The 57,671-nt window shown below is 67.4% G+C and carries 41 protein-coding genes and 9 pseudogenes (1 of these 50 running past the window's edge); 24 read left to right on the top strand and 26 right to left on the bottom strand.

The window, feature by feature from the left end:
* From ACFYNL_RS38245 to ACFYNL_RS38205, 9 genes are all read left to right on the top strand, one after another.
* A protein-coding gene (locus ACFYNL_RS38245) for a hypothetical protein (protein WP_388812470.1) crosses the window boundary here: on the top strand, positions 1–486 show its 3' portion. Its footprint begins 141 nt before the window's first position; the window shows 486 of its 627 coding nt (coding positions 142–627); the start codon falls outside the window, past its left edge; its stop codon occupies positions 484–486.
* Positions 462–3,092: an ATP/GTP-binding protein gene (locus tag ACFYNL_RS38240; RefSeq protein WP_388812468.1), complete on the top strand. Its 2,631-nt coding sequence runs from the start codon at positions 462–464 to the stop codon at positions 3,090–3,092. The genes ACFYNL_RS38245 and ACFYNL_RS38240 overlap by 25 nt, the downstream gene beginning before the upstream one ends.
* A complete protein-coding gene (locus ACFYNL_RS38235; protein ID WP_388812465.1) occupies positions 3,089–3,997 on the top strand; it encodes a replication-relaxation family protein in 909 nt (302 codons plus the stop codon). The genes ACFYNL_RS38240 and ACFYNL_RS38235 overlap by 4 nt, the downstream gene beginning before the upstream one ends.
* 228 nt (positions 3,998–4,225) lie before the next feature.
* Positions 4,226–4,378: a hypothetical protein gene (locus ACFYNL_RS38230; protein ID WP_388812462.1), complete on the top strand. Its 153-nt coding sequence runs from the start codon at positions 4,226–4,228 to the stop codon at positions 4,376–4,378.
* Between the two features lie 218 nt (positions 4,379–4,596).
* Positions 4,597–5,097, top strand: coding sequence for a hypothetical protein (locus tag ACFYNL_RS38225; RefSeq protein WP_388812460.1), 501 nt, complete (start codon positions 4,597–4,599; stop codon positions 5,095–5,097).
* Positions 5,094–7,721 (top strand): hypothetical protein, encoded by a 2,628-nt coding sequence (locus ACFYNL_RS38220; RefSeq protein ID WP_388812457.1) that lies wholly within the window; start codon positions 5,094–5,096, stop codon positions 7,719–7,721. Before ACFYNL_RS38225 ends, ACFYNL_RS38220 begins: the two co-directional genes overlap by 4 nt.
* Positions 7,722–8,035: 314 nt before the next feature.
* Complete coding sequence (locus tag ACFYNL_RS38215) at positions 8,036–9,583, top strand: DUF2637 domain-containing protein (protein WP_388812455.1); 1,548 nt, start codon at positions 8,036–8,038, stop codon at positions 9,581–9,583.
* Positions 9,580–9,762 (top strand): hypothetical protein, encoded by a 183-nt coding sequence (locus tag ACFYNL_RS38210; RefSeq protein ID WP_388812452.1) that lies wholly within the window; start codon positions 9,580–9,582, stop codon positions 9,760–9,762. Before ACFYNL_RS38215 ends, ACFYNL_RS38210 begins: the two co-directional genes overlap by 4 nt.
* Before the next feature lie 505 nt (positions 9,763–10,267).
* Entirely contained in the window at positions 10,268–10,915 is a 648-nt protein-coding gene (locus ACFYNL_RS38205) for a dihydrofolate reductase family protein (RefSeq protein ID WP_388812449.1), read from the top strand.
* Between the two features lie 170 nt (positions 10,916–11,085).
* Here ACFYNL_RS38205 and ACFYNL_RS38200 read toward each other — a convergent pair whose 3' ends face one another.
* From ACFYNL_RS38200 to ACFYNL_RS38185, 4 genes are all read right to left on the bottom strand, one after another.
* Positions 11,086–12,075 carry a hypothetical protein gene (locus ACFYNL_RS38200; protein ID WP_388812447.1) on the bottom strand — a complete coding sequence of 330 codons (990 nt, stop codon included), beginning with the start codon at positions 12,073–12,075 and terminating at the stop codon, positions 11,086–11,088.
* A gap of 10 nt (positions 12,076–12,085) precedes the next feature.
* The gene (locus ACFYNL_RS38195; protein WP_388812444.1) at positions 12,086–12,910 is read right to left on the bottom strand and encodes a sigma factor-like helix-turn-helix DNA-binding protein; all 825 of its coding nucleotides are present in this window, start codon (positions 12,908–12,910) and stop codon (positions 12,086–12,088) included.
* Between the two features lie 116 nt (positions 12,911–13,026).
* Positions 13,027–13,245, bottom strand: coding sequence for a hypothetical protein (locus ACFYNL_RS38190; RefSeq protein WP_388812442.1), 219 nt, complete (start codon positions 13,243–13,245; stop codon positions 13,027–13,029).
* 537 nt (positions 13,246–13,782) lie between these two features.
* Positions 13,783–13,965 (bottom strand): hypothetical protein, encoded by a 183-nt coding sequence (locus tag ACFYNL_RS38185; protein ID WP_388812440.1) that lies wholly within the window; start codon positions 13,963–13,965, stop codon positions 13,783–13,785.
* 104 nt (positions 13,966–14,069) lie between these two features.
* On the opposite strand from ACFYNL_RS38185, the gene ACFYNL_RS38180 reads away from it, so the two are divergent.
* Positions 14,070–14,899, top strand: a protein-coding gene (locus ACFYNL_RS38180) for an IS5 family transposase (protein WP_388812437.1) whose coding sequence is annotated in 2 segments (ribosomal slippage) — positions 14,070–14,399 and positions 14,402–14,899 — 828 coding nt in all. Because the reading frame shifts where the segments join, the coding sequence is not laid out codon by codon here.
* Positions 14,900–14,943: 44 nt separating this feature from the next.
* Here ACFYNL_RS38180 and ACFYNL_RS38175 read toward each other — a convergent pair.
* The gene (locus tag ACFYNL_RS38175; RefSeq protein ID WP_388812435.1) at positions 14,944–16,254 is read right to left on the bottom strand and encodes an MFS transporter; all 1,311 of its coding nucleotides are present in this window, start codon (positions 16,252–16,254) and stop codon (positions 14,944–14,946) included.
* Between the two features lie 45 nt (positions 16,255–16,299).
* On the opposite strand from ACFYNL_RS38175, the gene ACFYNL_RS38170 reads away from it, so the two are divergent.
* Positions 16,300–16,911 (top strand): TetR/AcrR family transcriptional regulator, encoded by a 612-nt coding sequence (locus tag ACFYNL_RS38170; protein WP_388812432.1) that lies wholly within the window; start codon positions 16,300–16,302, stop codon positions 16,909–16,911.
* 60 nt (positions 16,912–16,971) lie between these two features.
* Here ACFYNL_RS38170 and ACFYNL_RS38165 read toward each other — a convergent pair.
* Positions 16,972–17,737, bottom strand: a pseudogene (locus ACFYNL_RS38165) (class I SAM-dependent methyltransferase).
* A 112-nt stretch (positions 17,738–17,849) separates the two neighbouring features.
* On the opposite strand from ACFYNL_RS38165, the gene ACFYNL_RS38160 reads away from it, so the two are divergent.
* Positions 17,850–18,632 carry a hypothetical protein gene (locus ACFYNL_RS38160; RefSeq protein WP_388812430.1) on the top strand — a complete coding sequence of 261 codons (783 nt, stop codon included), beginning with the start codon at positions 17,850–17,852 and terminating at the stop codon, positions 18,630–18,632.
* A 68-nt stretch (positions 18,633–18,700) separates the two neighbouring features.
* Positions 18,701–19,030: a hypothetical protein gene (locus tag ACFYNL_RS38155; RefSeq protein WP_388812427.1), complete on the top strand. Its 330-nt coding sequence runs from the start codon at positions 18,701–18,703 to the stop codon at positions 19,028–19,030.
* Between the two features lie 1,632 nt (positions 19,031–20,662).
* On the opposite strand, the gene ACFYNL_RS38150 is transcribed toward ACFYNL_RS38155, so the two are convergent.
* Positions 20,663–21,400 carry a TIGR02391 family protein gene (locus ACFYNL_RS38150; protein WP_359278498.1) on the bottom strand — a complete coding sequence of 246 codons (738 nt, stop codon included), beginning with the start codon at positions 21,398–21,400 and terminating at the stop codon, positions 20,663–20,665.
* Positions 21,401–21,406: 6 nt separating this feature from the next.
* Here ACFYNL_RS38150 and ACFYNL_RS38145 point away from each other — a divergent pair, with 6 nt between their 5' ends.
* From ACFYNL_RS38145 to ACFYNL_RS38130, 4 genes and pseudogenes are all read left to right on the top strand, one after another.
* Entirely contained in the window at positions 21,407–21,550 is a 144-nt protein-coding gene (locus ACFYNL_RS38145; RefSeq protein ID WP_388812425.1) for a hypothetical protein, read from the top strand.
* 420 nt (positions 21,551–21,970) lie between these two features.
* Positions 21,971–22,795: pseudogene (locus ACFYNL_RS38140) on the top strand (PHP domain-containing protein); the annotation flags it as partial.
* A gap of 202 nt (positions 22,796–22,997) precedes the next feature.
* Positions 22,998–24,023: a hypothetical protein gene (locus ACFYNL_RS38135; RefSeq protein ID WP_388812422.1), complete on the top strand. Its 1,026-nt coding sequence runs from the start codon at positions 22,998–23,000 to the stop codon at positions 24,021–24,023.
* 295 nt (positions 24,024–24,318) lie between these two features.
* Positions 24,319–24,591: pseudogene (locus ACFYNL_RS38130) on the top strand (hypothetical protein); the annotation flags it as partial.
* 301 nt (positions 24,592–24,892) lie between these two features.
* Here the strand turns inward: ACFYNL_RS38130 and ACFYNL_RS38125 are convergent.
* The 9 genes and pseudogenes from ACFYNL_RS38125 to ACFYNL_RS38085 form a co-directional block, all read right to left on the bottom strand.
* Positions 24,893–25,668, bottom strand: a protein-coding gene (locus ACFYNL_RS38125) for an IS5 family transposase (protein ID WP_388812420.1) whose coding sequence is annotated in 2 segments (ribosomal slippage) — positions 24,893–25,372 and positions 25,375–25,668 — 774 coding nt in all. Because the reading frame shifts where the segments join, the coding sequence is not laid out codon by codon here.
* Positions 25,669–25,728: 60 nt separating this feature from the next.
* Positions 25,729–26,166 carry a hypothetical protein gene (locus ACFYNL_RS38120; RefSeq protein WP_388812418.1) on the bottom strand — a complete coding sequence of 146 codons (438 nt, stop codon included), beginning with the start codon at positions 26,164–26,166 and terminating at the stop codon, positions 25,729–25,731.
* Positions 26,167–27,529: 1,363 nt separating this feature from the next.
* A pseudogene (locus tag ACFYNL_RS38115) lies at positions 27,530–28,217 on the bottom strand (DUF2637 domain-containing protein); the annotation flags it as partial.
* Between the two features lie 263 nt (positions 28,218–28,480).
* Positions 28,481–28,912, bottom strand: a complete 432-nt coding sequence (locus tag ACFYNL_RS38110; RefSeq protein WP_388812416.1) for a hypothetical protein — start codon at positions 28,910–28,912, stop codon at positions 28,481–28,483.
* 674 nt (positions 28,913–29,586) lie between these two features.
* On the bottom strand, positions 29,587–30,735 hold the full coding sequence (locus tag ACFYNL_RS38105) for an alpha/beta hydrolase domain-containing protein (RefSeq protein WP_388812414.1): 1,149 nt from the start codon (positions 30,733–30,735) through the stop codon (positions 29,587–29,589).
* Positions 30,736–31,390: 655 nt separating this feature from the next.
* The gene (locus ACFYNL_RS38100) at positions 31,391–31,594 is read right to left on the bottom strand and encodes a hypothetical protein (protein WP_388812412.1); all 204 of its coding nucleotides are present in this window, start codon (positions 31,592–31,594) and stop codon (positions 31,391–31,393) included.
* Positions 31,595–31,688: 94 nt separating this feature from the next.
* Positions 31,689–31,880 carry a hypothetical protein gene (locus ACFYNL_RS38095; protein ID WP_388812409.1) on the bottom strand — a complete coding sequence of 64 codons (192 nt, stop codon included), beginning with the start codon at positions 31,878–31,880 and terminating at the stop codon, positions 31,689–31,691.
* A 934-nt stretch (positions 31,881–32,814) separates the two neighbouring features.
* The gene (locus ACFYNL_RS38090; protein ID WP_388812408.1) at positions 32,815–33,324 is read right to left on the bottom strand and encodes a hypothetical protein; all 510 of its coding nucleotides are present in this window, start codon (positions 33,322–33,324) and stop codon (positions 32,815–32,817) included.
* A gap of 45 nt (positions 33,325–33,369) precedes the next feature.
* A pseudogene (locus tag ACFYNL_RS38085) lies at positions 33,370–34,716 on the bottom strand (NF041680 family putative transposase); the annotation flags it as partial.
* Between the two features lie 73 nt (positions 34,717–34,789).
* Between ACFYNL_RS38085 and ACFYNL_RS38080 the strand changes: the two are divergent.
* The 3 genes from ACFYNL_RS38080 to ACFYNL_RS38070 all read left to right on the top strand — a co-directional run bounded on the left by ACFYNL_RS38080 (position 34,790) and on the right by ACFYNL_RS38070 (position 37,006).
* The gene (locus ACFYNL_RS38080) at positions 34,790–35,791 is read left to right on the top strand and encodes a helix-turn-helix domain-containing protein (protein WP_388812406.1); all 1,002 of its coding nucleotides are present in this window, start codon (positions 34,790–34,792) and stop codon (positions 35,789–35,791) included.
* A gap of 347 nt (positions 35,792–36,138) precedes the next feature.
* Positions 36,139–36,273: a hypothetical protein gene (locus ACFYNL_RS38075; protein WP_388812404.1), complete on the top strand. Its 135-nt coding sequence runs from the start codon at positions 36,139–36,141 to the stop codon at positions 36,271–36,273.
* Between the two features lie 388 nt (positions 36,274–36,661).
* Positions 36,662–37,006 carry a hypothetical protein gene (locus ACFYNL_RS38070; protein WP_388812401.1) on the top strand — a complete coding sequence of 115 codons (345 nt, stop codon included), beginning with the start codon at positions 36,662–36,664 and terminating at the stop codon, positions 37,004–37,006.
* A 360-nt stretch (positions 37,007–37,366) separates the two neighbouring features.
* Here the strand turns inward: ACFYNL_RS38070 and ACFYNL_RS38065 are convergent, their stop codons facing one another.
* Entirely contained in the window at positions 37,367–38,146 is a 780-nt protein-coding gene (locus tag ACFYNL_RS38065) for an NAD(P)H-dependent oxidoreductase (protein WP_388812399.1), read from the bottom strand.
* 138 nt (positions 38,147–38,284) lie between these two features.
* Here ACFYNL_RS38065 and ACFYNL_RS38060 point away from each other — a divergent pair, with 138 nt between their 5' ends.
* Positions 38,285–39,136, top strand: a complete 852-nt coding sequence (locus ACFYNL_RS38060) for a helix-turn-helix transcriptional regulator (RefSeq protein WP_388812396.1) — start codon at positions 38,285–38,287, stop codon at positions 39,134–39,136.
* An 844-nt stretch (positions 39,137–39,980) separates the two neighbouring features.
* Here the strand turns inward: ACFYNL_RS38060 and ACFYNL_RS38055 are convergent.
* The 7 genes and pseudogenes from ACFYNL_RS38055 to ACFYNL_RS38025 form a co-directional block, all read right to left on the bottom strand.
* Positions 39,981–40,776, bottom strand: a pseudogene (locus tag ACFYNL_RS38055) (IS5 family transposase); the annotation flags it as partial.
* Between the two features lie 570 nt (positions 40,777–41,346).
* Positions 41,347–41,714, bottom strand: a pseudogene (locus ACFYNL_RS38050) (transposase); the annotation flags it as partial.
* A gap of 245 nt (positions 41,715–41,959) precedes the next feature.
* The gene (locus ACFYNL_RS38045; RefSeq protein ID WP_388812394.1) at positions 41,960–42,709 is read right to left on the bottom strand and encodes a transposase family protein; all 750 of its coding nucleotides are present in this window, start codon (positions 42,707–42,709) and stop codon (positions 41,960–41,962) included.
* A gap of 128 nt (positions 42,710–42,837) precedes the next feature.
* Positions 42,838–45,135 carry a hypothetical protein gene (locus ACFYNL_RS38040; protein ID WP_388812391.1) on the bottom strand — a complete coding sequence of 766 codons (2,298 nt, stop codon included), beginning with the start codon at positions 45,133–45,135 and terminating at the stop codon, positions 42,838–42,840.
* Positions 45,136–45,596: 461 nt separating this feature from the next.
* Entirely contained in the window at positions 45,597–45,821 is a 225-nt protein-coding gene (locus tag ACFYNL_RS38035; RefSeq protein ID WP_388812389.1) for a hypothetical protein, read from the bottom strand.
* Positions 45,822–46,064: 243 nt separating this feature from the next.
* Positions 46,065–46,529, bottom strand: a pseudogene (locus ACFYNL_RS38030) (IS5 family transposase); the annotation flags it as partial.
* Between the two features lie 64 nt (positions 46,530–46,593).
* Positions 46,594–47,508, bottom strand: coding sequence for a transposase family protein (locus ACFYNL_RS38025; protein WP_388812552.1), 915 nt, complete (start codon positions 47,506–47,508; stop codon positions 46,594–46,596).
* A gap of 460 nt (positions 47,509–47,968) precedes the next feature.
* Between ACFYNL_RS38025 and ACFYNL_RS38020 the strand changes: the two genes are divergently transcribed.
* Both ACFYNL_RS38020 and ACFYNL_RS38015 read left to right on the top strand, forming a co-directional pair.
* Positions 47,969–48,274, top strand: a complete 306-nt coding sequence (locus ACFYNL_RS38020) for a trypco2 family protein (RefSeq protein WP_388812386.1) — start codon at positions 47,969–47,971, stop codon at positions 48,272–48,274.
* Positions 48,267–53,330: a hypothetical protein gene (locus tag ACFYNL_RS38015; RefSeq protein WP_388812384.1), complete on the top strand. Its 5,064-nt coding sequence runs from the start codon at positions 48,267–48,269 to the stop codon at positions 53,328–53,330. The genes ACFYNL_RS38020 and ACFYNL_RS38015 overlap by 8 nt, the downstream gene beginning before the upstream one ends.
* A 167-nt stretch (positions 53,331–53,497) precedes the next feature.
* Here the strand turns inward: ACFYNL_RS38015 and ACFYNL_RS38010 are convergent, their stop codons facing one another.
* Positions 53,498–54,070, bottom strand: a complete 573-nt coding sequence (locus ACFYNL_RS38010; RefSeq protein WP_388812381.1) for an SNF2 helicase-associated domain-containing protein — start codon at positions 54,068–54,070, stop codon at positions 53,498–53,500.
* Between ACFYNL_RS38010 and ACFYNL_RS38005 the strand changes: the two are divergent.
* Positions 54,024–56,667, top strand: a pseudogene (locus ACFYNL_RS38005) (Helicase associated domain protein). The gene ACFYNL_RS38010 and the pseudogene ACFYNL_RS38005 sit on opposite strands and share 47 nt — an antisense overlap.
* Before the next feature lie 96 nt (positions 56,668–56,763).
* On the opposite strand, the gene ACFYNL_RS38000 reads toward ACFYNL_RS38005, so the two are convergent.
* A complete protein-coding gene (locus ACFYNL_RS38000; protein WP_388812378.1) occupies positions 56,764–57,534 on the bottom strand; it encodes a transposase family protein in 771 nt (256 codons plus the stop codon).
* Between the last annotated feature and the right edge of the window lie 137 nt (positions 57,535–57,671).

Here is a 57,671-nt window from a genome sequence, read left to right as displayed (position 1 = left end):
TCATCGGCGGACGCTGTGCCTCGCGCCGGCAAGCCGACCGCCGGCGCGGCTGCCTGCGCAGCGTGCCCGTCGGCCTCGGTGTCCGCCCTGCCGCCGCACGGCGAGGGCGTGGCCGGCGACCCGGCCATCCAGCGGAACCTGGAGGCGGCCTGGCCCGCCGACCTTCCCGCACGCGACGAGCGGGAGCTGCTTGCCGCTGGACGCTTGCTGCTGCGCGCGGACGCCACTGGAGTCGGCCGCGCGAAGTGGCCAGAGGTATTCCCCGACTCGCGTCAGGCGGTCGCCCCGGCGCTCGCCACCGCTCGCTTCCGTATCCAGGCCGCGATCGCCCGCCGCGACGGCAGCCCGGACAAAGCGGTGGTCCATCTGGTGTGGGCCGGTATGGACCGCGGCGGCACCTTCACCGACCTGCGCATCACCGACAGGCACTTCACCCGCACTATCAAGAAGGGAGCAGCGACGTGGACTGCGCAGCCCCGCATGTGACGGACCGGGCCGATGACACGGCCGCAGGTCAGGTACCCGGCCTGGTCACCGCACTGGGTGACGCCGCCGACTGGCTCTATGACCACTGGTACCTGCTCGCCCTGACCATCGCCGCATGCTGGGGCGCGGGTGAGCTGGTGGTACGCCGGCTCGCGGCCAAGGCTTCGGCCGAGCGGATGGCCCTGGAGCTCGTCTCCAACCGGCATTTCGACCCGAGCCTGGAGGAAATCTTCCGCCGCGGTGTTCAGCTCGCCCGCGCATCGACGGCCATGCCCTGGTGGGCGCCCCGCCGCGCCAAGGCCGTCCAGATCCGGCTGCGCGCGGACGGCAGTGCGCCAGTGCGCTACCGCATCGAAGGCCCGGCAGGCGGTGAACGTTTGTTGTCCATCACCCCGTTCGGGCCGGACGTCACCATCAACCGGGCCCGGCCGATCGTCGACAAGCCGCGGACACACACGGTGCGAGCCGAGTTCATCCTGCGCGGCAAGCCCACGGCACCGCTGCGCGAGGTGCCACTCACCCCCGACCCGCTGCAGCCGCTCGTCGACGCCGTGGCCGACCTACGCGCCGAGCTCGGCGACCTCGCCGAGATCCGGCTCGACATCCAACGCGCCCCCAAGTGGGCGCTGCGGGCGCGACGCCTGCAGCTGATGAGCGCCGCACGCCGGTTAGAACGCCGCGAGGCCCAGCGGGCCACGCGCTGGCTGCGCCAAGACGCCAGCGGCATCGAGGACTCCCTGGGCCGGCAACTTCAGCAGCTCCTCAGCGACAAAACCGGCCCGGGGCCGGGACGGCGGCTGGTCATGCCGCCCGTTCCCCGCCGGGTGGAACCAGCCGAGGCACTGGGCAAGCTCGCCGAGGACGACCACCTGGTCAGGGTCCAGCTGCTCGTGATGTGCGCCTCACACACCGAAGGCCGCGCCCAGGCCCGGCTCGCCCAGCTCCAGGCCGCCTTCGACGTGTTCGGCGGCCGCTCCCGGTGGGCCATGCGAGGGTGGCGGTTGGGCCCGTGGCGGGTGGGCGCCGACCACTGGCCCACCCGGCATAGCTTCGAGCGCCGATGGAATCTGGGGCACTGCCAGCCGCCCCGCGCGAACTGGGTCCGGCTGGAGGAACTGACCGGGCTGCTCAAGCCGCCGACCGTGCACTGCCGTCTCCCGGTTCTCGCCGGTGATCTGCCGACCTTCGCCTTCGGCGATCCCGCATTGCTGCTGCAGGGCATCTACCGGGGCCCGGACGGCCGCGAGCGGATGGTCGCCACCTACGCCGAGGAGACCCTGTTCGAGGTCGGGGTCGGCAAAGCGGGCGGCGGCAAGACGGAGCGCGCCCTGGCGCAGGCGATCGGCTGGGCGCATGCGGGCGGAGGACTGCTCTTCGTCGACCCGCACCGCGACTCCTGGCCCCGGGCCACCCCGTTCCTGGCGCACGAGCATCTGATGCCTCGGATCGCGCTGATCGACCTCAACGGCCTGGGCCCCAAGGCGCGGGTGAGTTCGTGGAATCCGCTCGGCATGCACCAGGGCCAGGCAGCGCACGAGGTCGTCGAAGCGATCGCCGACGCCTACGCCTGCGCACTGGCCTGGGACGACACGACCGCCCCGCGTGCGCTCACCATCCTGACCACCGCGCTGACCGTCTTGGTCGCGGTCAACGAAGCGGCCTGCCAGGCCGGCCGGCCCGAGGACCAGGCCACGATCTTCCACGTACGGGCCCTGCTCACCGACACCCAGTTCCGCACGGCAGCGCTCGCCGCGGTGGCGGGCCGGCTGGACGAGGAGACCCGCTCCTGGTGGCAGGTAGTGTTCCCGACGCTGCCGCCCGACGCGTTCGCCGTGGTCCTCAACCCGATCGCCCGGCTGGCCGCCAACCCCATCACGCGGGCCTTCCTCGGTCAGCCGGTCGGCGTCTACAACATCCGTGCCGCGATGGACTCGCGGATGGTCGTGTGGGTGTGCCCGGGCGGCAGCGGGCCCACCGACCGCCTCTTGACCGCGCTGCTCGCCCGCGACCTGCTGCGGGCCGCACGCTCCCGGCGTGACACGCCTGAAGCCAAGCGGGTGCCGTTCCGCCCGTACTTCGACGAGCTGATCACGCTGACCGGCGCGGCCCCGGAGACGATCGCGAGCATGTTCGAGGATCTCCGTAAGTACCGGTGCCACATCCACGGCATGACCCAGCTGCTGGCCCGCCTTCCATCCGCGGTGCGGCTGTCGCTGGTGCAGAACGCCTCCACGCTGGCCACGACGGCCGGTTCGAAGTCTGCGATCGCGCCCGTCACCGCAGAGTGGGGCGACATCCCCAGCCCTGACCGGGTCGCCACCATGGAGCGGTTCGAGCACTTCGTCTCCATGAACGTGCAGGGCCGCCGTATCGGGCCCATCCAGCTGCGCGGGCCGCATCTCGATGACGTCTTCGCCGCCCAGGCCCGCCCAAGGGACGTACCCGCGCTGGAGTGGGCCGCCCAGGCCAACGCCCAGGCCCTCCCGCTGGGCCAGCTCACGAGCCGCGCCGCCGAACAGCTCGGCCGTGTCGCTGCCTTTCTGGCCGCGCACTCCCCTGCCGGCGCCGCCGCTGCCGACTTGTCGAAGGAGAAGGAGTTCGGGTGACCACCACCCAGCCGCAGGACCCTACGACGGCGGGCTTCACGCCCGGTCCCGTGGAGCGGCTCGCGCATCAGCTCCTGGCCGCCCTCGCCCAGCACCGCATGGCCTGCACCCATCAACTGCATGTCCTGTTGCGGCCCGACCGCTCCCGCCAGTCGGTCTCGGAGCGCCTGAACGAGCTGCTCGGCAAGCACCTGGTCGACTTCGTGGTGCTGCCTCAGTCGAACCGCACCCGGGTCTGGTACCTCACGCCGAAGGGCGCCCGCCTCACACGGGACTGGCCCGCACTGCGCGGCCGCCCGCCCTATCCGATCCATTCAGCGACGGCCGCCTCGCTGAAGACCCCCCACACCCTGACCGTCCTGCGCACGCATCTTCAGTTCGTCGCCGATGCCCGCCGCCGCGGCGACGAGCACGGTCACCTCGACTGGACGCCTGAGGTGTTCCACTCGATCGGCGACGGCGAAAAGGTCGTGGCCGACGCGGTCATGCACTACACCCTCACCGGCGGCCAACAGCGGCGGAAACTGCGGGCGTTCGTCGAGGTCGACCGGGCCACCATGAGCAGCGAGCGACTGGCGGCCAAGCTGATCGAGTACGCGAGATTGTGGACCTACGATCCACAGCCGGCCGGTCGGCGCCGGCATCCGACCGTGCAGGGATGGCTGCGCTGGTACCCGGTGTTTCCGCGGGTCCTCTTCGTACTGACCGGAGCCGGGCGCCAGGCGATGGACAACCGGATCAGCGACCTCAAGGCCATGGTCGCCCACCATCCGCTCGTGGCCGACCTCGCCCGCGAAGTACCGCTGGGAGCAGTGGTCCTGGACGACCTGGAAGAGCACAGCCCCACCGCGGACGTGTGGGTCCCTCTGGCCGGCGGCGAACCCCGCCCCTGGACCGAGCTCTAGCCACTCCGCAAGAGGCGCAGACCGAATGTCGCAGCCTTGCAACTGCCCCCGCCACCCCCCTTGAGATTTGCTTACGCGAAGTACTAGGTTTCTGTCGCACCGGCGGACTCACACCACAAAAGACAATGTCAATAACACCATTGAGGATGCAAGGTGACACACTCGACTCACGTCATTCGCAATGAAGAAACAGTCTTAGCCGTCGTGTGGCCGGCCGTCACACAGTCCGTGGCGCACCTCGACGACGCCCTCGTCCTGCAGGCCGCCGGCGACTTCGACCTCGACGACCTCAACCTCGTACGGCACCAGTTCCCGCACCGCCGCGTCACCATCGACGGCGACACCATCACCATCTGGCCCCGCCATCGGGAGAACCGGTGAGCCGCCGCCGCAACCATCCCCCCACCCCGCCGCGCAGCGCCGCACCCGCCCTGGCAGTGCCGGCTCTCCTGCGTGCGTGCCGCCCGCTGTCAGGGCCGGCCCCTGCACCCACACAGCTCGCGGCCGTCTGCCGCCGGCGCTCGGCCGGCACCCCCGGCATCACGCAGGGCCAGCGCTCCACACGAAAATCAGGCCGGTCACCGGCGGCGGTGGCGGCGGTGACCGCCCTCCTCCTGGCCACAGCCGGCTGCGCGGACGCACCCCACAAGCCCAAGCGCACGCCGGCAACCGCCGGCGCCGCCTCTCAGACACGGTCCGAACAGCCGCTGGCACGGCTTACCGGCCCTGCCCACCTGGCCCTGACCATCACCGAGGCGGACCGCGACCCCAGCGGCTTCCTCACACTGCGCGGCACGATGACCAACAAAGGCGCGGACACCACCATGATCCCTGCCGAATTACGCGGCAACGAACGCCACGTCCTTCGCAACGGCCAGTCACTGGCCGGGGCCACACTGATCGACTTCCACCACCGCAAGCGCTACTACGTCCTGCGTGACACCGAAGGCCGGCCCCTGACCACCACCGGCCTCAATTCCCTCAAAGCCCGCCAAAGCGTCGCGGTGTTCTGGCAGTTCCCCGCCCCACCCGCCACCACCACAGCCGTCGACATCCAGCTCCCCCTGTTCGACACCGCCACCCTCAGGATCACGTCGTGAGGACCAACTTGCCGCCTACTCAGGCCCGGCCCCCCGCAAGCCGACTCCTGCCCGGCCTCACAGCCGCCCTCATCGCCACAGCCCTGCTGAGCACCCCCCAGGCGGACGCCATCACTGCGCACCCCACCGCAGCAAGGGCAACCGCCCTGGCCGGCACGCACCTCGCCATCAACACACGCGACCCCGACCTGGCCCTGCCCGCCGGCACCACCCTCGCGAAGCCGAAAATCCTCGACCTCACCGCACCCCGACTCGCCCTGCGCAAGCGCATCGAACCCGATGCCCGCACCACCCCCCGCCCCAGCACCAGCCAGCAGCCCGGCCCCGCGCACCCCACCGTCAGCGCATCCGCCGCAGAAAGCACCCCCGAACCCACCGGCACCTTCACACTCGCACCCGAACCCACCGGCGCCTTCACACCCGCCCCCGAGCAGACAGACGACTCCGCATCCACCCACCCCATCCCCGCGTTGACCCTCGCGGTCACCAGCGCACTCCTCGCGGCCGCACTCGCCGGCCTGCTCATCCATCGGCGCAGGCGCCGGCGCCCCCTCGACGCCACAACCACCCCGGCACCCCCCGCACGAGCCCAGCCGGCAGCGCCCGCCGAGCCCAGCGGCGCAGTCCGCCTGGACAAGGCGCTGCGCACTCTGGCCCAGCAGGCGACGCAGCACGGCCATCCGCATCTGCCCGAAGTGCGCGCCGCACGCATCGGGCCCCGCACACTTGAGGTCCTGCCGCAGGAGGGCGCCTCAGCGCCGCCCACGCCGTTCACCGCAGGCACAAACGGATGGTGGCAGCTGCCGGCTGACGCCCACCTCGTGGACGACGAGCAGGCCCACACCGTCCCGGCCCCCTACCCGGCCCTGGCCACCGTCGGAACCACCGCCCAAGGCGCTCTGCTCCTGGCCAACCTCACCCAGCTGCCCGTCCTCCTCCTCGACGGAGAGGCCGCCCACATCAACGAGGTCTGCACCGCACTCACCCTCGAACTCGCCACCAGCCCCTGGAGTGCCGGCACCGACATCACCCTGATCGGATTCGGTGAGGATCTCCCCCGGCTGCTGCCGGCCCGCCGCATCACCCACGCCCCCCACCCGGCCGACGCCGCCCGCGCGGTGACCGAGCGGCTGCTCGAGGCGCACCAAAGACCCTCTTCCGAGCACCGGCCTCACCTGCTGCTGTGCACCAAAGCCCTGGGTGCCGATGCTGCACGGCAGTTCGCCGACCTCATCACCACCGCACAAGACACCCGCATCGCCCTGATCGCCCCGGCAACCGGCGCGGCGGCACACTTCCCCGCCGCCGACATCCTCAACGCCTCCCTCACCACGCCCCAGCCGTTCGCCTCCCTCGACACCGACATCACCCTGCAACGCCTCACACACACCGCCTACCAGCGCATCACCACTGCCCTGACCGCAACCGGCCCAAGCGCGCACACCGCCACCGAAGTCCAACCCGAAGCCAGACACGACCCCACAGACCAACAGCCGGCATCCGCCCTTGCAAAGACGCCCACCAGCCAAGCAGCCGGCACCCACCCCGGCGTATGTCCACCCACACCCGATACCCCCGCACCCTCCGCACGCCAAACGACCGCCCCCCACCAGAGCACCTCGCGACCGGCCTCCGCGCACGATGGCACCGCCGAAAGCCAGGTATTCCCTTGCCTGCTCGCCGCCCTCGCCGACTCCAGCGTCACGCCGCCAGCCTCCCCCGCGCCAGACCCCACCACCCCGGCCGACACCGCCACCGGCAACCCGCCCCAAGACCACACCCCGCCCTCCCCCGATCCGCACACCAGCCACACCCACCGCACCAGCCACACCAGCACCAGCACCAGCACCAGCACCAGCCATGCGCCGGACCACGATCCGAACGCGCCGGAAATTCGGGTGCTTGGTCCCCTCGAAGTCGACCGCGTCCACACAACCGGCCATGGCCCGCGCATCGCCCAACTCGCCGCCCTGCTCTACTTCCGCCCCCACCACAGCGCAGACACTCTCTGCACCGACATGGACCCCCACACCCCCTGGTCCACCGCCACCCTCAACGCCCGACTACAAGGTCTGCGCCGCGCCCTGGGCAACGATCCCACCGGCAACCCCTATGTCCCCCGCCGCCACAGCGCCGACGACCCGTACCAGCTCTCCCCCGCCATCCGCTGCGACTGGACCACCTTCCTCCGCTACACCGAACACGCCCTACCCAAAGGCCCAGCCGGACTGGAAGACCTCGAAAAAGCCCTCCAACTCGTCCGCGGACGCCCCTTCGGCCCCCGGCCCCTGCCCTGGACCCAACCCCTCCAACAAGAAATGACCACCAAAATCGTCCAGGTCGCCCACACCGTCGCCCGCCACCGCACCCCCAACGGCCCCCACCACAACCTCACCAAAGCCCGCCAAGCCATCACCACCGGCCTCGACGTCGACGACAGCGCAGAACTCCTCTACCGCGACTGGATCCGCATCGAAGCAACCGCCGGCAACCGCCCCGGACTCCACACAGCCATCACCCGCCTCCAACACACCAACCACACACTCGGCTGCCCCCTGGAAAAAGAGACCCAAGACCTCATCCACACCCTCACCACACCCACCACCAGCCCCCACCCCACATGAACACCCCTTACGACAGGCCCCCAGTCCCCGACCCGCCCGCCTTCAACAGCCCGTACACCGCCGCTGGACTACCAGCCACGCCCGAGACTGCACCAACCCCGCGTAGCACTACCCGACCCGGCATCCAGGCCCCGACCTGTCCACCGGGCGAACCCACCACACCTCCCCCACACAGCCCCAACGCCACACCCACACCCGACCCCGCCGACAAGCAGCCGCATCCACCCCACACAACCAAGGCAACAGCACCCGCCACCCACCACGCCGGACCGAACAAGCACACACCCAGCCGCGCCCACCGCGCCGTGACCGGCATGATCACCACCGGCGCCGTCCTGATCGCCGCCATCGGCTTCACCGGCTCCTACACCGCCGTCCGCGACCTCGCCCTCGCAGAAGGCTTCGGAACCTTCAGCTACCTCTTCCCCATCGGCATCGACGCCGGCATCGTCGTCCTCCTCGCCCTGGACCTACAGCTCACCTGGATCCGCATCCCCTACCCACTCCTGCGCCACACGGCCTGGCTGCTGACCTTCGCCACCATCGCCTTCAACGCCGCCACCGCCTGGCCCGACCCACTCGGCGTGAGCATGCACGCCGTCATCCCCCTGCTCTTCGTCATAGCAGTCGAGGCGGCCCGCCACGCCATCGGCCGCATCGCCCACCTCACCGCCGACACCCACATGGACCCCATCCGCCCCGCACGCTGGCTGCTCAGCCCGCTACCCACCTTCCTACTGTGGCGACGCATGAAACTGTGGGAACTGCGCTCCTACCACCAAGCCATCAGCCTTGAACAACAACGCCTGCTCTACCAGGCCCGCCTGCGCACCCGTTACGGCCGCGGCTGGCGCAGAAAAGCACCCACCCAAGCACTCACGCCCCTACGCCTAGCCCGCTACGGAATCCCCCTACCAGCCCACCCACCCGGCATCCCACCGACCCAGCCACACCTCACACCCACCCCGAAACCACACACCACTGACCCACCCACACTGACCACCCCGCCACCACAGCGAGCAGCTCACAGCAACACCGCCACACCGACACCCAGCAGCTCACAACAACCCGCAACCACCCGGCAAAACCGCCAGGCCCCCCACCCCACCCACCCCACATCCACGGACACCACCACCCCGCGGCTTGGCAGCACGCCATCCCCGACAGCCCGCCCACAACACGACCCCAACCAAGACAACGCGCCAGCACCCGAGCGGCACAACCACGAACACAAGCAGGCACACCCCACCCCACCAGACGAACCCCCACCACCCGCCCGGCTCCCACCCGACCCGACCCGAGCCCCCACCCCCACACCACCACACCCCCACCCCAAGGCGAAAACCCGGCAGCACACGCATCCCAACACCCACACCACTACAACAGCCCCCACCCCGGGCATGGGAACGGTTCCTGCCAGGCACGCCCTCACCGCAGCCGACCACTACTACCTCGCCTGGCACCACTACCAGCAACACCACGGCAAAGAACCCGACCCCGCCGAACTCTCCACCCACCTCGCCCACAAAGGCATCTACGGCCGCGACAACCAACCCGTCAAACCCAAAACCCTAGCCCGCTACACCCTCCAATTCCGCATCTACACCATCTGGGCAAAACACCGCGCCCTCACCAACCACCCATCCCTCCAAACCGTCGCTGAAGACTGCGCCTCCCACGGCATCACCGGCCAATACAACAAACCCCTCACCCCCACCGACCTCAAAAAACACCTCAACCGCTTCCAACACCGCTGGCACACCCTCAACCCCCACACCACCAACCAGCACCACCCACCAACACCACCCACGGCCCTAAATCACCGTTTCCTTTGGTGTGATCGGTCGTCGAGCCGTACATGACCGATCCGGTCGAGCGATTGGCACCAGACGAGTTATGGATACTCTTCCGGCGGGCGGCGCCGCCGACGAAAGTGAAGCGCCGGCAGAACGGCCGCGGCTGGCAGGCCAGTGACCGCCAGACACCGGCAGCGATCACCGCTGGACGCAACGATGCTGCGATCCCGCATGCGCACCAATGACGCAAACGACGCACCCCCCAGAACCGACAAGCCGGTAAACCCAACACCAGCACCACCAAGCCGCCCACAACACAACCAACCCAAGACCACAAACCACACCCACAGCCGCCAGAGTCCCACCCGGAAAAACACCAACCCCAGCATCCACAAGACCCAGCAGGGCCCAGTTCGTATTACGGCACCCTGAAGCCAATCCATTCGGACACAAGGACGCGCATGGTCAGTTGCAAGGCGGAGAATGTGACACCAGACAGCCCCCGCACCCACAGTCCACACCGGTCAAAGTCGGACCGGTATCCATGGGCCCCTCGTTGGGCTCCACTGCACGGACTGGAACGCTCCGCCGCGTAAGAAGTTGACCTGGCTCCACCAGGCGGTCATGGGGCCGTGAAAGGCTCAGCGGATGGACCATGCGGTCGATGAGACCCGCCGGTTATGACACAGCAATGAGTTGTCACGGCCTGGAGGGTCTCATCACCGTCATCGACAACCCAGGAGGAAACACGTGGCCCAGTTGCTGAGAGTCCAGAACTTCAACGTCTCAAGTGACGGCATCGGTGCCGGTGAGGACCAGAGCTTCGAGAATCCGTTCGGCCACGGCGTCGATCCGGCGAAGCTGTTCGCGTGGGCCGGCGCCACGGCGAGCTGGCCCATGCGCACCGACCCCGGCGGAAGCCGGGGCCTCGACGACTACTTCACGCGAGACTACGCACGCAACATCGGCGCCGAAATCATGGGCCGAAACAAGTTCGGGCCCCAGCGCGGGCCCTGGCAGGACCATGAGTGGCGCGGCTGGTGGGGTGACGAGCCCCCGTTCCACACGCCGGTGTTCGTCATGACCCACCACACCCGTCCTTCGTTCACGCTCTGCGACACCACCTTCCACTTCGTCGACGGCGACCCGGCCACGGTCCTCGAGCAGGCGCGGGAAGCGGCACAGGGCAAGGACGTCCGACTCGGCGGCGGGGTCACCACCATCCGACAGTTCCTTGATGCCGACCTCGTCGACACCATGCACGTCGCGGTCTCACCGGTAAAGCTCGGATCCGGGCTACGGCTCTGGGGCTCCCCCGATGAGCTGCTCGACCGGTTCCACCTTGACGTCGTGCCCAGCCCGAGCGGGGTAACGCACCACCTGTTCTGGCGAAAGTGACGCCAGGGCCCACTCAAGGCGGTTGAAAAGGCTGGCCCGGTGGTCTCTGCGCCAACGGGCTCGTCGTCCTCAGGGGCTCCGGTGCCGAAGCCACCCGATACCCCTCAGCCGACCGAAGCCGCACGCCACCGCTGGCGTCCGGGCTCGCAGTTTCGGGACGGGTCCGGTTGTCATGGCGCGAACCGCAGAAGGCGTTGCCCTGTGGTGTCGCGTGCACGGGCGAGGCCAGGCGTGCACAGGCGGCGGCGGTCCAGGAGGAAGCGCATGAGGACTTCCCTCTGGCCGGGCTTGTGGGGTTGTTCCGGGGGAATGTGCGTCCAGGCGTGGGCGAGGGCTGCCTCGTGGAAGGCGGAGGCGGACTCGGCGTCGGTCGCTGCGGACTGGACCAGGACGTGGTCCGGTTCGGGTGTTCTGTTGAGGCGGGTGGTCATGTCGTCGGCTTCGATCGGGCGGGCGGGCAGAGGGTCTGCGCTGGGGTCGGTGCAGTCGTCGTGCGGGTCGGTGAGGGCGGCGAGGATGATCTGCAGCATTTCGGCGAAGTAGGGGCCAGGGGCAGGGATTTCAACGTCGGGGTGGCGGCGGTATCCGTCGGTGACGGCTGCGGTGGTGTAGGACATGACGGCGAGGGTGGTGTCGCTGTAGGTGCGGTCGCTGTCGGCGGTCATCTGCGCGACCATGCGCAGGACGGTGGCGGTGCTGGCCGCGCATCCATCGTCGGTGTCGGTGTCGTCGCGGGTCTGGTCGAGCCAGAAGTCGGCCGTTGGGGCATCGCCTCGTGCCCGGTGGTGGAGGGACAGGCAGTAGCCGGCGCCTCGGTCGCCGGCTCCGGCGGCGTACTGCCACCAGTAGCGTGCTCCGTCCTGGGCGCCGGCCAGGTGCAGCAGGCAGCCCAGGATCCAGGCGCCTTCGGGACCTGGGAGCTGTTCGGTAATGAAGTCGGTGATCTGGGCTGCGCGGGCGTGGGTCACTGCGACTTCACACAGGGAGCGTAGGTGCTCTGCGGCAGTGTCGTCGGCGCAGGTCTCCTCGATGAGGATGCCGGATTCGTCGGGCGGGGAGGTGGGGGCCGGGTGGGTGTCGAGGCAGGGGACCGTGTCCGCGGGGATGCGGGGGTTCTTCAGCAGGGCGGCGCGGGCGAGGAGGTCGTCGATGGCACTCATGTCGGGGTGATCACTCCCGGGCTGTGGGACGGTGGTGGAGCAGTTCGAGGGCTCCTCGTGCGTGGTGGTCGAGGGTGTGGACGTGGGCCGGGGACAGGCCGGTGGCCTCCTGGACCTCGTCGGGGGTGAACTCGCACAGGTAGTGCAGGACGACGACGTCGAACTGGTCCTGCGGCAGGCGGCTGATCGCGTCGAAGAACTCGGCGACTTCACTGATCTCGACGAACCTGGCCACCGGGTCTTCGATCCGGCTCTGCGCGACCGTCATGAACGCGGCAGGGCGCAGATCAGGGCGGCCGTCCTGGTGGCGTCTGACCCGCAGCAGCACCCGCGAGCGCAGCAGCCTCCACGCGTAACGGGGAAGGTTCGGGCCGGCGGCCGCTTCTGCTTCGTCCCAGCCGGCCCACAGGATGTCGAATGCCTCGTCGACGATCCGCTCCGGCCGCTCGATGTGCAGCAGCGCCCGGGCGTAGGAGACGTAGTAGTGCCCCATCTTCTCGATGAAGCCGCGGTGTTCCACGGGCCGCTCCTCGGGCCCCAGCGGCCGGACGGCCGCGATCCGTTGCGTGATCCACGTGGTGGACTTGGCGGCCTCGTACGCCCCTGCGGTCCACAGGCGGCACAGGGGCCAGGGCGGCAGCCCCAAGGCGTGGACCACGCTGTAGGTGATCTCCCAGCTCGGGTAGTACTCGATGCCTCGCAGGAGAGCGGAGATACGGGTCTTGGAGAAGCCGGTGCGCCGGGCGAGCTCGTCGAGGGTGACCCCATGAGCGGATATCTGGTGGCGCAGACGCTCCAGCAACGCCTGATGACTGGGGCCGATGTTCTCGGACATCGGCTCCGCGCGGCGACCGCGCCGACCTGACCCGAACGTGGCGGGCGCTACGGAGAACGGTGCGTCCGGAACGTCGCCGACAGCGGGCGGATCGTCCTGAGGCGATGGCGAGGAGGTCACCGCTGCGGCTCCTCGGGCCCGGCCGGCTCCGGTGCCGGGGCACGGGCGGGCCCGGTGGCCGAACCATGGGCGGCGGCGGTGAGCTGCTGCACAAGCAGACCGAGCGAGGGCAGCAGCGCCATGACCGCGGCGAGGTGTCCCAGCACGGTCATCACCGTGCTCCACGCGAGAATCACCGCCAGCACGGCGATGATCCACACCTTTCGACTGGGCATTTCACCTTCTCTGCATCGAGGTTGAGAGGTCTGGAAGGGCCTCCCTCCTCGGCGGTGCTCAAGCGCCGGGGAAGGGAGGTGGTGCACAGCATTACGGGCGCCACAGCCGACACTCAACGTGATCAAGGAGTCACGGAACAAATACGTTCGATAGGCACTCCCATGAACACCAGAACGCCAACTCCCGTCCCACCACAGCCAAAAACACATCAGACCGTTCGCTTCCGATCACCATTCATGCACTTGCACAACCGCAGTCTGGGGACGGGCACCATGAACGAGACGCCTGGGCGTCACACCTTCCCGTCTGGAAGGCGCACGGCTTCCCTCGTGCTCAAGAAACCCCAGGAGGGCCCCGTGCCGCTCCCGTCCGGCAACCCGAAACTGCTGGACGGGAGCCAACAACCGTCAGGCCCCCACTTGTCACGGGACGAGGTCGACGGCCGCTTCGGCCACCAGCCTCGCCTCGCGGGCGGTGTCGAGGCTGATCCGCTCGGAGACTTGGTTGGCGTCAATCAGGTCCTCCCCTTTTCAAAGTCACGCTGTCAGGCGGCCGCGCTGGAGACCGGTGGCGTTCATCAGCTGGTCCGTCGCGGTGCGCAGGTCGTCGTCGTGAGCGGAGGGCTCGGCCAGGCCGTGGATCTTGGTCCAGACGCTGCCACCGGCGAACTTCAGCGTCGGCGACTCCTGAACCCGCGGCAGTTGGATACGTGAGGCCACCAGTACCAAGCCGTCAGTGCTGCGCAGGGACGCCTAGCGCGTGTCTCTTTGATGGGTTGGTCAGTTGGTCGGATGTGTCTGTCCGATTAGTGATCATCGATGCGATGTGGGACCGGATCGAGCCGCTGATGCCGGCCGATCCAGTTCGCGGGCGGCGGTGGGCCGACCACCGCCGCACGCTCGAGGCCATCGCGTGGAAGTACCGCACCAACTCGCCCTGGCGGGACCTTCCCGACGAGCTCGGCTCGTTCCAGACCGCTCACAAGCGGCTGATCAGATGGGCCGCGGACGGCACCTGGGAGATGATCCTCACCGCCGTCCTGGCGGCGGCGGACGCCGACGACGACATCGACTGGACCGTGTCAGTGGACTCCACGGTCGTCCGGGCTCACCAGCACGCTGCCGGAGCCCTCAAAAAGGGGCGGCCCGCACCGGTGAGCCCGCCGATCACGCGCTCGGCCGCTCCCGCGGCGGGCTGAGCACCAAGGTCCACCTGGCCGCCGACGGCCGTGCACGGCCTCTTGCCGTCACTGTCACCGCGGGCCAGGCAGGTGACGCACCTGCCTTCGAGACGGTGATGTCCCGCATCCGCGTGCCCCGAACTGGTCCGGGCAGGCCCCGGACCCGGCCGCTGGCCGTTCTGGCCGACCGCGCGTATTCCTCCCGCGCCATCCGCGCCTACCTGCGGCGCCGGGGTATCCGTGCGGTCATCCCGCAGCCGTCCGACCAGGTCGGCCACCGCCTGCGGCGCGGCCGGCTCGGTGGCCGTCCGCCCGGCTTCGACACCGCGGCATACAAGCAGCGCAACAGCGTCGAGCGGTGCATCAACCGCCTCAAGCAGTGGCGCGGCCTGGCCACACGAACCGACAAGCTCGCGATCGCCTACCAGGCCGCACTACACCTCGCGGGCATCCTCATCTGGACCCGACGCTGACCAAAGAAACAGAACCTAGACCATCGGCAGTCCTGAGTGGGGGCTCATGAGTTCTCCGTTTCACTTGTTGGTGTGTGTCCGGTTCTGCGAGCCCTGAACGGGCGGGCTCTGGATGCCATTGCTGTGTGGCTTGCCGATGCGTCTTTCGCTGTGGATCGCATACTGATCAGGCTGATGGCAAACAGGAGTGCGCCTCCGATGTAGAAGGGGGCACGAAGTCCGAAGGAGCCAGCCGTGAAGCCCGCGGCGGCAGCACCGAGCGTTGTGCCACCGCCGATGACCATCTGGTAGGCCATGCCGACGCGCCCCAGCAATTCTGCTGGCACCAGGGCCTGGCGTAGGGATACCGCTATGACATTCCATGCCAGATTCGCTGCTCCGTACGAGGCGATGCACGCCGCAGCCACGAGGCCCGAGGAGGCCGTCCCGGCGGCCGCGGCCGCCACTGCAGTAGCTGCAGCAGTCAGTCTCAAGACTCGTGGGGTGCCGAAGCGGGAGTTCAGGCGGGGGGTTGCCATTGCGCCGGCTACCCCTCCGAGGGCGAAAGCGGCGACGAGGAAAGCGAATCCGAGACTGCTCAGACCCAGGATTCGCTGGGCGTAGAGCACCAGAATGGCGATGAGGCCACCGCCGACGAGGTTGATGACCCCGGACGCCAGGCAGAGGCGGCGCAGCAGCCGATGCTGCCAGAGCCAGCGCACCCCCTGAGTCGCGTCACGGCCCAGTCTTCTCCAAGTGCTCGGCGCCGCTTGCGGCCGTGGCTGGAAATTCCCCCGAAGCATCAGGGCCAGCACGGCAGCGGCAGCGAAGGACACCGCATCGACAGCGAAGGGAAGCGCGGCAGCGATCCCAAAGAGCACTGCCCCCAGCGGGGTGCCGAGGAGGGTGTCGGTGATGAGGGCGCCTGACTGCAGACGGGCGTTGGCTCGGGTCAGCTCCGTGGGTGCAACCAGCGCTGGCACCATGCCCGACCAGGCTCCGTTGTAGAGGGTTTGTCCAAGGCCGAGAAGAAAGCCGACGACGGCCAGCAAGGGGATCGTCATCGCGTGCGCTGCCGCCGCCACGGCAAGTGCCCCGACGACCAGGGCTCGGACTGCATCGACAACCCACAGGATGCGGCGCCGGTCGAAGCGGTCCGCCAAGGCACCCGCGGGGAGGCCGAACAGCAGCAAGGGCAACTGCTCGGCCAGGTACACGAAGGCGACATGGCGGGGATCGGACGTGAGTTGGGCCGCAAGGAGCGGCAGAGCCACGAAGCGCATGCCGTCGCCGAGGCTGGAGACGGTAACCGAGGCCCAGAGCCACTGGAAGTCCAGACCTAGCTTCGTGCGAGAGGTCCCCCTGGATAAAAACATGAACTAGACTCTGGTTCGAGTTCTGAGGAGATGTCAAGGAGTGCGATGGCTGAGCAGACATATGAGCCGCGGCAGCAGCGCAGTCGTGAGAAGGTCGCCCGCATCCTTGAGGCGACGGCATCTCTGCTGGAGACGACTCCCTACGATGACCTGGGCACCAAGCTGATCGCCGCTGAGGCCGGAGTATCGGTCGGTGCGCTCTACCGCTACTTCGCAGACAAGGAGGCGATCGTCGCCTCCTTGGTGCGCCAGTGGCTGCAGCTTGACGTGCAGATCGCCGAGCGCATCACAACGGAGCCTCTGCCTCAGCACTCACGGGAACTGTTTGAGAAGCTGGTGACTGCCTACGCCGACCGCTTCCGCAAGGAGCCCGGCTACCGTCGCCTCTGGTACGGCGGACCGCGCATCGCATCGCTGAGAGCCGATACCCAACAGACAGACCTGGAGATCGCCAAGCGGGTCCACAGGGCACTCGTCCACGGGTATGGGATGCCAGACACCGTGGAATCGCGTCGACGAGGCCGACTCGCCGTAGGGGTCGCAAGCAACCTTCTCGACCTTGCTTTCCGCGAAGATCCCACCGGGGACTTGGACATCCTCGCCGACGCCGCACTCATGATCGATCGGTACCTCTTCGCGCCACCAAGTGAGAAGTGAGACCGGTCGGCAGGTGAGGTCTGACTCCAGTGACGGGGTGGTGGTGGGAGTATCCGGGTGCTACTCGGCCTGCAGGACGAAGAACAGGAAGCACAGGAAGCGCGGCTTGGCCGCGATGGCTTCGGGGAACAGCTCGCGGGCGGCTGGATCAGGCTCCGGCTCGCTGATGACCGTGATCCGGAAACCGGCCCCGGTGAATGCCTCGATCATCGCGTGCAGCGGCCTGTGCCAGATACTCATCAGCGTGGTCTGGCCGCCCATGGTCCACTCTTCGGTCCAGTTGGTGGTGTCGAAGTAGTTGTACTCGGCCTGGCGGTGCATGAGGTTGATGGCGAAGGGATGGTCGACAGATGCGATCAGCCGACCGCCGGACTTGAGGACGCGGCGCAGCTCAGTCAGCGCCGGCCCCCAGTCCTCCAGGTAGTGCAGCACCAGGGAGGCGACTACATCGTCGAAGGTGTCGTCGGAGCAAGGAAGCGGACCGCCCACGTCTACCACCTGCAGGTCCGAGCCGCCGCCGCGCCAGCTCCAGCATCCCGGCACTCGCGTCGAAGCCGCTCACGACGGCGCCACGCTCGCGCAGCGCCCCGAACAGGGGCCCGGAGCCGCAGCCGGCGTCGAGTATGCGCCGACCGGACACATCTCCGGCGAGGGCCAGCATCGCGGGCCGCTCGTAGTAGGCATTGATGAGGTTAGTTTCGTTTTCGGCCGTGTACGCCTCGGCGAAGCTGTTGTAGTCGTTGGCCTTCGGTGGCTCCACAGTCACCGCGGACGGCAAGGTGAGCCCGGTGGAGCTCGCGTGCTCTTGGTGCTCGTTGGAGATCATGGTGCGGGAGACGTGTGCTACATCAGTTCGGTTCCTGACTGCTCCCGATCGTCCTCATAGCCTCGGAGATCCAACGAGCCGTTCGTTTAAGCGTCACGACCACCGCTATGTCATGTCGGCCTCAGGAACAGGCACTCAGGAACTGCTGGACGAGTGGGTCATCTGCGGGTGGCTGGAGCGCCGGCACGAGGCGCTGCGGCACCCGATGATGCCGCAGCTCGCCGTCTGTCCGAACGAGATGTGGGCGGCTTTGGTGGCGGGGCATGTACCGGTGCCGTTGTCCGCCGACGACGACGTCGAGCTGCTGCCGGTGCGGTGGCAGGTGATCAACGACTACGGCATCCGCTTCGGCTGCCGCACCTACGACCACCCCGGCCTGAACCCCTACCGGCGCCGCCGCTCACCGCGGGCGGACAAGAACGGCCGCTGGGAGGTCCACCACAACCCCTACGACCCGAACCGGGTGTGGGTGCGCCTGCCCGAGGGCTGGCTCGAGGTGCCGTGGGTCCACGCGGCGGCGGTCCGACGCCCGTTCACCGCGTTCACCTTCGACCACGTCCGCCGCACCGTGGAACGCCGGCATGGCAAAATCTTCGACGGCCAAGGCCGCGGCAAGGGCTACCTCGTCAAAGGCGTGCACCAGATCATCAAGTACGCCCATGACTACGGGCAACACACCGCCTACCTCGTCATCTACAACATCACCGACAAGCTCCTCGACCTGCCCACCGACGGCACCCCCGACGCATGGCCCCCGTATGCCGAACTCACCGGCGTCCGCGTCTACTTCATCCACGTCCGCGTCCTGCCACCCACCACCACCGCCAGCAAAGCCGGCAAAGCCACCCGCGTCACCCTCACCCACGACGACCTCACCAACCCCGACACCGCCTGACGTCCGATTCAGCAGGTACTTTCGGCAGGATCCATACCTCACTCACCTGCCACCGATAGGGGAGCACTGTGAACAGCCAGGACCGCATCCCGTACTTCCGCTGGCAGCGCCACTTACCGCGCCTGATACAGGACCGGAGCGCGGGCCTGATGATGGCCGCAGCGGCGGTCATCGCCCTCTCGTTCAGCGTCATCGGCGGTCTCGCTGAGCTGTCCGGACCCTCATCCTCATCAGATCCGTGCCAGCGGGCACGCGACATCGCCGACGAAGCCCGCCCCACTGACGGAAAAGTGGACTCCGGCATTGAGCGCGAGCAGGCCCTCGAACCGGCAGGTGATTGGCTCGATGCTGCGACTGAATGCCAACAGGGCGGCGGCGACCCAGGACCCGGGTTCTAGCCACCCACACCACGGAGCACCGGCGCCACCCCCATGACATCTCAAGTAGCGACCCAGGAAAACTGCACCACGCTCGATGAACCTGCACACAGCACATAAACGCAGGTCAGACAGCTACCGCCGCACTCATCCCCACACACCGAGGACCCGACCCACCAGAAGGACCCCACTCACAAAAACTGAGAAACCCCAGCTCATAGCCACAACAGCCACTCAGAACGACTGGGCGACGACAGCCCACGCTCTGACCGCTATCGACCCCTGGTGGAACCCGCCCTGGGGCATGGTCTGGCAACGCGCCTACCAGCGTGCCCGCACCCACCCCCGCCACCCCACCACCCGCCACTGGGTCCAGAAACAGCAACGCGGCTGGCCACTCCTCCATCCCGACCAACAACACCTCCTCACCACAGCCGGCCTCGTCGCAACCTGAATCCTGTGGCTAGCGCCACCGACCCGGTCGGCCGACTCCTTCAGCCAGCCGCGACGGGTAGAACTTCTGGCATCGATCTGCCCGAACAGGCCCCAGACGGCGCCGCGATGACCGATACTGGTGAGCAGGTCTAGCGTGCCCGCAAGAGGATGCACGAGACCGACGAGTAAGAGAAAGGCGGCGCGGAAAAGGTTAAATGAACTGGCTTAAGGGCTTTATCAGCATTCTTTTTGTGGGCTACTGGATGTAGCCCACCCTGCCCAAAAAGCCAAAGAAAACCACCCCCGCAAAAACCGCCGAACAACCCCTCTAAACCACCCCACGGGAACAGCGAACCCACGCCCCAAGGGGCTAGCAGGCCTGCCGTAAAACACCACCGGCCCGCCCTACGGCGGCGCCGGCCCTTGGCATGCCCTCACATCACCGGCACACCTGTGCCGCTCTCCCCGTCCCAGCCGTGCCCGCACGGCTCGTTCAGGCATGAGGCGGCCCAGCCGTCACGTGTTGGAAGGGCTTCCACGCGATGAACTCGTCCTCCCTCGCCCCCATCGCCGGCCTTCTGGCCGGACTCCCCGCCGTCCTCGCCGGCGCCCTGGGCGGCGCACCCTGGTGGGCCGTCGGAGTCATCGTCATCGCGGCATACCTCGCCGTCCCCCTTACCAGCCTGATCCTCGAACACTCACGACAACGAAAAGGAACACTGGTCGATGAGAAATTCGCAGCCACACTCGACCAGATAACAGACCCCGAGAAAAGAATCCAAGCCATCATCAGCTACCGGCAAGCCACAGCCCTCGCCGCCACCCCCCAGCCACCACCCGACCCGCCACCAGGAGCACTACCCCCCGCGAATCCCGACAGCGGCAGCCAGTCACCTGCATCCGCATAGACGAGGTTGCGGGCACCGCGCCTTCCCCTCGGTGCTGCGGCTCCGATCGAGGTGTCGGCGCCCGCTGAGCTGGGCGAGGGGCACGCCGCCTCACGCGGCAGGGCCTGGAGCAGATCCCCGCTCCGGGCCCTGCCGCGTGAGGTGTTGGGCCGCAACGTCAGGCGGGAGGAAGCCCGCGAAGCACCAGCCCGGTATACGCGCCGAGCACGCTTCCCAGCACTGAGAGCAGCCCGGGCCGGGAGATCCGCTGCGGCCTCGGGTTCGACCCTCTCTTGCCGGTGAGCACTCCTTGCCGCCGTCATGGGTCAGCTCAGGTCGCGGTATCCACCGTGGCAGCATCCACCCACCTGGCCAAGATGCTGAACGCGGCGAGCTGTTCCAGCGCCTCGTGTTCTTCCAGCTCATCGCCTTCTTCATGGGCGATGGGATTGCGGATGGCCGAGTAGACGCCGCGTGCGAAGTTGCCAGCACCGTCGTGACGGTTCTTGAAGGTGTCACCCCCGTCGTCAACGCTCAGGCGCAGACGCGGATGCCCGGTGGTGGGAGCATTGGTGGAAAAGGCGTCAGAGAGGAGCTTCGCCTCGGAGGCATCCCTCCGTGCGAGCTTTGCCTGTGCCTGAGCGTTGATGGCCCGGGCGGCCGCCCCGACCGCCTCACGGAAGTGGCCGCTGCTCCACAGACCAGCGACGCTGCCCCAGACCCACGGGTGAAGCGTCGCGGCGTCGAGCTGAGGTGCTCCGCTGCCCAGGTTCTCCTGCAGCTCCTGCTCAGCTTCCAAAAGTGCAACCGCACGATTGGCTGCCTCACGGTGGCGCCACATGGGCTGCTTCTTCGCCTCTTCCCAGTCAGCCGTTCGCCAGTCTGGTATCACCCGGTCCAGGATCCGCTCCACGATCTGAGCCGCCGCCTGCACCTCGGGCTTGGGGTTGTTGAACTTGTAGTAGCCGAAGCCGACCGAGTTCGGCGGGCTTGGGACGTAGGAGATTGCTGCGGTGACGAGGAAGCTTTTCAACTTCCCGATCGCCCACTCCCTGTTCATCTGCGTCATGTCCTGATGCTGCCGCATACCACCGACATCAGCGCCTGCCTGATCGAGGACGGCGAGGCGAGCGGACAGCCGTCGCGACTGCGACGTGAGGCGGAGCGGCCACGGACACAGCCATGGGTGCTGGAAGAGCTGCAACCGGCCACCACGTAACACCGGTGTTGCGCCATCACTGGACAGCGCCCGATCCCCCAGGGCCCCTGCTGTGTCCGAAGACCGGTCAGTGAGGTTCGGCGGCAAAAGTGACCCTCAGGGCGGGGCCAGCCATCGAGGTGAGCTGGTGGCCAAGTGTCGGCGGCGACCCGCGCCAGGATCATGGCGCGGGCCGTCCAGGTGCCACCGCATTTCAACGATCACTGAACATGAGCCATGCGCCAGCGCAGAAGAGACAACCTGATCAGCACCGCCCGCTACGTGACAAAACTGCACATCAGAAGACCACGAACGACCTGACACCCCATGAACGCACTGCCACCGAGGCACCCGCTCGGCCTGACCACGAGCCAACCAAGACCGCGCACCAAACTGATCAGCCCAGGCCAGACCACACACCTATGATCACAAACACCGCTCCTGGACAGCGCCTCCCTCCCCGATGCCCTCGTGCAGCGTGCTGCAGAGCGTGGGATGACGACGCTCGCGCTGACCGACCAGGACACCGTCGCGGGCGTGGTGCGCTTCGCCAAGGCCGCCGCGGCCGCCGGCATCCGCCCCGTCCTCGGCGTCGCCCCCGTCCGTCCGCCCGACCCGGCTGCCGGTCGACCGCGTACACCCGTACGCGGCGGCGCCCACGTGGTGGAGCCGCCGTTGCGGATCACGCTGCTCGCGCAGACCCCGGCCGGGTGGGCGCGGCTGTGCCGTCTCGTGTCCACCGCGCACGCCGCGACGGACGGAGGCCTGCCGGTCGTGTCCTGGCCAGTCCTGCGCGAGTTCGCTGACACCGACCTGCTGGTCCTGCTCGGTCCCGCCTCCGAACCGGTCCGGGCCCTGTCCGCCGGCCGCCCCGACGTCGCCGAGCAACTGCTCGCGCCCTGACGGGAGCTGGCTGGAGAGCGGCTGCGGCTGGAAACCGTGTACCTGGGACGGCAGGGCACCGGTGCGGGATCGCTGCGGCTGGCCGCGCGCACCGTGGGCCTGGCCGACCAGCTCGGCGTGGGCGCGGTGCTGACGAACGCGGTCCACTACGCCGACCCCGACCAGCACCGGCTGGCCGACGTGCTCGATGCGGCCCGGCTACTGCGGCCCGTCGACCTCCGGCACCTGGACGGCGGCGAGCGGTGGCTGAAGGACCCGGCCGCCATGACCGCGATCGCCGAGCGGATCGCCCAGGCCGTCGGCGATGACACCTCCCAAGGCGTGCGTCTGCTGACCGAGACCGAGGCCCCCGGACAGTCCTGCACTCGGTCGTACCTGTCCAGGTGGTACGTGGCGACGAACCGCGCGCGTGGACGGACATCCACGCCGCGATCGTGGACCTGCTCGCGGGCCATCTGCCGGCAACGGACCGGCGGTAGCGCTCTCCCGGGTGGCGCCCGTGCCGGAACTCTTCGTGGGGCGGCCACGAGGGCCGTTGTCAGAGGCAATTGGCAAGATTGCGGCCATGAATGTCACTCCTGTCACTCCGCCACGGCCGATCGACGTTGCCGCGGTCTTTCCCCAACTGGTTCCGCTGGCCCGCACGGCGACCCGCCTGCACCCCCGCCCTGGGGCGCCGACGTGGCACGACAGCTCGATCGGCGGGCCGCTGCTGTGGCCCGCTGAGGAGCCGTGGCCGCACTGCGAGGAACCGCATGTGGTGGATGGCATCAACCCAGCCCAGTCCCCGGCGGATCTGCGGCTGGAACGACGGATCTTCGCCGCCTCGCACGGCCGGGACCTGACTCCGGAGGAACGGGAGACTCTCGAGCGGATCCGGCCCCCTCGGACGTATCCGGTGAGGCTGGCGGTCCAGGCGTACGACGGCCCCATAGCGATGCTGCCCGTCGCGCAGCTGTACGTACGGGATGTGCCCGATCTGAGCCCGCCGGAGGGCAAGGACCTGCTGCAGGTTCTGTGGTGCCCCTTCGATCATCCGATCATGCCCAGGACCCTGCTCTTCTGGCGTTCGGCTGCCGCCGTCACCGACATCCTCGACACGCCCCCCGAGCCGCCCGCAGTGCAGTTCGACGGCTATCTACCGGAACCGTGCGTGCTCGAACCGGAGCAGATCACCGAGTACCCCGACCATCTGGAGCTGAGCGAAGAACTGCGGGAGCAGCTCAAGCAGTGGAGTGTGCCGCAGGCAGCAGAGGAAGACATGGACCCGGACACGTACTACGACTGTGTGCTGTCCAACGCGCCCGGCTGGAAGGTCGGCGGCTGGCCCGCTTGGAACTCCACCGACCCCAGCTCGCAGCCCTGCTCCGAGTGCGGCACCAGCATGGAGGTCCTGATGACCGTCGCCACGTTCGAGGAAGGGGACGACGCCGGGAACAGCTGGTCTCCGCACCCCCACCCAGGTGCTGGACCGTACCCCGGCCACCGCGGCTACAACGCGACCGGTGTCCAGATAGGCAGCGGCTACCGGCAGCACCTGTTCGTCTGCCCGGTGGAGCCCGAGCATCCGCACATCGAGTTGATGACGTAGCCCGTCCGCAGTGTGCAGCCGGGGCGTCACGGTGCGGGCATGCCGTGACGCCGGGTGGCCGCGAGGCTCAGGGTGCCTACCTGCGGCCCGACATCCGAGAAGGAAGCAGGCCATCCCTGACACGACCGCGACGCATCGCCCCAGGTTGAGCGCCTCCCGGTGAGCTCGCCGGTCGGTAAATTCGAATCGATCCCTGGTCCGCGAGGCAGCCGCCGCTGGCACACGGCGGCGCGAGCAGGCGAACCAGGACACTCACGACCGCCTCGAAGCTACCTGACGGGAACGCGCCCTGAAATACGACTCCCTCGGTCTCCAGCGCGCCCGGGTCCGCAGCATCGCCCTGCGCGCCGACGCCCTTCGTCCCGCCGACCGGGCCACCCGGCAGCTCACCCTCGACGCCGGCGACGACAAGCCCCTTGCGATCGAAGCCGTCGCCGATCGCGCCCGCGCCCGTTACGGACGCCAGGTGCTCTACCCTGCCGCCCTCGCCACCAGTACGCGTGGCCCGTCATCCCGGGGGCACGGAGGCGGTAGCCCTGAGGACGGGCGTGGACGTCGTGGGAAGTGAGTTCTCCAGCACGGACCCGCTGCCGGTTCCTCGCGGTTTCTGCGACCATCGGCGAATGGCCGACAGGAAGGATCGTTCAGCGCTTCGCACGCTGGTCGGCGAGGTGGTTGCGGGTCTTGGCAGTCTGACGCACCGGGAGCTGAATCCGGCCTTCGAACAGTCGGTGTCGGCCATGAACTCGGCCGGGCCGGAACCGCGGCGATCACCTCCACGACGCCGCGGCGCCCGTCGGCGGGCAGTCGCTCGATCGCGTCCCCGACCTCGACCAGAGCAGCTGCCTCGCGCGAGCTTCTTACTGGCCCTAACAAAGCCTCTGGACGTGCCGGTGGGTGATCAGGCAGACGGCGAGTCCGAGGAAGGCTTCGTGGATGTCGTCGCGTCGTTCCCAGCGGATGCGTAGGCGGCGGAAGCCGTGCAGCCAGGCGATCGTCCGCTCCACGACCCAGCGGAACGTGCCCAAACCCGTGCCGTGCGGCTGGCCACGCTCGGCAATCGCAGGCTGGATGCCGCGCTGCCGCAGGAGCCGGCGGTACTTGTCGTGGTCGTAGCCGCGGTCGGCGAAGAGCACGTCTGGCCGCCTGCGCGGCCGGCCGACGACTCCGGCCACGGCCGGAATCTTGTCCAACAGTGGCAGCAGTTGGGTGACGTCGTTGCGGTTTCCGCCGGTCAGCGACACCGCGAGCGGGATGCCCTGGCCGTCGGTGATGATGTGGTGCTTGCTGCCCGGGCGCGCGCGGTCGACTGGGCTGGGTCCGCTTTTGGGCCCCTGCGGGCGGCCCGGACATGCGAGGAGTCGATCACCGCCCTCGACCAGTCCAGCTGGTTCTTCGACCGCAGCTTGTTCAGCAGCAGATGGTGGAGCTGGTCCCAGACACCGGCCTCGTTCCAGGCTGCCAGACGGCGCCAGCACGTCATGCCCGAACCGAAGCCCAGTTCCTGAGGCAGGTACTCCCACTGGATGCCGGTGTGCAGGACGAACAAGATCCCGCACAGAGCCTGCCGGTCGGGCACTCGAGGCCGCCCTTCCACCTGCTTCGGCGGCGGCTCACAGCAGTCGGTTCGGACGTCACCGCACATCCAACCGTCATGACCGCCAACCCGGCGAACCTATGCGGTCAGAGCACTAGCCGCAGCCTGTCACTGGCGGGAGGCGACGTCGCGCGCTGCGTACGCGAGGAGTTCCTTGACGGCGGCCTCGTTGGAGGCGGGAGGGCGTGCACGCCACTCGGACATGGTGTCGCGGACGGTCTGCGCAACAGCCTTGGCGTGCTGCACCAGGTCGTCGTCGAGGGCCGTCACGTCACCGCTCTCGGTGCGGCCCGTGACGACGATGGGGCCGGCCAGTCGGTACAGGGGCATGCCGCGCCAGGCACTCGCCAGGGCCCACGCGGTCAGGTTTTGAGGGAGACCGAGATCCTGGCCGTTGCCGTGGATGTGCAGAACAGCCCGCCGGTGGTAGACCCCGTGGTCGACGGAGTCGGATCCGACGTGCTCCTGGATCGCGGACTGCGCATCGGTCGTGGGCAAGTTGAGGTCTGTGACAGTGGCGTCCGGGTCGATGCGCAGTGCGTGCATCTGGTTCTCCTCGTCGATTCAGGGGCGGGGCTGCGCAATGTGCAAGGACGGGATACGCCGTGCTGCGCAATGATCACAATGCCTGCGCAATGCGCCCCTGATCTGGGGTTTCTCTCATTGCGCAGCATGGCGGGGATGGCCTGAGACCAGGTGCGCAACCGGTCGCAGCGGAGGGTTTACTGTGGTGCGTCGGCGTGGTGGCGGACGAGCGCCTGCCAGCGCCGCTCGAAGTCGACGGCCTGCTCGGCGAGGTAGTCGGCCTTGAGGGGCTTGTTGTACTGCGCAGTGATCCCTTGGGCTGCGCACTCCTGCGCAACGGCGTCGAGCGATGGCACATCGCTGCGCACCCGCTGCTCGGCCCAGATGTTGTACACGCGAAACGGCAGGAGGTAGCGGCGCAGGGTGGCTGGGCTGACCGGCTTGTCACCACGGCCGCGCATTCCCTTGCGGGCCAAGTAGGCGGACAGTTCCTCGGCCTCCCGCGTCGAGGACTGCGGTTCGCCTCCGTTCTGCGTTTGGTATTCCATCCACGTGAGGTAGTAGCGATCGGCAGTGGTCAGGCCGGCAAGTCCGTCCGACGTACCACCCTCTTCCGGTAGCGCGTCATCGATGACGGCGTTCACCCGCGGGGTGCGCTGCTCCTTGGCGGCCTGTGCGCCCGCGCCGGCGGGCGCCGCCTCGCGCTCCCCCTCCGGCGGAGCCTCTGCATCACTGCGTTCACCGGGATCCGCAACAGTCTCAGCTGAGGCTGGCTCGCTGCTACCGACTTCGTGCTCCTGGAAGCTCGCGACGAAGGCCACCAAGTCGTCGCCTGTGATGGGGCGGCCACCGTCTCCGGTGATGGAGTCTCGCTCGTACACGTACGCGGCGAGGGCGGCGGCATCCGGGTACGCGCCGTGCTCCTGCGCGTCGTCGCGCCAGGCGCTGTGGAAGTAGTCGTACCACTGGTTGACTGGTTCGGCTTCGTCGGTGGGTGCGGGCTCTTGGCTGTCGAGCGCGTACCGCGCCTGGAGGACCTGGAGCAGCGGCTGCACCTGGTGCTGGGAGAGCGGGCCACCGGATCCCGTGGAGATGCCATAGGTGTCGCGGAGCCAGTAGGCCCACTGCGTCGGGGTCGGTTCAGCCTGGAACTGGGTGAGGAACGCCTGGTATGCCTCGGCGAACCGCTCAGCGGCTTCCGCGGTCGATTCCTGCGGATCCTCCGCGGTAGCTTCTGGCCTCGGAGTTGCGGCTGGTGCCTGGTCCGGTTCTGCCTCTGCGCTGTCCAGCTCGGCCGGTGGCTGCTCGTGCTCCGCCGCGGCGTCGAGTGCGGAGTCTTCTGGTCGTGTGGGGGCGGGGACCCGCTCCACGGTGAACTGGATCGGCGGCTCCTCGATACCGGCTGCGGCAAGGCCGGCAGGTGCGGTCTCCGCGAGCGGGACGCCGTAGCGGGCCAGTCGCAGCGGCATCAACGCTTCGACGGGGGCCTTGCGTCGCCATCCGCGGCCGAAGCGGGAGCGGAGGGCTGCCTGGTAGACGAGACGTTCCTGCTCCAGCTTGATGACTTGGTCGTAGGAGCGGAGCTCCCAGAGCTTCATGCGTCGCCACAGCAGGAAGGTGGGCCCGGGCGAGAGGATCCAGCGGGTGAGGCGCACACCCTCCATGTGTTTGTCGGCGGTGATGTCGGCGATGCGGCCGATCGCGTGCCGGGCTGCCTCGATGGCGACGACGAACAGGACCGGGATGACGGCGTGCATTCCCACGCCCAGCGGATCCGGCCAGGCCGCCGCGCCGTTGAAGGCGATGGTCGCCGCCGTCAGCAGCCATGCTGTCTGACGTAGGAGGGGGAAGGGTATGCGGATCCAGGTCAGCAGGAGGTCGAGGGCCAGCAGGACACAGATCCCGGCGTCGATGCCGATCGGGAAGACGTATGAGAAGTTCCCGAAGCCTTTCTGGACGGCCAGTTCGCGGACGGCCGCTTACGAGCCCGCGAAGCCGATGCCGGCGATGATGACGGCGCCGAACACGACGACGCCGATGAGGACCCGATGCGCTCGGGTCAGCTGGGGTATCTCGCCTTTCCCCGCAGCCACGTCCCACTCCCCTATCCGAGCCTCACTACTGAGCTGGTCTCACACTCCCACGATGTGCGGCACGTTGTGGCCCTTCGGGATGGGCTTGGGGCGGATCGGCTGCGAAAAGTGATCATTGAGGACCATCTACGGCGGGTGCATGAGGCGACCCTGGGCCAGGCCGCCTTGCCTATGGACAGCAGTGCGGCGCCTGTCCCAGGAGGAGCCAGACGCCGCGTGCACGAAATTCCATCGGAATAAGCTCATCGCTCCCGCGTGGAGTTGAGGCGTGTGATGCCGAGGGCGTCCGCGACAGCAGCGATGTCCTGGAGTGCCTCGTTGCGGGGATCAAGGAATCGCAGCGGGCGCTGCGTGACGATGGTGTCCTTGAAGCGCTGCTTGCGGCGGATGATGGGCAGCAGCTTGGTGTTCCAGTCCGGGTTGCCGCGGATGGCTTTGATGGCATCGTCTGCGACAACTCCGCCGCTGCAACGGATGTTTCCTTGGGCGTCCAAGGGGATGTTGGTGGCGAGGATGTGCTGGACCTCGATCTTGAAGCCGAAGCGGCGGAACTTGCGCGCTCCCTTGTCCAGGGTGTCTTCGAGATCTTGCAGGCCAATGATGTACTTGAACTTCGGCGACGCAACCGATGACCTCAGGGCCGACCATAGCGATCGACAGCAGAAGAATGCCAAGTGTCGGTCCGCAGTCGAAGAACAGGATGCTCCAGCGGCCTGGAGGCAGCTGCTCGTCCAAGACGTTCTGCAGCCACAGCACGCCGGCAGGGTCGAGGCCAAGGTTGACTTCCGCATCCGCCATCTCAGGCATCCCGAGGAGGAGCCCGAGGTTGGGGATACGACGGAACGCGCTGTCGTCTTCGCCTTCACCGATGCGGTAGCGAGCCGGGACGACTGCTTCCTCGAGTCGGTGCTTTCCCTGCAGGACATCGAAGAATGTCGGCTGACCCTCGGGGGGCCTGGTAGCCGAGGATGTGGGCTACCGACGGAATGGCTTGACCTGCGGCTTTGCGGCGCTTCGTACGTGATGTTCCCGTGACGGCAAGGGAGAAGCCCCGGGAGCTTCAGCCTTCGATCGTGGTCGCTGATTCGGCCCTGGACTCCCAGCTCTGTCTCCAGGGGCAAAGTAGCTAGGTGAGGATCAGGCCGTGGATCAACGAGGGCGCTGACGCGGTCCTCGTACTGGCGGTGGGCCTTGCTCATGCCGGGATCGCCGGGGCGTTTGGGGGTGCCGTTGAGGGGCTGGCAACGAGCTACGAGCGCGCGGTGCACGGAGAGGATGGCGCTGACGCGCAGGGCTGTGCAGGATTCAGAAGTCTCCGTGTCATCCGCCAGATGAAGAGGAGACAGGCTCATCGGGCCGTGCAGGGCCGGATCGCGACGAATTCGGCGTAGTGGTCGCGGTAGGTCTCCGTGAAGGTCGACGGAGGACACAGGCTGGCGCGGCGGCTCATATCACGGGCGTCCTGCGGCAGGATGAAGCGGGCCCTGCGGTAGTCGCGGAGCTTGTCGGCGAAGGCGCGGGCGTAGGCGCGGTGGCTGCTGAACCCGAGTTGCTGCACGGTGCGTACGTTGTCGTAGCTGCCGATGAAGCCGGTGATGAAGCGGGCCTCGCCGAGTTCGACGAACGGCAGCCGGGGGACGCGTCGGCCGGTGCGGTCCTCGGTGATCGCGTTGCCGTTGGCGTCACGGACGATGCTGTAGTCGTTCGCCGTGCGCAACTGCGTGCTCGTAGGCGGCGGGGACCCCTTGCGTACCCAGTTGTGCCCCTGCAGGAAGTGCGCGCGAAGGGCGGGCACGAAGCTCGCCGGAGTCGACCCTCTCACCGGGAACGGCACGTTCAGCGGTGCGTCCAGCGGATCCGGAATGTGCGGGCTTCCCGCGACGACGTAGAACCGGTACCGATTGGTCACGATGTCCCGGTCGATCAGGTCCGCTGAATCGTCGGCTTCCGAATTAACAACGAGTACCTTGCCCTTGTAGCGGCCGGTGGCGATGTCGGCCTGGGGGTCGAAGCCCTCCGTGGTGATGGGCAGCACCAGGTCGAGCGCGCCCGTGGCGTCGCGGGAATGAACAAGGCGCATGAGGGGGTACGAGCTGTCGGAGAAGCCCGCGCCATACCGTCGATGCAGCTTGCCGACCAGTGGACGCGCGCCGGAGGAGCGGGAGGCGAGTGCCCTTGCGAAGTCCGTGATGATCTCGTCATCGACCCTGGCTCCGTCCTCTTCGACTCCGCCCCTGATGAAGGTGCCGGGAACCGACGGGTCGAGGATGCGGTTGCCGAGCGTGCTCCAGCCGACGCCGGCGTGCACGAAGCCCCGGCGGAACAGGAAGTCCCTGCGCAGGTAAACATTGAGTGCGCCGAGCCCCACCCCAAAGTGTGGCGGCTCCACGACAGCGGTGCCGTTGGTGCGGCCCGGATCGGCAGGAGCGCTGATCCGGTAGGGGACGCGGAACCGCCCGGTCGACGTCTTCCCCTCGAACACACCGTCGTATTGCACATAGCGAACTCCGCCGAACGAACCGAGGAGCGTAACCACCGGATCACCCAGTCGGTCTACGGCACCGCCGACACCGCTCTTCGGGATGCTCACCGCAGGGCCGCGATGGTGGTCATGGGGCACCGCATGGGCGTCCGACACCGGAAGGGCGGGAGCCAGCGCCGCCATCAGCAGCGCACCTACCCGGAGAAACCGCGCACGCCGGTAGCGCGGAGCGGGACTTTTCCATCGGGAACTCAGCCACGACATCGGAAGCTCCTCCTTCCGCGCCAGGTGCACTCGTCCGTGGCACTGGCGCTGGAGCCAGCCGATCACCCGATGTCCGCATCGGACTTCCGGCATGCCCGAAGGAGCGAGGCGTCTCACTCGCCCAGCCGATCGGCCACCGGACTGTAGCCCTCGCCGTTCGAAGCCACTCCCTTCTACAAAGGGTCGCCAGGCTCGGTGACAACCTCCCCGATCGACGGCCCACTGGGCTACCGACGAAACGGCTTGAACTGCGGCTTTGCGACGCTTCGTGCGTGGTGATCCTGTGATGTCATTTGAAGACTTCCGGGAGCTGCCCCGCTGCGTCTGTGGGACCCCGCACAGCGCTCACGACGCCGCAGCCGAGGCGGACGCCCCATCAAGTGACACCCCGCCACATTCCGTCACCTCAAAAGCTGCATTTCGTCGGTAGCTCGATGTGGGATGCGGTGCGCTGGGGGTCGAAGTCTGCGATGGCTACGGAGTGCCCTCGTCCGGCGGCTTCAACGGCGAGGTTGATGACGTCTTGGGTCTTGCCGGCGCCACCGGCGATGACGGAGCAGGCGAAGATGCGCGGCTCTTCGGGCGCGTTCGTGGTCTTGGAGGTTGGCAAGGGTTCTCCTGAGGGTCGTGCTGGGGCGCCCTCGTATTCCGTCGGAATATTGCGGTCGCTGGGTCACCAATATTCCGACGGAATACGGGCTGCCTCACTTGCCGCCGAGGCGGTCCAGCTCCCAGTCGGTGGGCTGATAGTTGACGGCGGACTTAAGGTGGGCGAGGTAGTCCCGGTCCTGGGCGTCCCAGGGGCGGCTGGCGTCCGAGGCGCGCTGCTCGGCGACAGCCAGGGCGACGGCCAGGGCGACGTGAGCGGTCAGCTTTGCGTCGCCGGATGCGGACACCTCGGCAAAGAACTTGTCCGCACTCGCTGTATCGGGCCCGATGGGCTTGGCGGTTGACCGCAGCCACTCGTGAGCCATCTCGCGAGTGGCCTTACTCGGGGCCGCGAGAAGGGCAGGGGCCAGGAGGCGCAGAGTCTCCCGGGGGTTCGAGGGAACTCCCAGCTCCAGGACGGTGCGGCACGCCTGCACCCGCAGTTGCGCCGCTTCGGCACTGTGATCAGGTTCCGGCCCGTTCCGGGTCTCGGGGTTGATCTGCTCAGCCTGCAGTTGGGAGGCGTCGTGATCAGAGCCGGTTGGCTTGGTCTTTGCTCGTCCGAGGAGTTCGTCTTCTGCGGCGGGACGGCAGGAGTCTGCTTCGCCTTGGGCGCGGGATTGGCCTTGGGTGTCATTGAGGCCGAGGGTGCCAGAACCCTCGCGGCGGCGAAGGCGGCTTTGATACCTTCCTCCCTCATAACCCGCCAGGCCTGCAGGTGCTGCTCTGGAGTAGTGAGCCTGTCGAGCAGGGTCTCAGCCTCGCTGACAGCGAGTCCATCCATGACGGCCTGCTGAACTTCGATGGGGAGCCTTAGCAGCTTGATTCGGCGCGAGATATGAGGCTGCTTGCATCCGGTCTGCGCGGCGACCTCCACTTGCAGCATTCCGTCATCGAGCGCCCCTTGGAAGCCCAAGGCCTCTTCGATCGGGCTCAGCGGAATCCGCCGCATGTTCTCAGGCAGTCCGAGAAGCCGTGCCAGGGGGATCTTCGAGTTGGTGACCTTGCAGGGCGCAGTGTCCTTGCCGACCCGCGCCAGGGCGAGCTTCCTGTTGTGTCCGATCAGGGTGACGTAGTCGCCGGCCGGGACCGATCCCAGCTTGTCTTCCAGCTCCTCAGCTTGTGATTTAACGTCTGCTCCGGTGCTCGGCCAGCTGGATGGGGAGGGCCATCGGCGCATCGTCACTCTTGGGTGCCCACCCCGAGGTCATGGCGCATAGCGGTCCTCATGGCCCGGAGCATGTGCCAAATCTCCGCCTGAGCCTGGACCGCAGTAGCCATCGTCTCCCCAGGTTCGGGCTCTTGTCGCTCAAGGCGTCTGACCTGGCCATAGACCTTGTTCAGGGCTTGATTAACTTCACTCGCGCATGCGAGCACCCGGTCAGGAGCGATCATCTGCGCTTCGGAGTGTCTGTCGCGGTGGGCCCTCTTTGCGTCATCGAGTGCCTCCCTGTCGGTCTCCTCAGTACCGCGTTCCCGCATGACATGCAGATAGCGGTTGAGTGCCGTGGTGAACTGGCGTGCATCCCGATTGAGCTCCACGTAGCAGGTGCGCCGGAGGAGCAGGTTTTCGCGGACCGCCTCATGGTCTCGAAGCAGCTCTATCTCCCGACGTCTTGCCCGTTCGGAGGCGCGCTGGGTGAGGAACGATCCCCCCAATGTTCCAGCGACACCTGCCACCGCGATGATCACAGAACCAAGATCCACAGACCCCCCTCGAAGCCGTTTGCAGACACATCACCCACTGCTCACTGCCTCACTGTCAAGCCACAGACCGCTGGTGCGTCGGGGTTTCGTACCGACTTTGTGGTGAGCGGGTCGGCTGAATGCTTCGCCGGTGGCGAGGATTTTACCCACGTCGTGTCGGGTGGCCGGACGGCGGTTCTTCGAGCCCCGCGGCCTGCCTGGCCCGGGGCGGGAGGGTTTCGGTGCACCGGCCGGTGAGCCGGCCTTCGTGCACAGGTTCCTGAACCCTCTGCGGACGCGGGCGGGTGTCAGTTTGTTCGGCTCGGTCGGCTTCTCCCAGGGTCTGCGGAGGTCGGTGGCCAGGGGACGGGCGAGCCGGAGCTGGGCATAGGCAGCGATCACGAGCCACGTCCACCGGTCGGCCGCTTCCGAGCTGCGGAGCCGGGGCTTGGTCCACCCGAGGGTCGGCTTGAACAGGCGAAATGTGTGCTCGATGTCGAAGCGCCGCAGGAACGGGTGCCAGCAGCGGTCGACGTCCGCTTCGGTGGCGCCGGTGCCCGACCACCACAGCCAGACGGGCTTGTTGACCCCGCCGCTGGGCAGCTTCTCCACGACCAGCCGGATGACGGTGCCCTCAATGATGGGCAGCGGCCCGTCGTGGTCGAGCCAGGCCGCCCGGCGGGTCAGCCGCGGGTGCAGCCGGTCCCACGCCTGCGCGGTCGCCCTCCCATGGCGCCGGGTATCTGTGGCCGGCACGACCTCCTCGGTGCCCCAGGTTGTGTGGTCACCGAAGACGAACTCGCCGCCGTGCTTGGGCGGTCGGCCGCCCTTGGGGTTGGCCAGGTGCAATTCTTTGCGGGAAGGTGTCGTACGCCGCATCACGCGGTCCGAACGGAGTCGGCCGAGGATCTTGACGGGCAGGTCATCCAGCAGGTGGGCGATGCGCGGGATGTCATATCCGGCGTCCAGCACGACCAGGACCTCCGGGTCATCTGGCCGCCACTGACCGGCGGCGACGAGCCGCTCGACGACCTCGCGGATCTGTACTGTGGTCATCGCGGCGACGTCGGCGCCGGGCTCGAGGCGGACAGCGTCCAGCACCGCCGTCCAGGACGTGCGGCCGGTCTCCAGCGCGGCCACCACCGAGTACGGCCACCCGGGCACCATCTGATGCTTGCCCTCACCCCGGCCGAACGTGTGGCAAAACGCCCGGTCAGCACATGTGTTGCCGTCCGGTCGCAGCCACGGCGAGACATCCACCGCCAGCACGAGCCGACCGTCCGCCGCCCTCGGCAGCGGCACCCCGGCCAGGGCCCGACGCAGCCGGGCGACGTCGATCCGGCCCTGGTGGAGTCCGCCGTACAGAGCCCCGTGTCCACGGCGGTCATGTGACCGAAGTGCTGCTCGACGGCATGTACCTGTCCATGCCACGTTCGAAGCCGCAGGGGGAGTGGGCTACGGGGGGGTGGGAATGCTGGTGACAGAGTTCAGCACGGAGGTCGTGGCGGCGCCGGAGCGCTTCGCGCGGTTCGAGGAAGTCACAGCAGGGACGCACCTGCGTAATCGCCTGCGCAGCAACGACTGGAAGGATTTCCATGCCAAGGTGCGTGTCTTGGACCTGGGGGATTTACAAGTGTCCGCGCAGGCCTTCCCGCATCTGGAGGTCGCGCGGACAACGAAGATGATTCGCCAGTCCGACCCCGAGGTGTACATGATCAATTACATCCTCGATGGGGAGGGGGCCCTTTCCCAGGGCGGGAGTGAGACGAGGTTGCAAGCGGGCGACCTCACGATGCTGGACAGCAGTCATCCATTCGATGCCCACCGCCAGACTCTCCAGGACAGCTGGTCCCAACTGACGGTGCAGCTTCCTCACAAGCTGCTGCCGCTGCCGGAGAAGACAGTGCAGCGCGTGCTCGCGACTCCGCTCAGCGGGCGCAGCGGCATGGGCGGGGTATTAGCCCGCTGGCTGTCCGACCTCAACGCACGCGCTAGCGAGTTCACCCCGGATGACCTCTCCACCCTCACCTCGGTCACCCTGGACCTCCTGGCCTCCGTCATCGCTCGCTGCCTGGAGGCTGAGGAGGCGCTGACCCCGGAGGCCCGCCGGAGCGCCCTACGGGTCCGGATCAACGCGTTCGTCGAGCAGCACCTCGCCGACCCAACCATGACCCCCCAGACGATCGCGGACGCCCACCACATCTCCCTGCGCCATCTCCAGCAGTTGCTCGCCGAGAACGACACATCGCCAGCAGCCTGGATACGCCACCGGCGTCTGGAACGCTGCCGCCTGGACCTGGCCAGCCCGCGCCTGAACGCCCGTCCGATCCAGGCCATCGCCGCCCGATGGGGCTTCACCGACCCCGCCCACTTCAGCCGCCTGTTCCGGGCCGCCTTCGGGATAGCGCCGCGAGACTTCAGGAACCTGCAGGCCGAAGCATGCGCAAATCGTCAACAAGCCTGCGCTGGATGACAAGGCCAGCTGCTGTCCCGGTCGGCATCCTAGGTGCCGAAACCACACTAGACGGAGGGGAAATCCTGTTCCGAACTGCACCGGACAGGCCTCTCGCGGGCAAAGGAGAAAACGTGCCATTCCGCGCAAAGATCACTGCAGCTGCCATGAGTGTGGCCGCACTGACCATGGGCTTAGCCGCCGCGGCTCCTGCCGCTTCCGCAGCAGCGGACAAGAGTAGTTCCGGTCCCGCCAGCGACGTCTCTGCTGCCGCATGGACCCCCACCACCACACTGACCTATGCCCCGATCAGGGAGTGCTATGCGGCCTCGTGCGACGTGGTAACACGGACGAACGCTCAAGTCACGGTGTACTGGAGCCACTACGCATACAACCCCAGTTCCCACAACCGCTGGTACTACGTCAGGTACACGGCCGGCAACCCCTACCCCAAGGACTTCTACGGCTGGATCTACTGCGGCAACGTCACTGCTCCCTGCTGATCACCTCCGGCTGTGAAGGCGTCGCCCACAGTCGCAGCCCGCATCGACGCCAACCGGTAGATCGAGATACAGACGTACACCAGGACCGCACCAGCGATGATGCGCTGAACCCGAGCACGACAACGGTCTCCTTTGTCGGACGGTGGCGCCGAGGACGCTATCGCGGCCCACTGACACCGTGGCCTCGCCGAACATGAGGCAAGTAGTCCTCAGCGGCACGTGCCTCACATACCTGAAACACGGCCGTGCTTGTGCCCTATGGCAAGCGCCTGATGAGTTCGCCGTGATTGGCGCAGCCAGCACAACAGTCACAAGACGATCAGCGTCTGCGTCCAGCAGTCGTCACGGCCATCCCACCAATGAACTTTCGATCACTAAGGAGAGCACTGTGCGCACAAGACGATGGACCCTGGTCGGAGCCCTGGCGACAGCCGTTGCGCTGGCCGCACCCATGTCCTCTGCCACAGCTTCACCGTCCGCCGACTGTACGTCGGACTCCATCTTCGTGGACGGCGGGAAGGCCTACTATCAGGAATGCTTCGAAGGCGGGCGTCTCCGAGTCAAGGGATGGGTCGAGGACACCGATGCAGACGGGGCATGCGCCCGCCTGACCGTGAACATGGACAACGGCTACTTCAAGCAGTGGAAGGCGTGCCCTAAGGGCACTCGCACACCTGTGGACACCGGCTACCAGGTTGCGTTCTATGCCGATGTCCGGCTCGGCGTATGGTGATCACCGTTCCATCGGCGGACGTGGCCGGTTCGACGACATCCCTGACTGCGTGCGTGAGGGCATAAACAGCACTCGCCGGCGACTCGGCGTGCTGGGGCGACGGGACGCGCGAAGGAAGCGAACTGACCAGCCATCGGAGTGCGAAACGTTACGACCGTAACGTTTCGCACTCCGACGCCTTCACCGAGATTTTCCCACGCAGTGATCGACAACTGCTGCTGAGGCTTGTGTCCAGGGACGGAATCCGTCACGCCGGTCACCGAACCGAAGGCGCAGAGGTGCACGCCCCGTAGGAGGGCGGCGCAGCTCCGGCCTGCTCTCGAGTCCGCGCCTCAGCTTTTCCTGTTCCATCGCTGGCGGTCAGCCGCGCACGTGCAGCCCGAAACCCGTGCGCCCCGCAGGTTCCAGTCCTTCCTTCAGGTGCAGTGAGGGGATGTCGTAGTCGCCGAAGTTCTGCCGCCGGAACGCGATCGGCTCGGTCGACTCCAAGGTGAGCAGGCGCTGTTCCCAGGCCTTGGCGACGTTCGCATAGTCCTCGCCGGTCATCCGGTCGGCGCCGTACAGCACGAACGGCGGCAGTACCTCAATGCCCGGGTAGTAGAGGATGCCGTGCTGGATCGGGAACAGCAGATCGTCGATGGGTCCGTTGATCCCGCGAGCGGCGTAGTGCGACTCCGGGCCGCCGACGGTCACTGACAGCAGAGCCCTCCTGCCCGCGAGTGTGCCTTCCCCGAAGCGCTCGCCGTACTTGGTGTCGTTGTGCTCGCCGACGCCGTAAGCGAAGCGGTAGGTGAACACCCGGTCCACCCAGCCCTTGAGGATCGCGGGCATCGTGTACCACCACAGCGGGAACTGGAAGATGATCGTGTCGGCCCACAGCAGCTTCTCCTGCTCGTCGAGGACGTCCGCGGTGAGCGTCCCGGAGTCGAAGGCCCGGCCCGAGTCCAAAGCGACTTTCAGCGGACGTGAGGCCTCGGGGCCGTAGTCCGCGGCGTCGACGACCGCCTTCCAGTTCATCGCGTACAGATCGCTCACCCGTACCTCGTGCCCGGCGTCCAACAACGTGGACACCGTGAGGTCCTTCAGCGAGCCGTTGAGCGACTTCGGCTCTGGATGGGCGTAGACGATCAGCGTCTTCATGGGAACTCCTTCGGATCGGATGCCTCCGATCCTGGGCGCCGCGCCGCCCGGCGTTCAGGGGCTCCTCATCCATCGGATGGGACTTCCTGGTAACGGCAGGACCACCCTCACGGGCACAGCCGAGGCCATACTGGGCACATGGACGATCTTGCGGGCTTTCTGCGGACCCGGCGTTCCCGGGTCGACCCGGCGGCCGCCGGCATCCCCACCGACAGCCGCCGCCGGGTCGAAGGGCTGCGCCGCGAAGAGGTCGCGCACCTGTCCGGCGTCAGCGTCGACTACTACGTACGCCTGGAGCAGGGCCGCGCCACCCAGCCGTCCGAGCAGGTCCTCGACGCCCTCGCCCGCGTCCTCGGCCTCGACGAAACCGAACGCGGGCACCTCTACCGGCTCGCCCGGCAGCACCGCCACCGCGCGAAGGCACCGAGCGGGCGGGTCCGGCCGGAGCTGCTGCGGGTCCTGGACCTGGTAGCCGACGCCCCCGCGCTGATCATGAACCATCGGCTGGACGTACTCGCCGGGAACCGCCTGGCCGGACTCCTCTACGGCCGCCCGATGCCGGGCCTGAACACCGCCCGGCACATCTTCCTTGAGGAAGCCGAGCGCGGCCTGTATGCGGACTGGGAGAACTGCACCCTCGACGTGGTCGGGCACCTGCGCCTGGCCGCCGGCAAATACCCCGAGGATCCCCGCCTGGCCTCACTCATCGGCGAGCTGGCGATGGGCAGTGAACGCTTCCGCCGCCTCTGGGCCCGCGCGGACGTACGCGCCCGCACACATGGACGCAAGGCGTACCGGCACCCCCTGGTCGGACGGCTGGAACTGCACCAGGAGAACTTCGCGCTGCCGGACGAATCAGGCATCGAGCTACTGGTGCTGTCCGCGGCCCCCGGCAGCCCCGCCGAGGATGGGCTGCGCCTGCTCGCCGGCCTGGGCGCGGACACTGGTGACGACGCCCATTCCCCAGTGAACGCCCAGATCCGCGAGTAACCCAACGACGCCCCCACCGCCGGGAACACCCCAACACACCAGAAGCCGGGATGGTCCTGGCCGTTGTCATGTCTGCTGGACAGTTCGATTGCTCTGTGCGGCGGGGTGCCTCGCAAAGTGCCGTACTTCTGCTGTCTGTTCTCGTGGACAGAGCCAAGCTCACGCCCGGGCGGGTTCCCTTACAGGCGCGGCATCACAGGGAGGGTTGGAGCCTGGCAGCGAAATGTGTCCTGACTTCCGGGCAGCCGAAGCCGCAGGGCGAGCAGGAGCAGAGTCGCCACGGGGGACTGAACGAGCCTGCCCTGCACGTCAGCGCCCGCCTGCCCCCTCCACGAAGCGCAGACACCCAGACCGCACAGGGGAATCACTCTCCTCAGCGCGCCAGACGATCAGAACGTCACTTGTGGGCCCCTCAGGTCAGTCGCGGGATGTCGTGCCCGGCGTTCCAGTAGCAGCCACGCGGTGTCCCGGGCTGCGGTCGGGAGCGGGGAAGGCGCAGGCTGATGGCCATGACGAGGGCGCTGATCATCGGTGGGGAACCGCTGCTTGGGGGAGGCCGCCCGGTGATCGTGCGTTGTCAACGGATGCGGTCCATGTCCCCGGTCCGTGAGGCGGCGGCCTGTCAGGAATCGCGGTGCCGAGCCTCTCCCGTGAGATCGCACGGGCGGTGTCTGCGGTGGCGGAAGTGCGTCGAGTGTCCGTAAGTGCCTGTTTCTGAACCCGGAAGCGGCAGGTCGAAGGTCAGCGGCCCGAGGTGAAACAGGCACTGAGAAAAGCGCGGTCCCAAAGTGTGACCCGGGGCCGCTGGTGCAGCACTTAACGCCAACTCTTAGACGTCATCTCATTTGGTGAGTCTGCGATAGCAGATGAGCGGCAGGCGATGCTGGTAAAGGCCAGGAAGTGGTCGGCTTTGCGCTCGTAGCGGCGGTGCAGCCGGCGGCATCCGGCGAGCCAGGACATCGTGCGTTCTATGGTCCAGCGGTGGCGGCCCAGCCGGGTGGAGGACTCGATGCCCTTGCGGGCGATGCGGTGCTGAATGCCGCGCCCGCGTAACCATCGCCGCAGGTGGTCGTAGTCGTATCCCTTGTCGGCGTGGAGCTTTCCCGGTCTGCGCCGACGACGTCCGCGCCGGGAGCGGATCGGTGGTATCCCTTTCACCAGCGGGATCAGCGCCTGGCTGTCGTGCAGGTTCGCCCCAGAGATTCCGACGGACAGGGGCAGACCGGTCTGCTCGGTGAGCAGGTGGATCTTCGAGCCGTACTTGCCCCGATCGACAGGATTCGGGCCTGTCAGGTCCCCCTTTTCAGGGCCCGCATGTTCACCGAGTCGATCGCGCAGCGGGACCAGTCCAACTCGCCGCGGGAGCCGAGCTCATCGAGGACCAGGCGGTGGAGCCTGGCCCACACCCGGGCCTTCGTCCACTCGGCGAAGCGCCGGTGGGCCGTCGCTCCCGACGGCCCGAACGACGCGGACGGCAGCTGCTGCCACGTGCAGCCCGACGTGGCCACGAACACAATGGCGGCCAGCACCTCCCGGTCACCGTGCCGGCGTCGGCCGCCGCCCTGAGGCCGCGACGGAGCCTCCGGCACGACCCGCTGGAACAGATCCCACAACTCATCCGGCACCAGCCGCTCAACTATCGAAACCACGACCGACAGACTATCGATCCAAATGAGATGACGTCTTAGATGAGAGCGTCAGCAGCTCGTACACCCTTGCAGGCGTTCATCCGTACCGGGCGGGTGGAATGTCTTCGTCGGTGGCGACCGTTGCCGGCTGCAAAACTCCGATCATGGACAACACCAAAATCCAGCGTCCAGGTCCTGTTCGGAGCCCTCTCCCTCGCCGCCGCCCCCCTTGTGGGAGTGAGTCTGGGCCGCCCTGCACACGCGCAGGCCTTGTCTGCGGCCGCGCTCCCCGAGGTAGGGCAGTCTTTCACCGTGGACTTGACCGCCACGGGGGTACCTCTGCAGCTCGATCAAGGGCTGTACAAGCTGAATCTGAAGGGCAGGCGGACTGGTGTCACCGACCGCGCCGCTGGCCGGGAAACCGACCACGTCACCGATCAACCGGGCCGCGGCCCACCACGGACCGCCGACCGCCGGCATGCTGCAGCACGGACATGCCACAACTCCCCCGCCCGCAACGACCACGATGACGGCAGCGTGCAGGCCGACGCCGCCATCGCGCCCAAGCGGGCGGGTGCTGTCGGTGCCGGAGTACTGCCGCTGAACCCCGGCCGACCTCGTCGCCTTATTCAAGAAGCCCGTGTCGTCCACGACCAGGACGGCTTGGGGGTCGCCGAGGTTGTCGACCACGTACTGGCGCACGTCGTCGAGCACCTGTCGGCATCCCACTCGATCCGGTTCAGCATCCGGTGTATGCGGTCCGGTCCCACATGGCCGGCTTCCTCCGCCAGCGTCCAGCCGTTCTTCCGCTGCAGGGGAGCGATCAGCCCCCGCAAATAGGCAAGTGTCGACTCCCTCCGCTCCGACCTGCTGAAACGGTGCACGAACCGCTCATGCACTGCGTCTAGTTCACGCGCCCACAACCTGACATCAGCAAGGTCCCCACCCACAATCACATCACCGACCGACTTGGCCATGAGTCACGACAAGCACCGTTGCAGTACTAAGTCGTCGTCGGCGTCGTCCAGCCCTCCAGCCGCCCGACCCCGTTGAGCTACTGCGCCACCTCACTGCGCTGCTATGAACCGGCAGCGGCGTATGAGACGGCGGCCTCCGCTCCACCCACGGCCAAGGCCAGGAAGCCGCCGAACTCCGTGGCATCGCGCGGGTCAGGGGGACGGTCTACTGAGCTCTTTCAGCGTTGCCGCTCCAGCGTGAGGATGGCGGCGGCGATTGACGTCATTCGATTCGGGCTGCACCGGGACCTGCGGAAGATGCGCCAGGACTTCAGTCGTGCGACGCCACGCTCGACCGGTGTCCGTGGCGCCGAGAGCGCGCGGTTGACGGTTTGCTGGGTTGGTGTGAGGTCGCGGCCTGGCGGGCGTCTGAGGGGTGTCGTCACCCATGGGCCAGCTCCCATGTAGGCGCGGTCGGCGAGGACGGGGACGCCCTGGCGTTCGCAGGTCCGGATGATCCGGTGCGTGCGGGCCGCCGTCAGGTCGTGGGCACGGCCGGGCAGCGCGGGCGAGATCCATAACAGCCGCCCGGCTGGATCGGTCACCACCTGCACGTTCACCCCGTGTCGGCGGTGCTTGTGCGAGTAGTCGGCCCGGCTGTCGCCGACTCGGTCGCACTCCGCGAGAGTGCCGTCGATCAGGACGTAGCCAGGGTCGGTTTCGCGCAGAGCGCGCAGCAGGCCGGGTGCCCTGGCGGCGAGCATGCCGATGACGGCTGTGGTGTAGGCGTGGGCAGTGCCGACGGATATGCCGAAGCCGGCCGCGATCTGCGCGAGGGTGTCGTGTCTGCGCAGGTACACCAGGCCGACCAGGGCACGCTGGTGCGGCGGGAGCTTGCAGCGGCGGTCACCCTCGCGGGTGACGATGAGCATGGTGACCCACTCGACCAGGGCATGGGGCAGGTCGAGTGCGGCAGGATAGGGAACCATCGAGGCTCCTGTGCCAGCGAGTTGAGACGTCGAACACCTCCCTCAACGGCACCGGAGCCTCGTGCGTTGCGGATGCCGACGGCGTCACCCGATCAGTGGTCCCACTGAAAACGCTCACTGACCTTCATTCAGCTGTTGTACCGCCTCTGGTAGGCCGTTCCGATCCCGTAGACGAGAATGCCGCCCAGTACCCACCCCATCGCCATGAGAGCAGTGACAACCCAGCTGGTGGGCCCTTCGGGGACCCACAGGGTGCGCTGGCCGAAGGTCACCACGGGGAGCAGTAGGTCCAGCGTGTACAGGGCTGGCTGCAAGTGGTCGCTGGCTGCGCCCACGTTGTCACCATAAGCGGACACCAGCGCTGAACTAGGTCTGAGGTCGTCACGTCGGATCGAGAAGTAGAAGCAGCCGAAGACCTCTAGCAGAATTACGGCGTACAGAACACGCGCAGGGTGGTAACCATAGCCCACTGTGAGGCGTAGTAGCCACGACCAGATCTTCTCAAAAAGGTGGGGGCGTGGCCTCATTTTCTGGCCCGCGTATAGCACGTCCCGGGCGTAATCGTCGCGTCCGACGGCTTTGTATACGGAGGCAAGCTGCTGGTAGGGCTGGGCTGAGTAGCCACCCCGGTAGCGCAACCACTTGATCCGCGAGTCGAGGTCCGGGGAGTCGAAATTGGACAGCGACCCGTATGTAAATCCCGCGAGCATGGTGTTCTCCTCGGGCCAAAAGCTCGGATCATCTTTCAGGAATGCAACCTTGGCCTGGCGTAGATCGATGCGGCCAGCCACCGGTGTATCTGCTTTGAGGGCAAGGGTCCCTCCGACAGTCGTCCCTTCGAGGTTGAGAACTCCCACGCCGTCCTTTTCGCGGCTCAGGTTCGGCTTGATGATCTTCAGGTTTGAGCCGACGTTTGCAGCACGCATGCAGACCGAACCCTCTACCAGCAATCCTGGCTCGAATTCGACATCCTGTGCAGTCTTTACGCTATCGAGGACCAAAGCTTCTTCTTCGGCCGCGTAGACCTTGCCACCTACAGCAAGTGGACCGTCGACCCTAGCGCCAGACAGATCGACTTTCCCGTGGGCGAGGAAACCACCCTGGAGCAATAGGCTGGTGCGGGCTTCGATTTGACGAGCTGAGATAGCCACTCGGCCAGCGTTTTCAAACGACCCATTTGTCAAGACGGCCCGGCCGCCAATCTCTGCGCCGGTCAAATCCACCATGCCTGACGACTTGAATCCCTCACTGAGCAAAAGATCGCGGGTGATCTTCAATCCTTGAGCATTGAGTGACTCCTTGTTTGGCCTGGGATGTGTAATCGATCCGCCCTGACAGTCGAGGGTTCCGTTGATCACCGCGTCGGCCAGGATGACCGTCCCCTCTGCTCGGAAACCATTCCTGTTGGCTTCATGCTCAGACGGCTCCGTTCCTAGAATGACGCTGCGAACCTGGATCCCGCTGGCGTCGATCGCGGTATCAGAGGGATGTAGGAACTGGCCGCCACTGGCGTGGAAACGCCCGTTGATAGTCGCTCCGGCCAGGAAGACCATGCCTTCCGAGGTAAAGCCTCTCTCGCAGTGCACGTTCTGCTTCACCGTGATCCGAGCGAGGTCCAGGGCTGGATCTTTGCCGGGACGGTGGAGACTTGCACCATTCAAGGAAAGAGAGCCTCCGATCACTGCCCCGGTGAGATCCACTGAGCCGTCGACGGAAAGATCTTCAAACAGCGCGTCCGACTGTGTCTCCAGTTCGAGGCCCTTCAGAGCTCGGCGGCCACGGAAGCTCAGCGTGCCCTGACGCAAGTTGAGTTGACCGCCGATACGGGCCCCTTGAAGATTGACCTCGCCCGTGACGTTGATCCCCCTGAGGAGCATGTCCGATCCCACAATTACGGAGCTCAGCCCAAGAGTTACAGCGTGTGCTCGTTCCGTCCCCTGAATGGTGGCGTGTTTCATGTCCACCTGTCCCTCGATATGGGCGCCTGTTAGGGTGACGTAGGAGCAATTTGCTCCTACGAGGTTGAAGTTATTCGTTGTGTGAAGCTGGGCAGCATCAACCCCGGCTAGACAGCAATATTCCAGGTATACAGCCGGAGCCTTTACCTGTTCCAGAGTTACGACTTCTGCAGTATGACATCTGGTCAACTCTAGAGTCGCGTTTAGAGTGCAGGCTTCCAGGTCGAGCGGTCCGGAGATTTTGGCGCCCGTCAGGCGTAGGCGGGTGATCTTCTGGGTGAATTGAGGGCTCGTGAGCAAATACTTTACTGCGGCAGCCCGAACAGTGCGTTCCGCTGGCCAGCCCTCACCGCCTCTTGGGTCACCCTTGCCGAAATTTGTATCTAGCCCTTGAATCGCATTACGATAGAGTTGCCCTTCGGGACCATCCCATTCCGCCGGGTCGCTTGACAGATCTTCGATTGGCATTGGCTATCCTTACCCCTTCCCTTATACGACAATTTTGGTGATGAGTCGCCGCATCTTTCGCGGCAAAACGGGTGACGTGAGCGCTTGAGCACGCCGAGTCGGTTGCGCAGGACGCGGTTGTCATCGTGCGGGCCGGGTTGGGCGATATCATCGCCGAGCTCGCCATTTTGGCCGTGCAGCACCTGCCAGTTGCTGAGCACACACACGGGGTGCCGTCGGCCTTGTCGAAGACGATCGCGCCGAACGTGCCCGCCCGCGGCGGCACCGACCCAGCCAGACCGACACTTACACTGGGGTCGATTGGGTCTTTCCGGGCCTTACGGGGTGAACTCTCAGGCTCAGCCATTGTGCGATAATCCAGCTTATAGCTGCGCTCGATGACGTCCGTAGGCACCGCGACACCGTCGACAGTGATCGTTTCCGGGATCAGCGTTGCGCCCAGTGCTTCCTGCTTCTCAGGCTCAGCCTTGCTGGCCACCGTGAATTGCAGCACCACTTCCTGGGCGCGCCGACCACTGGTGATCTTGCGTCCGATACCGACTGAGGTGATATTCGGATCCGCCAGCAGCTTCTGGTCCGAGACGCCGGATATTGCACCGCAGGGCACCGATGAGCCTGTCCTCGAAGAAGGTGCCTTTGCGGCCCTTCGTCGACGACGAGGCTTTCTTCTTGGGCTTGGTGGCCATGACGAGTTCTCCCTTCGTCGCGGCGGCGTACGCCAAATACCGCATTCCAGGGCGACGACAAGGGTGGAGACCCACTGCAACAGCCGCCAGGTAGTTACGCATCGTATTCACTGCTGCACGATCTGCGATGCGAGAAGGTGCAGTTTGCCCTGCTGCAACCCTCGAACGGCGGAGCCTGGAACTCTGCCCTGGCGCCATGCGCATCAGAGGTGAGAACCGCCGTGCCCTGTCCGCTAACAACGGCTAACGCAATGAGCTGAGTTGTCGGTGAGCGATCAGGCAGCAGGCGAGTTTAAGGAACGCTTCGTGGATGTCCGCCCGCCGTTCCCACCGGATCCGCAGGCGTCGAAAGCCGTGCAACCACGCAAAACTCCGCTCGATCACCCAGTGATAGGTACCCAGCCCGGTGCCGTGTCGGGCGCCTCGGCGGGCGATGGCCGGCATGATGCCGCGGTTGCGGACCCGGTCGCGGTAGATGTCGTGGTCGCAGCCGCGGTCGGCGAACAGCGAGTCTGGCTTGCGGCGCGGACGGCCCACTCCGCCGCGGACTGGCGGGATCGCGTCGATCAAGGGCATGAGCTGGGTGATGTCGTTGCGGTTGCCGCCGGTCAGCAGGACCGCGAGCGGGGTGCCGTGTCCGTCGGTGATCAAGTGGTGCTTCGAGCCGGCCCGACCCCGGTCGACCGGCGATGGTCCCGTGTGGCTCCCCCCCATTTTACGAGTTGGTGCGTGATAGCGGGTGAGGCGTGTTTGGCCTGGTCGTGGCCTGTTCTCAGGCGTTAATGGTGCGGTCGGATACGAGGTTGGCGATGGCGCGGTAGGTGTCGGGCAGGCGGTCGCGTCGGTGGGTCCAGCGCGTCAGTTGCTTCCAGCGTTTGTGGTCGGCGAGGGCGTGTTCGACGCTGATGCGGTCGGAGGAATGTTCGTGGCGCTCGCGTTCCCATTGCTGGACTCGGCCGGGCAGTGCTCCCGGACGCGGCTTCCTTGGTGGTGTGAGCGCTTGCCCGCGGTGGTCGCGGCTCAGGCCGAGGTAGCCGTCGTCCAGGAGGACCTCCACGTCGGGGAAGTGCTGGAAGCAGACGACGATGCCCTCGTTGCGGGCGGCCGTGGCATCGTGCATACGACCAGGCCGCAGGGTGTCGGTCCATAACGTGCGGCCACGCCAGTCAGCGATGACGGTGGCCTTCATGGTGTTCATTTTCTTCTTCCCGGAAACGAACGCACGCCGTCCGCCACGGCCGGCCGGCGGACGGCCAACCTGGATCTCGGGGGCATCCAGCCGCAGCTCGATGTTCTCGGCCTGGGCATAGGCGAACACGTCCGCCATAGTCCGTAACCGCAGGCCGGGACGGTCGGGGACCGCGCACCCCCGCTCGGCCAGGAGCGTACGTATCTCTGCGATCGCACGGGTGACGGTGGAGCGGTCGACGCCAAACAGCAGCCCCAGGACCGAGTGCGGCAGGTCATGCCGCAGATGGATCAGCGTGGCCACCAGCCGGTCGACGAAGACCAGCTGGTGGCGGGCGCCGGCTCCCGCGGCCCGCTTCCTGGCTCCACCTCGTGCAGCCTGGCGACGACCCTCGACCCTGGCCTGCCACGGCACCGCCAACTCATCGACCAGACGCGCGAGATGACGCCGAGAGATCCCCGTGAACAGCCGATGCGCCAGCACCGCCCGATTGACCATGATCGCCACAGACGGATAATGCCACCGCCCACGCGCGATGCCCGCTTCGCTCCAGTAGGAGTGAGTTCCGTCGTGGGACGGATCGTGCCAGGGAGTGTTCTGGTGCCGCGCCGTAGCGGGGTGGCTGCGGATACCCCAAGGCTCCGAGCGGCTACACACACCGCGAGGACCAGGCGAAGGCGGGGCCAGCGGGGTGGCAGCGTTTGATGCCTGCGAGTAGTGGACCGCGCGCTCCCCGGCACATGCTGCTCGCAGACGAGCTGCAGTGATGCAAGGTCGCGCAAAGTATCACGCTCGGTGGGTCAGGCGGTTCGTGATGAGGAATGACGCGTCAACAAGTTCTCGCGAGTTGTAGGTTTCGGCTGCGGCTGGCGGGACCGGTCGGCAGACTGCTGCTCTGTCGACTGGGTGTCGATATGGGTCCGATGACCATCTGGGGGGCGAATTGACCGGTATCAGGTTGGCCGAGGCGATCGACAACTTGCGTAGGGAGCTCTACGCGGCTGAGAGCCAAGGGGCGCACGAGCAGTTCGCCTTTGAAGTCGAGGAAGCGCAGCTGGAGCTGATGCTTGAGCTCCGTGAGGAGGGAAGAGGCGGCGGGAAGCTGCAGTTCGGTGTGGCGACCATCGACGCCAACGACGCGGTCGCCTCAGCACGCACCCACAAACTCGTGCTGAAGCTGAAGGTCAAGGACCGTGCCAGGGCAGGACAGCAGGTCGTCGTGAACGACGAGGAGCAAGGCATTCCCTGGGACGAGGATGACTGAGGCACACGTCCAGCGTCTGGCGGACGTTCGGTGCGGCGGCGACGAGGGATGGGTATCGTCCGGATCGGGCTATCTCATTACGCACGGCCTTGTCCTGACGGCTCGCCACGTCGTGTTCAAGAAGGCGGCCGTGGATGAGCTGTGGCCGGTGATCAGAGTCAAAGTGGGCCACCCACGGTACGGACGAAGCGCGTGGATCGATGCCTCGGTGTGCTGGCTCGGCGCCGGTGGACTGGACGTGGCACTGCTGGAGCTGAGCAAACCAGTGCAGGCCACGGGCCTCGTCCGCTGGGGGCGCCCCGGTGGTGTCGACCCCATCCGGTACAACGGGGTCGGATTTCCCAGACACAGCAAGGGAGCGAACAGCGAACGAGTTGTGGAGCAGCTCGGAGGTTTGCTGCAGCCACTCGCTGGCGGCTCCCGGGACAACGACCTGTACGTGCTGGACCAGAGCGCAAGCCCGGAGCGCCGCCCCGATGGCACACAAGCGTGGGCCGGCGTGTCCGGTGCGGCGGTCTTCTGCCGGGATCTCCTCGTCGGAGTAACGGTTGTCAACAACGAGGCGCACAAGAACCGGCGCCTGCACGCCGTGCCTGTTCATGCTTTCGTCTCCGACTCCGACTTCACTGTGCACCTCCGCCGTCATGGGGCCAGCACGCCCGTGCTCGTGCCGGTGGATGCGCGTCCACCGGTTCCCGTATCGGGATACCGGCTGGAGGTGAGACAGCAGTTCGCCGCGCAGGACTTCAAGGGCCGCGATGCTGAGATGGCACGGATGGCTGACTTCTGCACCGCAGCAGACCCGGGCGGCTCGCAATACTGGCGGTGGGTGGCGCCGGCCTGGTCGGGCAAGACAACCCTGATGGCCCAGTTCTACCTGGATCCGCCGCGGGATGTCGACGCGCTGGCCTTCTTCATCACCCGCCGGCAGCTCGGCCGCTCTGACCAGACCGCTTTCTTGGCTTCTCTACAGGGCCAGTTGCGTGAATACCTGCACGACCCCAACCTCGTGTGCGCGTCCGAGGGACATTTCCTGCATGCCCTGGAGCGCGCCACGGAACAGGCCAGACAGGCTGGCCGACATCTGGCGCTGCTGGTGGACGGGCTGGACGAGGACACCGGCGTACTGGACGGCAGCAGTGGGCACAGCATCGCCGCATTGCTGCCGCGCCACCCGCCGAGCGGGCTGTCGGTGGTGATCGCGGGGCGCCCGGACCCACCGGTTCCCAGCGACGTTCCCGACCCTCATCCGCTGCGCGACCCAGCCATCGAGCACGGGCTCGACGTCTCACCGGCCGCTCGAGTAGCTCAGCAGGTGGCCGAGCGAGATCTGAAGGTGCTGTGGGAGGGGCCCTGGCTGGGGAGGGAACTGGCGTGTCTCACCGCGGCCGCCGGAGGCGGGCTCAGCGCAGCCGATATGGCGCACATGGCCCGCAAGGCCGGCGGTGAGGGCGACGACCGTCCACCATGGGCGGCGTGGGAGATCGAGGAGCTCCTCGGTGGGAACGCGGGCCGCTCCTTCCAGCGACGTCCTGGGGAGTGGACGGTCACGGAGACGGGGTCTCAGGCGCTGTTCTCGCTCGGTCATGACGTGCTGCACCACAGGGTGCTTACCAGAATGTCCGCCACCCTGGACGAATACCGGGGCCGAGTACACGCTTACGCCGAGACCTGGCGCCGGGACCGGTGGCCGGATGACACGCCCGAGTACTTCCTCATCGGCTATCCGGTGCTGCTGCGCCAGCTGGGCGATGCCGAGCGTCTGACCGCACTGGCCACCGACCCCGACCGCCACGAGTGCCTGTGGCGGATCACCGGCTCCGAGGTCCAGGCACTGTCCGAGATCAAGGATGCCTTCCGGCTTCACCTGGAGTCCCCCGAACCCGACCTGCGCGCGTGCATACAGCTGGCCCACCACCGGGACGCCCTCATCGGGCTCGGCGGCCGGACCACTGACGCGATGGTGATGACCTGGGCCCGGCTAGGCCGGGTCCGCCGGGCCATCTCCCTCCTCGACTCGGGGAACGATGCCGCGCGGCTCGTCGAGCTGCTGCCTGGCATCCTAGACCTGGACTCCCAGCAGGACACCATCGCCTTCGCAACGGAGGTCGCCCGAAATATCACCGACCCCGAAGCGCGGATCAAGGCTCTGCTCGGCCCAGTCCGTGCGCTGGCGTGCACTGGACGAGTCGAGGCGGCCGTCCGGCTCGCCCAGGAAGCCGCTGACCTGGCCTTGACGATCGCCAAGCCGGCCACATTCCCACATCCTGTCTCACGTGTGGTGCTGGAACTGACGCAACTCGGCCTCGCCGACCACGCCGTCACTCTCGTTCGCACCATGCCGCACGGCCGGCTCACGGGAAATGTGCTCCAGGACATCGTGCGGTTGCTGGCGCAAGCCGATCGGACCGACGATGCCGAGGCGTTCGCGCGCACGATCAGTGATCCCACGCAGCTCATCGGCGCCCTGATTCATCTGGGGCGGCCGCTGGCCGACGCCGGCCGTATCCAGGACGCGCTCGAACTCGCGGACGAAATCGTCCGCCTGGCTCGCAGCCTCAAGGAGGGAGTTCGGGACCAGGCCGTCACGGAGGCCGCGAGACTGCTGACACGGGCCGGCCGGGCGGATGACGCCATCGCCCTTGCCAAGGACATCTCCCATGTGGGCCGACAGGGCAACATCCTGGAGGCGATCACCGCAGTGCTGGTCGAGACCGGCCGCGTGGACCGTGCCCGCGCCCTCGCCCAGACGATCCGCCCATGGGAGAGGCGTCGCTCGGCCTTGGCGTGCGTTGCCGGCGCGCTGATGCAAGCTGGCCGTCTCGCGGAAACCACCCGCCTCGCCCACAAGATCGCTGATCTCTCCGGACGCCTGACCCACCAGCGCAAGGCCGAGGCCCTGAGGTCCGCGTCGCGGCTACTGGCACAGACGGGCAGAGTCGAAGACGCCCTCCTCTACGCCCGCAGCATCGATCTCCCTGACCGGCAGGTCGTAGCCCTCATCGACGTCCTGCGGGCGCTCGCCAACGCGGGCCGCGCCGACAAGGCCGTGGACCTCGCCCGGGAGATCGCCGGCCTCCTTCCGGACCTCAGCACCGTCGATCGCAGGGCCGCGACACTGACGAATGTCCTGGGGGCCCTGGCCGAACTCGGGCGCATGGAGGAAACGCTCGCTCTCGCCCGCGACAAAGCCCCCATGGCGATCCAGGCGCGCGTCCTCACGGCCGTCGCGCAGGCGTGCGCCGCGGATCCGGGCCGCGCGGACCAGGCGGTCGTGCTAGCGCATGCGATCGACAACCCCGATAGGCGGGGTGAAGCCCTCGCGCTCGTAGCGGAAGTGCTGGCTCAGGCCGGCCACGCGGACGGAGCTGCCGATCTAGTCACCGACGCTTTGCCGATGATACGTGCCATGAACAACCCGGAGCGGCGGGCCGCTGCCTTGGCAGACGTCGCATGGACGCTGTCTCGAACCGGCCGCTCGGACTCCGCAGCCGCGCTGGTTTACGAGGCCATGGCACTGGCCCGGCATGCAGACAGCCACCACCTCCGGGGTGAGGCCCAGGCGGCCGTCGTACGGGCACTCGTCGACGCAGGTCAGACCGGCGTCGCCGCCCGCATCGCCCGGATGATCGAACAGCCCGGCCACAGGGCAATGGCCCTGATTGTCGTGACCGGAGCGCTGGCAAGCAGCGGCCGCCCGGAGGAGGCTGTGGAACTGGCTCAAACGATCGAGGAACGCTCCCGTCGGGGCCAGGCCCTCGGGGCCATCGTGAAGACGCTGGCCGAATCCGGCCGCTTGGGCGACGCGCGCGTCCTCGCTGAGATGATCGACGACCCCGATACAGGGGCTGCGGCCCGAACGTTGGTGGTGGGCGCGCTGACCGAGAGCGACCGGGTGGAGCAGGCCATGGAGCTGGCGCACACGATCGCTCGGCCCGAACGGCGGGCCGACGCGCTCGGGGTCGTCGCCCGGACTCTGGCGGAGGCCGGCCGCGCCGACGAGGCGGTCGCTCTTGTGCAGGGTGTCACTGGCGCCGTGTCACGTTCCCGTTTCGCGATCGGAGCCGTACGCGCCATGGCCCAGGCCGGGCGTCCCGACCAGGTCCGACAGCTCCTGGGCTGCATTGAGGGCCGCGACCAGCGGGACCGTGCCCTGTACGGTCTGGTGCGGACGCTGGCCGACACAGGCCGAATCGACGACTCCCTCAGCGAACTGCGGAACATGCCCGAGTCCGAGTACCGGGACGCAGTGCAACTCTACGTTGTACGGTCACTCGTACGACATCGTGGCGCGGATGCCGCTATGGACCACCTCCGCACCATCCCTCATCCCAAAGTGCGCTGTCCCGCCACGATCAGCGTCGTCCGGAAACTGGCACGGGAGGGCCGGACTGACGAGGCGCTGACTCTGGCGCGGAAGATCTCGTACTCGGACCGCCAGGCACAGGCACTTGCCGCGGTGATGCACGTTCTCGCCGAGCAGGAACGCGTAACAGAGGCAATGGAACTGGCGCGGAGGATGACGCGCACCGACCGTCAGTCGCAGGAACTCGTCGGCGTGGTGCGCACCTGGGCAGAGGAAGGACGTACGGACGACGCACTCGAGTTGGCGCATACCATCACGCACGCTCACCATCACGCGCAGGCTCTCGCCGCCGTGATCCCGGCGTTGGTTCGGGCCGGGCGCGCGGATGACGCCCTCGTGCTCGCCGAGGAGACCGCGACCGCCGCTCGTGCAGTCACCGATCCGGCAGACTGTGCCCGAGTACTCCTCGACACCGCGCTCGCCATGGCCGGAGCAGACCACACAGACAGTGACACACGGCTGGCTTCGCAACACTGCGCCGAAGCCCGCACCCTCATTGCGGAGGCGTTGAGCACGGGCCCCTGGGGGGCGGCCATCGAGGCGATCGCCGTCTTCGCCCCGGAGATTCTGGGCGACCTGGTCGGTCTGGTCACGGCGTCAGCTGATTCACAAAGCGGCTATGCGCCGCACGGGCAACGTGACAGCGGCCCTTCGCCGTCTCATCCAGCTGACGCCGATCAATGCAGGTGAACATCCTGAGCTTGCCTTTTAACCCGCTGCGTCCGGTCGTCAGAGGTCAGAGTGTCGGTGAGCGGTGATACCTGTAGGGCGTGGAAGATGCGATTTCGGGTGCGATACCCCTCCTGCGTGAAGCCTTTCCGGTAGAGGTCCGGCACTGCCCTTTGGGCCGGGAGGCGCTACGGGCATGGGAGCGCAGGCACGGCGTGGTGTTGCCTGAGCCGTAATCGCACCTTCGTGGCTGAGATCGCGAACGGTACTGACCTCGGTCCGCCTGATGAGGGTGGTCTGCTGCCCGTGGGAGAGAAGCCGGCCAGCTGGGCCGTCTGGGAAGCCCGGACACCGCTGTCGTCCGCTACCACGGCACAACCCGGATAGTCAACTCGCTCAGCACCATGCCGTTCTACGACACGCCCCAGTATCCGGCCAATGAGGTGAAGCGCGCGCATGTGATCGCCTCGCTGAGAACTGGCGTCCAGTTCTTCTTCGAGTACCTCCCTCGTCACCGATCCGCTCGACCACACCACGAGCAGCCAACGGCCGCGCATGCCGATCAGCGGCCAGGCGACGTCGGCGAGGACGGTCATCTCGTCCTCGGTCAGCGGATCGCCGTCGAGGCTGATGTGCCAGCGGCAGTCCACGAGACGGTTCAGAGCCAGGAAGGCGCTGCCGGGGATGAACTCGTCGGCGCCGCCGCGGCTGCCGATGACGGCGGTTGCGGTGAGGATCGACCAGAAATCGGCTTTCCGCAAGTGGGTGGGATTCCCTGCAAGATCCTCCGTGCCCCCGGAGGGTGCGCGGGGCACGATCGTGTCAGCGACCGGCTCAGGCAAGACGATCACGGCAGCCGCGTCCGCGCTGGAGTACTTCCCGGGCGGCCGAATCCTCGTGACCGTGCCGACCCTGGACCTGCTCGTGCAGACCGTCCAGGCGTGGCACCTGGTGGGCCACCGCGCCCCGATGGTCGCGGTGTGCTCGCTGGAGAACGACCCGGTACTGAACGAACTGGACGTGCGCACCACCACCAACCCCATCCAACTCGCCCTGTGGGCCGGGTCCGGGCCCGTGGTCGTGTGCGCCACGTACGCCTCTCTCGTGGACCGCGAGGACATCGACGACCCCATCGGGCCAGCAGAAGGTCCGCGGACCGTTGGAGGCCGCCCTGGCGGGCGGAGAGCGGCTCTACGGCCAGCAGTTGGCAGGCTTCGACCTCGCGATCGTGGATGAGGCCCACGGAACCGCCGGTGATCTCGGGCGGCCGTGGGCCCGCGATCCACGACAACCAGCGGATCCCGGCGGACTTCCGGCTGTACCTGACCGCGACGCCGCGCATCCTGGCCTCGCCCCGCCCGCAGAAGGGCGCGGAGGGCCAAGAGCTGGAGATCGCGTCGATGGGCCAGGACTCACCAGACCTACGGGCCGTGGCTGGCCGAGCTCGGGCTCTCAGGGCCGATCGAGCGGGGCATCCTCGCCGGGTTCGAGATCGACGTGCTGGAGATCCGCGACCCCTCCCCGGTCCTGGGCGAGTCGGAGGAAGCGCAGCGGGGCCGGCGCCTGGCCTTGCTGCAGACCGCGCTCCTGGAGCACGCCGCCGCGTACAACTTGCGTACGGTCATGACCTTCCACCAGAAGGTGGAGGAGGCGATGGCCTTCGCGGAGAAGCTGCCGGAGATCGCAGCGGACATGTACGTCAACGACGCCTCCGAGGAGGACCTGGCGCAGGCGGAGAAGCTGCCGACGTCGTTGATCGACGCGGAGTTCTACGAGCTGGAGGCCGGCCGCCACGTCCAGCCGGACCGAGTGTGGTCGGCGTGGCTGTGCGGCGACCACCTCGTGTCCGAGCGGCGCGAGGTCCTGCGCCAGTTCGCAAACGGCATCGACGCCAACAACCGGCGCGTACACAGGGCGTTCCTCGCGAGCGTTCGCGTCCTCGGGGAAGGCGTGGACATCACCGGCGAACGGGGCGTGGAGGCCATCTGCTTCGCCGACACCCGCGGCTCCCAGGTCGAGATCGTGCAGAACATCGGCCGCGCGCTCAGGCTCAACCGGGACGGCAGCACCAAGGTGGCGAGGATCATCGTGCCCGTGTTCCTGGAGCCCGTTGAGAACCCGCAGGACATGGTCGCCTCCGCCTCATTCCGCCCCCTCGTAGCCGTCCTCCAAGGCCTGCGCAGCCACGATGAGCGCCTGGTCGAGCAGCTCGCCTCCCGCGCCCTCACCAGCGGCAAGCGCAAGGTCCACGTCCGGCGCGACGAAGAGGGGCAGATTGTCGAGGCCGACGGCAAGGACGAGGAGCACGACGAGGGCGCGGACGCCGCTGCCGAGTCCTCGCTGCTCCACTTCTCCAGCCCGCGCGACGCCACCACGATCGCCGCGTTCCTGCGCACGCGGGTGTACCGGCCGGAGTCCCTGGTCTGGCTGGAGGGCTACCAGGCCCTGCTCCACTGGCGGAAGGAGAACGAGATCACCGGCCTCTACGCCGTCCCCTACGACACCGAGGTCGAAGTCGGCGTGACAAAGTCGTTTCCCCTTGGGAGGTGGGTCCACCGGCAGCGGAAGGCACTGCGGGCCGGGGAGCTGGAGCCGCACCGCAAGGAATTGCTGGACGCGCCCGAGGCCGGGATGGTGTGGGAGCCCGGCGAGGAAGCCTGGGAGAACAAGCTCGCCGCGCTGCGCTCGTACCGACGGGCCACGGGGCACCTCGCTCCGCGTCAGGACGCGGTCTGGGGCGAAGGCGAGGCGATGGTGCCGGTGGGCCAGCACATGGCCAACCTCCGCCGGAAGGGCGGCCTCGGGAAGGACACGGAGCGGGCAGCGGAGCGCGCGAAGTATCTGGCCGCGATCGACCCGGACTGGAACTGCCCCTGGCCACTGGACTGGCAACGCCACTACCGCGTCCTCGCGGACCTGGTCGACGCCGACGGCAGCCTGCCCGACATCGCACCCGGGGTGCTGACGGACGGCGATGACATCGGACGGTGGCTTCAGCGACAGACACAGCCGGGCACCTGGGCGCAGCTGTCGACCGAGCAGCAGGAGCGGCTGTCCAGGCTGGGCGTGAAGCCGCTTGAGGCGCCGTCTCCGGCCCCGGCGGCAACGCGTGCGATAAGGGCCTGAGCAAGCCGCAGCAGGCCTTCCAGCGGGGCCTGGCGCCCTCGCGCAGTGGGTGGAACGGAAGGGCCAGCGGCCGGTGCCGAGGGGCCACAGCGAAGAGATCGTGGTCGACGGCGAGGCGGAGCCGGTGGCTGTGAAACTGGGCGTGCGGACATCGAACACCCGCGCGAGGCGGGACAAGCTCACCCAGGACCAGCTCGACGCACTACGGGAACTGGGCGTGCAGTGGGCATGACGCTGGCACTGCCCGACCATTGAGCCGGAGCGCGCCTAAAGGGTGCTGCAGAAGGCCGTGTTTCCGCAGGTCGGAGCGGTGTTTGGGTGCGTGGGGTCATGCGGCGAGGGCGAGGTTGTGCATGCGGGCGACGGCCTGGACGGCGTGGTGGAGGCCGTCGCCGCGCTGCCGGCAGTCGCGGAGGATCTTGTAGTTCTTCATGCGGGAGAAGGTGTGCTCGACGCGGGCGCGGACCTTGCGGTGGGCGACGTTGTCTTCTTCCTCGCCCTTCAGCAGGGGCCGTCCGGGGCGTTTGCGGTGCGGGACGATCAGGCCGGTGTTGATATAGGCGCCGTCGCCGAGGACGGTCATGCCCTGACAGTGCTCCGCGAGCCCGGAGTCCCGCCAGGCTTTCGCGTCCGCGGTCGTGCCGGGCACCGGACGGGCAGCAGCCACCACCAAGCGGGTCTCGGCGTCCACGATGACCTGCACGTTTGCCGAGAACCGGTAGTTACGCGAGGACGCACCGATCTTGCGGTCGCGGACCGGGACGAGGGTGCCGTCCACGATCCACAGCCGATCGACGGTGTCCTGGGAGGTTCGGGCCGGCTCAAGGGCGAGCAGCGGGCCGAGTCGCTGGATCACCCGGCACACGGTCGCCGGTGACACCCCGAACAGTGGGGCGAGCTGCCTCATGGTGAGGTTCGTGCGGTAGTACACGGCCACCAACAGCACCCGCTCGGCCAGCGGCAGCCGCCACGGACGGCCCCATCCGCAACCCTCGCCGCCGCGTTCCCGGACCGCCCTCAGCAGCCGCCGGAACTGATCCTCCCGCAGCCCGGTGAACGTCTCCACCCACACCCGATCAGCCCTCAACACCCCGCCCATACAACGGAGATGCCCTGTTCACGGCCTTCTGCAACACCCTTTACGACCTCGTGCATGGTTGGCCGTGGCTCGGCGCGGGAGTGGCTCGTTGAACCGAGCATGGTGGGGGCTGGGGCGCGTGAGTTGATCGTGGCGGA

The sequence above is a fragment of the Streptomyces sp. NPDC007808 genome, assembly GCF_042868655.1.
Classification (GTDB): domain Bacteria; phylum Actinomycetota; class Actinomycetes; order Streptomycetales; family Streptomycetaceae; genus Streptomyces.
This window is presented reverse-complemented; position numbering and strand designations above follow the sequence as displayed.

Coding starts and splice junctions, on each gene's coding strand:
- ACFYNL_RS38035 (WP_388812389.1), bottom strand. CDS start 45,821: ATGGCCACCAAGCCCAAGAAGAAAGCCTCGTCGTCGACGAAGGGCCGC.
- ACFYNL_RS38175 (WP_388812435.1), bottom strand. CDS start 16,254: ATGTTTTTATCCAGGGGGACCTCTCGCACGAAGCTAGGTCTGGACTTC.
- ACFYNL_RS38195 (WP_388812444.1), bottom strand. CDS start 12,910: ATGTCCGAGAACATCGGCCCCAGTCATCAGGCGTTGCTGGAGCGTCTG.
- ACFYNL_RS38000 (WP_388812378.1), bottom strand. CDS start 57,534: ATGGGCGGGGTGTTGAGGGCTGATCGGGTGTGGGTGGAGACGTTCACC.
- ACFYNL_RS38170 (WP_388812432.1), top strand. CDS start 16,300: ATGGCTGAGCAGACATATGAGCCGCGGCAGCAGCGCAGTCGTGAGAAG.
- ACFYNL_RS38135 (WP_388812422.1), top strand. CDS start 22,998: ATGAATGTCACTCCTGTCACTCCGCCACGGCCGATCGACGTTGCCGCG.
- ACFYNL_RS38145 (WP_388812425.1), top strand. CDS start 21,407: ATGCTGCCGCATACCACCGACATCAGCGCCTGCCTGATCGAGGACGGC.
- ACFYNL_RS38025 (WP_388812552.1), bottom strand. CDS start 47,508: ATGGTCAATCGGGCGGTGCTGGCGCATCGGCTGTTCACGGGGATCTCT.
- ACFYNL_RS38080 (WP_388812406.1), top strand. CDS start 34,790: ATGCTGGTGACAGAGTTCAGCACGGAGGTCGTGGCGGCGCCGGAGCGC.
- ACFYNL_RS38045 (WP_388812394.1), bottom strand. CDS start 42,709: ATGGTTCCCTATCCTGCCGCACTCGACCTGCCCCATGCCCTGGTCGAG.
- ACFYNL_RS38215 (WP_388812455.1), top strand. CDS start 8,036: ATGATCACCACCGGCGCCGTCCTGATCGCCGCCATCGGCTTCACCGGC.
- ACFYNL_RS38060 (WP_388812396.1), top strand. CDS start 38,285: ATGGACGATCTTGCGGGCTTTCTGCGGACCCGGCGTTCCCGGGTCGAC.
- ACFYNL_RS38040 (WP_388812391.1), bottom strand. CDS start 45,135: ATGCCAATCGAAGATCTGTCAAGCGACCCGGCGGAATGGGATGGTCCC.
- ACFYNL_RS38150 (WP_359278498.1), bottom strand. CDS start 21,400: ATGACGCAGATGAACAGGGAGTGGGCGATCGGGAAGTTGAAAAGCTTC.
- ACFYNL_RS38120 (WP_388812418.1), bottom strand. CDS start 26,166: ATGCACGCACTGCGCATCGACCCGGACGCCACTGTCACAGACCTCAAC.
- ACFYNL_RS38160 (WP_388812430.1), top strand. CDS start 17,850: ATGTCGGCCTCAGGAACAGGCACTCAGGAACTGCTGGACGAGTGGGTC.
- ACFYNL_RS38015 (WP_388812384.1), top strand. CDS start 48,267: ATGACTGAGGCACACGTCCAGCGTCTGGCGGACGTTCGGTGCGGCGGC.
- ACFYNL_RS38200 (WP_388812447.1), bottom strand. CDS start 12,075: ATGAGTGCCATCGACGACCTCCTCGCCCGCGCCGCCCTGCTGAAGAAC.
- ACFYNL_RS38210 (WP_388812452.1), top strand. CDS start 9,580: ATGACCGATCCGGTCGAGCGATTGGCACCAGACGAGTTATGGATACTC.
- ACFYNL_RS38190 (WP_388812442.1), bottom strand. CDS start 13,245: ATGCCCAGTCGAAAGGTGTGGATCATCGCCGTGCTGGCGGTGATTCTC.
- ACFYNL_RS38065 (WP_388812399.1), bottom strand. CDS start 38,146: ATGAAGACGCTGATCGTCTACGCCCATCCAGAGCCGAAGTCGCTCAAC.